The 56220-nt window shown below is 70.5% G+C and carries 54 protein-coding genes and 5 pseudogenes (1 of these 59 only partly in view); 27 read left to right on the top strand and 32 right to left on the bottom strand.

Annotated elements, in window-relative coordinates:
• From BT364_RS42020 to BT364_RS44440, 6 genes and pseudogenes are all read left to right on the top strand, one after another.
• A partial coding sequence (locus BT364_RS42020) for a transposase (RefSeq protein ID WP_218172475.1) occupies positions 1–258 on the top strand: 258 nt, incomplete at its 5' end.
• Positions 255–1151 (top strand): IS3 family transposase, encoded by an 897-nt coding sequence (locus BT364_RS33835; protein WP_072489032.1) that lies wholly within the window; start codon positions 255–257, stop codon positions 1149–1151. The genes BT364_RS42020 and BT364_RS33835, both read left to right, overlap by 4 nt.
• A 32-nt stretch (positions 1152–1183) precedes the next feature.
• Positions 1184–1351, top strand: a pseudogene (locus BT364_RS44010) (NF041680 family putative transposase); the annotation flags it as partial.
• An 87-nt stretch (positions 1352–1438) separates the two neighbouring features.
• Positions 1439–2608: an IS4 family transposase gene (locus BT364_RS33840; RefSeq protein WP_177328349.1), complete on the top strand. Its 1170-nt coding sequence runs from the start codon at positions 1439–1441 to the stop codon at positions 2606–2608.
• A 191-nt stretch (positions 2609–2799) separates the two neighbouring features.
• Positions 2800–3186: pseudogene (locus BT364_RS33845) on the top strand (NF041680 family putative transposase); the annotation flags it as partial.
• Between the two features lie 281 nt (positions 3187–3467).
• A pseudogene (locus BT364_RS44440) lies at positions 3468–3590 on the top strand (transposase); the annotation flags it as partial.
• Positions 3591–3701: 111 nt separating this feature from the next.
• On the opposite strand, the gene BT364_RS42025 reads toward BT364_RS44440, so the two are convergent.
• Entirely contained in the window at positions 3702–4502 is an 801-nt protein-coding gene (locus BT364_RS42025; RefSeq protein WP_177328350.1) for a DUF6585 family protein, read from the bottom strand.
• A 279-nt stretch (positions 4503–4781) separates the two neighbouring features.
• Positions 4782–5420, bottom strand: coding sequence for a transposase domain-containing protein (locus BT364_RS33855; RefSeq protein ID WP_072489034.1), 639 nt, complete (start codon positions 5418–5420; stop codon positions 4782–4784).
• Positions 5421–5674: 254 nt separating this feature from the next.
• Between BT364_RS33855 and BT364_RS43580 the strand changes: the two genes are divergently transcribed.
• Positions 5675–5887, top strand: a complete 213-nt coding sequence (locus BT364_RS43580; protein ID WP_256260342.1) for a transposase — start codon at positions 5675–5677, stop codon at positions 5885–5887.
• A gap of 338 nt (positions 5888–6225) precedes the next feature.
• Positions 6226–6543, top strand: coding sequence for a hypothetical protein (locus BT364_RS33870; protein WP_072489035.1), 318 nt, complete (start codon positions 6226–6228; stop codon positions 6541–6543).
• Positions 6544–6815: 272 nt separating this feature from the next.
• Here BT364_RS33870 and BT364_RS33875 read toward each other — a convergent pair whose 3' ends face one another.
• From BT364_RS33875 to BT364_RS33895, 6 genes are all read right to left on the bottom strand, one after another.
• Complete coding sequence (locus BT364_RS33875) at positions 6816–7001, bottom strand: hypothetical protein (protein ID WP_256260343.1); 186 nt, start codon at positions 6999–7001, stop codon at positions 6816–6818.
• Between the two features lie 95 nt (positions 7002–7096).
• Complete coding sequence (locus BT364_RS42030) at positions 7097–7270, bottom strand: hypothetical protein (RefSeq protein WP_177328351.1); 174 nt, start codon at positions 7268–7270, stop codon at positions 7097–7099.
• A 9-nt stretch (positions 7271–7279) separates the two neighbouring features.
• A complete protein-coding gene (locus tag BT364_RS33880; RefSeq protein WP_072489036.1) occupies positions 7280–7828 on the bottom strand; it encodes a flavoprotein in 549 nt (182 codons plus the stop codon).
• The gene (locus tag BT364_RS33885) at positions 7825–8805 is read right to left on the bottom strand and encodes a DNA-binding protein (RefSeq protein WP_177328352.1); all 981 of its coding nucleotides are present in this window, start codon (positions 8803–8805) and stop codon (positions 7825–7827) included. The genes BT364_RS33880 and BT364_RS33885 overlap by 4 nt, the downstream gene beginning before the upstream one ends.
• Before the next feature lie 215 nt (positions 8806–9020).
• Positions 9021–9893, bottom strand: coding sequence for an undecaprenyl-diphosphate phosphatase (locus tag BT364_RS33890; protein WP_072489037.1), 873 nt, complete (start codon positions 9891–9893; stop codon positions 9021–9023).
• A 212-nt stretch (positions 9894–10105) separates the two neighbouring features.
• The gene (locus BT364_RS33895) at positions 10106–10819 is read right to left on the bottom strand and encodes a TVP38/TMEM64 family protein (RefSeq protein WP_072489038.1); all 714 of its coding nucleotides are present in this window, start codon (positions 10817–10819) and stop codon (positions 10106–10108) included.
• Positions 10820–10999: 180 nt separating this feature from the next.
• On the opposite strand from BT364_RS33895, the gene BT364_RS42035 reads away from it, so the two are divergent.
• The 4 genes from BT364_RS42035 to BT364_RS33910 all read left to right on the top strand — a co-directional run bounded on the left by BT364_RS42035 (position 11000) and on the right by BT364_RS33910 (position 14192).
• Positions 11000–11137 (top strand): hypothetical protein, encoded by a 138-nt coding sequence (locus BT364_RS42035; RefSeq protein WP_177328347.1) that lies wholly within the window; start codon positions 11000–11002, stop codon positions 11135–11137.
• Between the two features lie 92 nt (positions 11138–11229).
• On the top strand, positions 11230–12405 hold the full coding sequence (gene tuf, locus BT364_RS33900) for an elongation factor Tu (RefSeq protein ID WP_072489039.1): 1176 nt from the start codon (positions 11230–11232) through the stop codon (positions 12403–12405).
• A gap of 73 nt (positions 12406–12478) precedes the next feature.
• Entirely contained in the window at positions 12479–13324 is an 846-nt protein-coding gene (locus tag BT364_RS33905; protein WP_072489040.1) for a patatin-like phospholipase family protein, read from the top strand.
• Positions 13325–13346: 22 nt separating this feature from the next.
• Positions 13347–14192: a spermidine synthase gene (locus BT364_RS33910; RefSeq protein ID WP_072489041.1), complete on the top strand. Its 846-nt coding sequence runs from the start codon at positions 13347–13349 to the stop codon at positions 14190–14192.
• On the opposite strand, the gene BT364_RS33915 is transcribed toward BT364_RS33910, so the two are convergent.
• Complete coding sequence (locus tag BT364_RS33915; RefSeq protein WP_072489042.1) at positions 14154–15449, bottom strand: MFS transporter; 1296 nt, start codon at positions 15447–15449, stop codon at positions 14154–14156. The two genes, BT364_RS33910 and BT364_RS33915, sit on opposite strands and share 39 nt — an antisense overlap.
• Before the next feature lie 62 nt (positions 15450–15511).
• Positions 15512–16561 (bottom strand): DUF8017 domain-containing protein, encoded by a 1050-nt coding sequence (locus BT364_RS33920; RefSeq protein WP_072489043.1) that lies wholly within the window; start codon positions 16559–16561, stop codon positions 15512–15514.
• 153 nt (positions 16562–16714) lie between these two features.
• On the opposite strand from BT364_RS33920, the gene BT364_RS33925 reads away from it, so the two are divergent.
• Positions 16715–17152 carry a DUF4442 domain-containing protein gene (locus BT364_RS33925; RefSeq protein ID WP_072489044.1) on the top strand — a complete coding sequence of 146 codons (438 nt, stop codon included), beginning with the start codon at positions 16715–16717 and terminating at the stop codon, positions 17150–17152.
• A gap of 159 nt (positions 17153–17311) precedes the next feature.
• A complete protein-coding gene (locus tag BT364_RS33930; RefSeq protein ID WP_072489045.1) occupies positions 17312–17959 on the top strand; it encodes a DedA family protein in 648 nt (215 codons plus the stop codon).
• A 74-nt stretch (positions 17960–18033) separates the two neighbouring features.
• Here the strand turns inward: BT364_RS33930 and BT364_RS33935 are convergent, their stop codons facing one another.
• Positions 18034–18564 (bottom strand): gamma carbonic anhydrase family protein, encoded by a 531-nt coding sequence (locus BT364_RS33935; protein WP_072489046.1) that lies wholly within the window; start codon positions 18562–18564, stop codon positions 18034–18036.
• Between the two features lie 208 nt (positions 18565–18772).
• Here BT364_RS33935 and BT364_RS33940 point away from each other — a divergent pair, with 208 nt between their 5' ends.
• Positions 18773–19528 (top strand): acyltransferase, encoded by a 756-nt coding sequence (locus tag BT364_RS33940; protein ID WP_072489082.1) that lies wholly within the window; start codon positions 18773–18775, stop codon positions 19526–19528.
• Positions 19529–19535: 7 nt separating this feature from the next.
• Here the strand turns inward: BT364_RS33940 and BT364_RS33945 are convergent.
• Positions 19536–19978, bottom strand: a pseudogene (locus tag BT364_RS33945) (EamA family transporter); the annotation flags it as partial.
• Between the two features lie 178 nt (positions 19979–20156).
• On the opposite strand from BT364_RS33945, the gene BT364_RS33950 reads away from it, so the two are divergent.
• Together BT364_RS33950 and BT364_RS33955 are read left to right on the top strand one after the other, a co-directional pair.
• On the top strand, positions 20157–20729 hold the full coding sequence (locus BT364_RS33950; RefSeq protein WP_072489047.1) for a helix-turn-helix domain-containing protein: 573 nt from the start codon (positions 20157–20159) through the stop codon (positions 20727–20729).
• Positions 20730–20772: 43 nt separating this feature from the next.
• Positions 20773–21333: a YbaK/EbsC family protein gene (locus BT364_RS33955; RefSeq protein WP_072489048.1), complete on the top strand. Its 561-nt coding sequence runs from the start codon at positions 20773–20775 to the stop codon at positions 21331–21333.
• A gap of 27 nt (positions 21334–21360) precedes the next feature.
• On the opposite strand, the gene BT364_RS33960 is transcribed toward BT364_RS33955, so the two are convergent.
• Both BT364_RS33960 and BT364_RS33965 read right to left on the bottom strand, forming a co-directional pair.
• Complete coding sequence (locus tag BT364_RS33960; protein ID WP_371268678.1) at positions 21361–22212, bottom strand: AAC(3) family N-acetyltransferase; 852 nt, start codon at positions 22210–22212, stop codon at positions 21361–21363.
• Positions 22213–22457: 245 nt separating this feature from the next.
• Complete coding sequence (locus BT364_RS33965) at positions 22458–22868, bottom strand: CoA-binding protein (protein ID WP_072489049.1); 411 nt, start codon at positions 22866–22868, stop codon at positions 22458–22460.
• Positions 22869–22926: 58 nt separating this feature from the next.
• Between BT364_RS33965 and BT364_RS33970 the strand changes: the two genes are divergently transcribed.
• The 3 genes from BT364_RS33970 (at position 22927) to BT364_RS33980 (ending at position 27966) form a co-directional block, all read left to right on the top strand.
• Positions 22927–23553, top strand: a complete 627-nt coding sequence (locus BT364_RS33970) for a YigZ family protein (protein WP_072489050.1) — start codon at positions 22927–22929, stop codon at positions 23551–23553.
• Between the two features lie 184 nt (positions 23554–23737).
• Positions 23738–24904, top strand: coding sequence for an exonuclease SbcCD subunit D (locus BT364_RS33975; protein WP_072489051.1), 1167 nt, complete (start codon positions 23738–23740; stop codon positions 24902–24904).
• On the top strand, positions 24901–27966 hold the full coding sequence (locus tag BT364_RS33980; RefSeq protein WP_072489052.1) for an AAA family ATPase: 3066 nt from the start codon (positions 24901–24903) through the stop codon (positions 27964–27966). Before BT364_RS33975 ends, BT364_RS33980 begins: the two co-directional genes overlap by 4 nt.
• Here BT364_RS33980 and BT364_RS33985 read toward each other — a convergent pair.
• On the bottom strand, positions 27956–28402 hold the full coding sequence (locus BT364_RS33985; protein ID WP_072489053.1) for an Lrp/AsnC family transcriptional regulator: 447 nt from the start codon (positions 28400–28402) through the stop codon (positions 27956–27958). The two genes, BT364_RS33980 and BT364_RS33985, sit on opposite strands and share 11 nt — an antisense overlap.
• 94 nt (positions 28403–28496) lie before the next feature.
• On the opposite strand from BT364_RS33985, the gene BT364_RS33990 reads away from it, so the two are divergent.
• Positions 28497–28985, top strand: a complete 489-nt coding sequence (locus tag BT364_RS33990; RefSeq protein WP_072489054.1) for a rhodanese-like domain-containing protein — start codon at positions 28497–28499, stop codon at positions 28983–28985.
• An 83-nt stretch (positions 28986–29068) separates the two neighbouring features.
• On the opposite strand, the gene BT364_RS33995 is transcribed toward BT364_RS33990, so the two are convergent.
• Together BT364_RS33995 and BT364_RS34000 are read right to left on the bottom strand one after the other, a co-directional pair.
• Positions 29069–30754 carry a DUF885 domain-containing protein gene (locus BT364_RS33995; protein WP_072489055.1) on the bottom strand — a complete coding sequence of 562 codons (1686 nt, stop codon included), beginning with the start codon at positions 30752–30754 and terminating at the stop codon, positions 29069–29071.
• Positions 30755–30802: 48 nt separating this feature from the next.
• Positions 30803–31300, bottom strand: a complete 498-nt coding sequence (locus tag BT364_RS34000) for an Lrp/AsnC family transcriptional regulator (protein WP_072489056.1) — start codon at positions 31298–31300, stop codon at positions 30803–30805.
• 59 nt (positions 31301–31359) lie between these two features.
• Between BT364_RS34000 and BT364_RS34005 the strand changes: the two genes are divergently transcribed.
• On the top strand, positions 31360–32583 hold the full coding sequence (locus BT364_RS34005) for a trans-sulfuration enzyme family protein (RefSeq protein ID WP_107408379.1): 1224 nt from the start codon (positions 31360–31362) through the stop codon (positions 32581–32583).
• Here BT364_RS34005 and BT364_RS34010 read toward each other — a convergent pair.
• The 6 genes and pseudogenes from BT364_RS34010 to BT364_RS34035 form a co-directional block, all read right to left on the bottom strand.
• A complete protein-coding gene (locus BT364_RS34010; RefSeq protein WP_256260344.1) occupies positions 32551–33960 on the bottom strand; it encodes a GNAT family N-acetyltransferase in 1410 nt (469 codons plus the stop codon). The genes BT364_RS34005 and BT364_RS34010 overlap by 33 nt on opposite strands.
• Positions 33961–34084: 124 nt before the next feature.
• Positions 34085–36766: a DUF7824 domain-containing protein gene (locus BT364_RS34015; RefSeq protein WP_072489058.1), complete on the bottom strand. Its 2682-nt coding sequence runs from the start codon at positions 36764–36766 to the stop codon at positions 34085–34087.
• Positions 36763–38136, bottom strand: coding sequence for an SWIM zinc finger family protein (locus BT364_RS34020; RefSeq protein ID WP_072489059.1), 1374 nt, complete (start codon positions 38134–38136; stop codon positions 36763–36765). Before BT364_RS34020 ends, BT364_RS34015 begins: the two co-directional genes overlap by 4 nt.
• Positions 38137–38208: 72 nt before the next feature.
• Positions 38209–39789 (bottom strand): alkaline phosphatase D family protein, encoded by a 1581-nt coding sequence (locus BT364_RS34025; RefSeq protein WP_072489060.1) that lies wholly within the window; start codon positions 39787–39789, stop codon positions 38209–38211.
• 92 nt (positions 39790–39881) lie between these two features.
• Positions 39882–40448, bottom strand: a pseudogene (locus BT364_RS34030) (aminotransferase class I/II-fold pyridoxal phosphate-dependent enzyme); the annotation flags it as partial.
• A gap of 96 nt (positions 40449–40544) precedes the next feature.
• A complete protein-coding gene (locus BT364_RS34035) occupies positions 40545–41375 on the bottom strand; it encodes an alpha/beta fold hydrolase (protein ID WP_072489061.1) in 831 nt (276 codons plus the stop codon).
• 154 nt (positions 41376–41529) lie between these two features.
• On the opposite strand from BT364_RS34035, the gene sigJ reads away from it, so the two are divergent.
• Both sigJ and BT364_RS34045 read left to right on the top strand, forming a co-directional pair.
• Complete coding sequence (gene sigJ, locus BT364_RS34040) at positions 41530–42423, top strand: RNA polymerase sigma factor SigJ (protein WP_072489062.1); 894 nt, start codon at positions 41530–41532, stop codon at positions 42421–42423.
• Between the two features lie 324 nt (positions 42424–42747).
• Positions 42748–43515 (top strand): GntR family transcriptional regulator, encoded by a 768-nt coding sequence (locus BT364_RS34045; protein WP_072489063.1) that lies wholly within the window; start codon positions 42748–42750, stop codon positions 43513–43515.
• 49 nt (positions 43516–43564) lie between these two features.
• Here the strand turns inward: BT364_RS34045 and BT364_RS34050 are convergent, their stop codons facing one another.
• The 3 genes from BT364_RS34050 to BT364_RS34060 form a co-directional block, all read right to left on the bottom strand.
• Positions 43565–44722 carry an ROK family transcriptional regulator gene (locus tag BT364_RS34050; RefSeq protein WP_072489064.1) on the bottom strand — a complete coding sequence of 386 codons (1158 nt, stop codon included), beginning with the start codon at positions 44720–44722 and terminating at the stop codon, positions 43565–43567.
• Between the two features lie 100 nt (positions 44723–44822).
• Entirely contained in the window at positions 44823–45473 is a 651-nt protein-coding gene (locus BT364_RS34055) for a response regulator (protein WP_072489065.1), read from the bottom strand.
• A gap of 173 nt (positions 45474–45646) precedes the next feature.
• The gene (locus tag BT364_RS34060) at positions 45647–46840 is read right to left on the bottom strand and encodes a sensor histidine kinase (protein WP_072489066.1); all 1194 of its coding nucleotides are present in this window, start codon (positions 46838–46840) and stop codon (positions 45647–45649) included.
• A gap of 107 nt (positions 46841–46947) precedes the next feature.
• On the opposite strand from BT364_RS34060, the gene BT364_RS34065 reads away from it, so the two are divergent.
• From BT364_RS34065 to BT364_RS34075, 3 genes are all read left to right on the top strand, one after another.
• Positions 46948–47886, top strand: coding sequence for an ATP-binding cassette domain-containing protein (locus BT364_RS34065; protein WP_072489067.1), 939 nt, complete (start codon positions 46948–46950; stop codon positions 47884–47886).
• Positions 47883–48626, top strand: a complete 744-nt coding sequence (locus tag BT364_RS34070; RefSeq protein ID WP_072489084.1) for an ABC transporter permease — start codon at positions 47883–47885, stop codon at positions 48624–48626. The genes BT364_RS34065 and BT364_RS34070 overlap by 4 nt, the downstream gene beginning before the upstream one ends.
• A 97-nt stretch (positions 48627–48723) precedes the next feature.
• Positions 48724–49161, top strand: a complete 438-nt coding sequence (locus BT364_RS34075; RefSeq protein ID WP_072489068.1) for a hypothetical protein — start codon at positions 48724–48726, stop codon at positions 49159–49161.
• A 46-nt stretch (positions 49162–49207) separates the two neighbouring features.
• On the opposite strand, the gene mug is transcribed toward BT364_RS34075, so the two are convergent.
• The 6 genes from mug to BT364_RS34105 form a co-directional block, all read right to left on the bottom strand.
• Entirely contained in the window at positions 49208–49771 is a 564-nt protein-coding gene (mug, locus tag BT364_RS34080) for a G/U mismatch-specific DNA glycosylase (protein ID WP_072489069.1), read from the bottom strand.
• A gap of 19 nt (positions 49772–49790) precedes the next feature.
• On the bottom strand, positions 49791–51233 hold the full coding sequence (gene purB / locus BT364_RS34085; RefSeq protein WP_072489070.1) for an adenylosuccinate lyase: 1443 nt from the start codon (positions 51231–51233) through the stop codon (positions 49791–49793).
• Between the two features lie 341 nt (positions 51234–51574).
• Positions 51575–52879 (bottom strand): BNR-4 repeat-containing protein, encoded by a 1305-nt coding sequence (locus tag BT364_RS34090; RefSeq protein WP_072489071.1) that lies wholly within the window; start codon positions 52877–52879, stop codon positions 51575–51577.
• A gap of 223 nt (positions 52880–53102) precedes the next feature.
• Positions 53103–54404, bottom strand: coding sequence for an extracellular solute-binding protein (locus BT364_RS34095; protein ID WP_072489072.1), 1302 nt, complete (start codon positions 54402–54404; stop codon positions 53103–53105).
• Between the two features lie 66 nt (positions 54405–54470).
• Positions 54471–55391 (bottom strand): carbohydrate ABC transporter permease, encoded by a 921-nt coding sequence (locus tag BT364_RS34100; protein WP_079179779.1) that lies wholly within the window; start codon positions 55389–55391, stop codon positions 54471–54473.
• Positions 55388–56220 carry the 3' portion of a carbohydrate ABC transporter permease gene (locus BT364_RS34105; protein WP_072489073.1) on the bottom strand. 97 nt of this gene lie beyond the right edge of the window, so only the last 833 of its 930 coding nucleotides appear in the window; the start codon falls outside the window, past its right edge; its stop codon occupies positions 55388–55390. Before BT364_RS34105 ends, BT364_RS34100 begins: the two co-directional genes overlap by 4 nt.

Below are 56220 nucleotides of genomic sequence, written 5' to 3' on the forward strand. Positions count from 1 at the left end.
GTGCGGTCGTCGGGACGGACGGTGACCGAGGTTGCCCGGGAGCTCGGCGTCAGTTCGGAGTCACTGCGGGGCTGGGTGAAGAAGGCCCGCGCTGCCCAGGACACCGGATCGGGACCTGGTTCCGTGCGAGCGGGGCGGGCCGCCGACGATCGGGACGAGGAGCTGAAGCGGCTGCGGAAGCTGACCGCCGAGCAGGCGAAGACGATCGAGATCCTGAAGAAAGCGACTGCCTTCTTCGTGAAGGAGAGCGACCGGTGAGCAAGATATGCCGGTTCATCCACGCGGAGAAGGCGAACTATGCGGTCACGCCGCTGTGCAAGGTGATGAGGACCGCCCGCTCCACGTACTGCGCGTGGGTGGCCGGGCGGCAGGCCCGCGCAGCGCGGCGGCGGGCGGATGAGGCCCTGGCGCACGAGATCACGGTGATCCACCTGGCTTCCCGGCGGAACTACGGCGTCCCGCGCGTCACCGCCGAACTGCGCCGGCAGGGCCGACTGGTCAACCGCAAGCGGGTGGAGCGGGTCATGCGGGAGCACGGCATCGCCGGGCACAGCCGGCGCACCGGACGCCGCGGCCTGACCAAGGCCGACACCAGGGCCGCCCCGTCGCCGGATCTGATCGGCCGGGACTTCACCGCGACCCGCCCCGGTACGAAGATCGTCGGGGACATCACCTACATCCCCACCGCCGAGGGCTGGCTCTGCCTCGCCGCGTGGCTGGACCTGGCGACCCGGGAGGTGATCGGCTACTCGATGGCCGACCACCATCGTGCCGAACTCGTTGTCGATGCCCTGGACATGGCTGCCGCGCTGGGCCGCCTGGAGCCCGGCTGCGTGATCCACAGCGACCGCGGATCGGAATACGCCTCCGGCCAACTCCGCATGAAAATCGGCGAGTTGGAGTGTCGGCAAAGCATGGGGCGGACCGGCAACTGCTTCGACAACGCCGCCGCGGAGAGTTTCTGGGCCGTGCTCAAAGAGGAGATCGGCACCCGCTTCTGGCCCGACCGGGCCACCGCCCGCACCGACATCTTCGACTTCGTCGAGACCTTCTGCAACAGACGCCGTCTGCGCAAGCACATCCACTGGGGCTACCTCACGCCCCACGAGACGCGCCTGCGCTACCAACAGGATCAGGCCCTCGCGGCGTAACGACGACGTGTCCAAGATCACGGGGAAACTTCAACGGTGAACTCCCCCTTGTTCACGGCACGTTGATCCGCCTGAAGGTCGAGTACCTGCCCGGCGACCGCGACCCCAGGCCCGTCTGGCTGTGGTCCTCGGCCCCCGGCGTCGACGGTGCCCACCTGGACCGGATCTGGCGGACCTTCCTCCGCAGATTCGATCTTGAACCAATACCGTTAGTTTAAGCGGCTGGTGGGCTCTATGTGACGGGTCGTCAAGCGGGGTGGTGCGGGGTGCAAGGGGCTCACGATGTGGTGAGTGTGGGACTGCTGGCCCGGGTGTATCCGGCGGGTGCAGTGGACCGGGCAGTCGAGGCGTGCGGCCGGCGCGAACGCCGGTCCAGGGTGCTGCCTGCCCGGCTGGTGCTGTACTTCGTGCTCGGGCTGGCGTTGTTCTCTCCGGACCCGTACCTGGAGGTCATGCGTAAGACGACGTTCGGGCTGCGGCAGGTCGGCCTGCTGGGCACCTGGCGGGAGCCGTCCAAGCCCTCGATCTCCCTGGCGCGTCGGCGGCTGGGATGGGAGCCCCTGCGTGAACTGTTCGCGCGGACTGTGGTGCCGCTGGCCGAGCCGTCGGATGCGTGGGCGTTCTGGCGCGGACTGCGTCTGATGGCAGTGGACGGCACCTGCGTGGACATCGCCGACACTCCGGCCAATGACGAGGTGTTCGGGCGGCATGGCGGCCGGCCCAAGCCGGGGGAACGGCCCTACAAGCGCGCCGCGTTCCCGCAGGCCCGGGTCGTGGGACTGGTGGAGTGCGGCACGCATGCCATCGTGGATGCGGAGGTCACCGACTACCACACGCACGAGACGACGGCTGGTAGGGAGTCGGCCCGGTCGATGCGGCCCGGGATGCTGGTGCTCGCCGACCGCGGCTACCCCGGTGTGGAGCTGTGGCGGGGCTGGGCGACCTCGGGTGCCGAGCTGCTGATGCGGCTGGCAGGCAGCCGCTACAGCCTCGTCCCTGACGAGGTTCTGGCGGACGGGTCCTGGCTCACCACCATCTACGGGCACACCGACCGGCGGCGGGAACACGGCATCCAGGTCCGCGCCGTGCGCTACCAACTCGAGGCGGCCGGTGAGGAGTACACGCTGCTGACCACGCTGACCGACCACGAGCAGTACCCGGGCAGCGAGCTCGCAGCCCTCTACACGGAACGCTGGGAGATCGAATCCACGTTCAAGGAGCTCAAGGCCCAGCAGATCGGCGCCGGACAAGTCCTGGCCAGCAAGACACCCGACGGAATCCTCCAGCAGATCTGGGGCCACCTGCTCGTCCACTACGCGCTACGCGTGCACATGCTCCAGGCCGCCCGCGCCAACACCGAGAACCTCGACCCGGACCGCCTCTCGTTCATGACCTGCCTGCGCGCCGCCCGCCGCATCACGATGATGCCGCCAGCGGACTTTTTCCCCTCAGCCTGACCGCGGCCTTGCCTTCGTTTTCGGCGAGCTCCTGGCCAACATCAACCCACCGAGACGACCGCGCTCCAACCCGAGAACCGTCAAGCGGATCATCTCCCGCTACGTCATCAAGAAGCCCGACCATCACGGAACGCCAGCCCCACCCCGCACCCCGACTCTCACCCCACCAGCCTCTTGAACTAACGGTATTGGATCTTGAACACACCTTCCGGCTCATGAAGCAAACGCTCGGCTGGACCATGCCGAAGGTCCGCAGCCCCGAGACCGCCGACCTGTGGACCTGGCTGATCACCGCCGCCTACACCCGGATCCACCTCGCCCGCGCACTCGCCGAGGACCTCCGAAGGCCCTGGGAGCGACCGGCCCCACCCCGCCGCCTCACTCCCGCCCGAGTCCGGCGAGGGTTCCGCAACATCCGCGCGACCACGACCCGCCCCGCCGGTGTTCCGCAACCCTCCCGACCCGGCCCCGGGCGTCCCTCCGGATCGAAGAACCGCAAGGTCGCACCCCATCACGACGTTGGCAAGACCGTGAAACGCGCCGAGAGCCTCACCGCACATCGAACTGCCGCAGGTTAAACGGAAAGCTGAGTAGCTGTTGTCGTACCGATCTTGGGATTTGTCGATCGAACGGGAGTCCCGATTGGGTGGTCGCGGGGTGCTCGGCGCATATGAGTAGGGCCTCCTGAACAGCTCGTTGGTGTCGAATCACCGAGCAACATCAGGAGGCCCTGGTGCCGCAGTGTTCCGTGTCGATGGCCGGGCAGTCCAGTTCAGTCACGCTGGAGTGTGACTGCCTGGCTCACCGGTTCGGAAACGCCGCCGACAACGGGTCCCGGCAGCCGCGATATCCGACGGACATGACGGACGCGGAGTGGGCGGCCATCCGGCCGCTGCTGCCGGTGCCGGGCTGGATGCGCGGCCGGGGAGGGCAGCCGGAGGCGTACTGTCACCGGGCGATACTCGATGCGGTCCGCTACCTGGTGGACAACGGCCAATGCCGTTGTTTGAGAGGTGCAAGTAGTTCCTCTCCCAAGCACGGTGACCGCCGGGGTGCTGGTTCGTTGATCCAGACCTGCTGCCGGAGCGCCGGATCAGGCCGGATCGTCTGGTCGCGGCCGCTTCCCGGCTGCTTCCTGGCGCATCCTTGCGGCGAGGGCCAGGAAGACCGACAGATTCTCGACCATCTCTACGGGGAGCCTGGCCCACGGCTTTCCGTCGCCGTGCCGATGGATCTCCAGCCAGCCGTGTTTCACCGTGACCCGGTTAACCTCGCGCCAGTCGAGCCGGTGGTCGAGGTACCCGACGCCGGCGGGATCGAGGTGGGCCCCGAAGAAGTCGACCCGTTCGCCCGCCTTCAGCCGGTCCCTGTCCTGCGGCAGCCGTACGCGCGTGAATGTCTTGTCCAGTTCGTCGATGAACCGTGCGACCCCCTTGTACACGTCGGTCACCGTGATCTCGGCGCCCTCACGAGGACGCACCCAGAGTTCGTGTGTGGTGACGCTGGTGATCCCGTTCGTCACTTTGGTGCTGCTCCGCCGAATGCCATCGATCTCGTCCCATGAGTACGCCTCCGGCCCGTGCCCGGCGACCTCCCGGACGATGCCGTGCTGGTAGTGACCTACCCAGACCTGCGCCTGCCGTCTCGTGAGCGCGAGGAAGAGGAAATACCCGGCTGCGGCGACTATGGCGGTCCCCAAGATGAGCAGCGGCAGCCCGTAGTACCAGGCGCCGTGGCTCCGCTGGCCCTCCACTGCGGCCGAAATCCCCAGCCAGAGCACCGGCAGTCCGACCAGTGCCGGCAGCAGCACCACGATCCACGGAAAGCGCTTGGGCTCGGTCCACACCAGCCCCTGGCGCGAACCGAGTTCGAACTCCCGCGCGACTCTGCGCATGGAGGGCGGAACAGGAGTGGAACCACGATCCGACACAAGCCCCCCAAGGCCAGACAGTTGAGGGCCATTATCGGGGAGAGGAGCCCGTACGGGAAGAGCGCCCCGGCCCCGCGCATCGGTTAAGCGGACGGTCCCGCGCCCTCGGGCCGGGACGGTCCCCCGCTCTCGTCGCCGCCCCCGGCCCTGCGACGTCCCGCTGCGCTCGCTCGGCAAAGCAGACGCCCGCGCCGGCCACCACGGTCTGGGCCTGACCCTGCACACGAGCTGGGGCACGCACTACTACGGCAACATCCCGGCTCTCATCCTCACCCCAGACTGGTCCAAGGTCAGATAGGTCCCGTCAGGCAAGACCTCCATGGGCTCCGCGGCGACGAAGGTGCGGGCTCTGATCAGCAAGTGTGCTCCGGCCTGCGTGTAGGCCTTCCACAGTGCGACACCGGGGAAGGCCCGGTCCATGATCACCAGCATGCCGGCGGCACTGCCGGCCATCTCTGTCGCCAGCGCGGGCTCGCCACCACCGCCCTTGAAGCTGCCTATCCGCGCGTCGATCGTCGCGTGCGTACTGGTCTCGGTCAGCGTCACCACCCTGGCCTGCGGGAACCCGACGGGCCGACCGGCGCTGTCCACCTGCCCACCAAAAGCTGCACGTGTCGTATCGTTCTCCGGCACGTCCAGCAAGAACCCGTCGACCGCGGCAACTCTCATCCCGCGCCAGAACGCCGCCTCGAGTGTGGGCGGAGCGATCGCCCCCGCCACACGGCGGAACACTCCTTCCAACGGTGCGGACCCAAGCTGCTGCCGGGCCCTGGCGAACGACGACTTGTTCGGGACCGACTGGTCCATCTCACCCAGGGCCCCGACCAGGTTCTCCGCGACATCGTCGTAGGAGTCCTGCTGGAACAGCGCCAGAGCAAGCACGAACTAGACCATGGACCGGCTCGACAGGGGACGGGGCTTGGCATCCCGCCGACCACACGCGGTCAGCACCTCGTCCACCAGCTCAGGAACGGTCCACTCGGTGAGCAACCCGAGCCGGACCTCATCGGATAACCCGATCCATGGATGCATGTCCGATCAACGAACCAGCACCCCGGCGGTCACCGTGCCTGGGAGAGGAACTACTTGCACCTCTCAAACAACGGCATCGGGACAACGGCATCAAATGGCGGGCGATGCCCGCCGACTTTCCGCCGTGGGACCGGGTATACGCGTTCTTCCGCCGCTGGCGCGACCACGGCATGGTCAAGGTCGGCGTGTACGCCAACGGCGACCGTGCGCGCGAGATGCAGGCGAGGGGCACCCTGCGCCGACTCCTTCGCAACGGGGTTCTTGTGAGGATCGAGAGCAAGGGCAACATTGCCGAATACCGTCTGGCCTCTGACTGAGCGCGATCCGCTGCCTAGCCTCTCCTCATGCCGCCTCGTACCGATGCGCCCGCCTGCCGCGCCATTCGATCCAGTGCGGGACCTCGGCCGCTGCCACCACCGGCGTCATGGCGGGCATCGACGCCTGACGATGCAGCACAGGCGCCCCGCCGCCCTCGCGGTGACGGAGCGTCGGCACGCTCACGTGGCGGGCAGACATGCGCCCGCCCGTTTGATGTCGGGGCCACCTTTCCGAGCACGGACCGAAGTGCCCCGGTGGCCCGGAGTGAGGTCGCGCCGATGCCATGTCCGTAGGAGCCTGAAAAGGCACGCCTGTACTCGCACCCAAGGAGAAATCCATGCGCACCAACAAGGCGTTCGCGGCTCTCAGCTCAGCTCTGGTCATCGGCAGCCTGGCATGCGCGCCAGCGCTCACCTCACAGGCGTCGGCCGCCCCCAAACCTGCGCAGGCAGTAGCCGCCCACGACTTTGTCACCGATTCTTTCCGGGACGGCTACCGGAGTGGCTTCCGGAACGGATATGCGGACGCGCGGGACGACTGCAACCGTTCCGGGTCCGTGTTCCAACAGGGCGTCCAGCAGGACAATCGTTGGGCACAGGGCTACGCCAGGGGCTACGACGACGGCTTCAGCCGGGCGACCGACCGGTTCTGTTAGCGGCCTATTCCCGCACTCTCTGGAGGAAGCGCAGCAGGACTAGACGCGACGGGTGATCGGGCATGCGTTCGATTCTAAGTCTCTCCTGGACCTCTGCGAACTTCGGCCCACGCTGGCCGTGGCCCGCCGTGACACCCCTGTCACGGCGGGCCACCCCGGGTTGTCATACCGGCCCAGTACCGTGGACCCATCACATTCGCGCCTATGGCTGGGCGCAGCTACGAGACCGCCCCTCACCCGGAACAGCGCCCGGAGGGAGGGGCGGACGTGCATCAGTCGCCCTCAGGCTCCGGATGTAGCACGGCCTTCTTCATGGCCGTCTCCAGCTCGTGCCGGGGCACCCCGGCCGCCTCGGCGTGCGCGGTCACGGCAGCTTGGAACGTTTCTGCTGCCTGCCGCCATGCGGCCGAACCTTCCTCGGTGTACGGCTCGGCGTGCGCCTTCTGCTGCTCGGCCACCGCCTTGCGCTCAAGCTCGACCAGATCCTCAGGATGTCGATTGCCACGGCCGGATCGTAAACGGCGCCACTGACAATCGAACGGAGCCGCGCAGGTCAGGCCGCTGCGACGACATCCGACCGGACCGCGGCCTCCCACTCCACCAGCAGCCGCTGATACTCCGCCTCACCCTCCAGCGACAGCGGGCCAGCCGCCCACAGCGCGCGGATGTCCGCGTTCACCGCGGCGGGGGAGCGCACAGGCGTGGCAGGCGAAGGGGTGATCGACATGGGAACAGGCTACGAGGCAAGACTGACAGTCGCGCCGACCGCGTCGAGGGCGAGATGCCATGGGTAGGCCTGCGGGTTGCCCTGTTTTGGAGGGTGCGACTCGTACCCGTCCTGCCCATCGAGGAAGACCACGCCCTGGCTGCGGAGGTCGGCGATGCTGCGGGCCACGGCCGGCTGAGCGGCCTGCGCCTGATTGAAGTAGGGCATGGCCAGTGCGGGCACGCCCATGTGTACGCCCTCGGAGATGAGCCCGAGCGCGAGCGTGTCCGAGATGCCGCCGCCCCACTTGTTCAGGCTGGTGCAGCTGAGCGGCGCGAACAGCATCGCGTCAGCGTTGGGCAGCGCGTCTTTCTCCCGGGGGAGCTTGTACCGAGACCGCACGGGGTGCCCGGTCAGCTTCTCCAGCTCGCCCATTCGCGGCTCCCACCAGGCCGCTGCCGACGGTGTCAGGATCAGGCAGGTGTCCCAGCCGCGGGCCTGGGCTTGGCGAACCCCCTCGTCGATGTACTGGGTCGGGCCGGCCGCGCAGGCGATGAGATAGAGAACTCGCTTCGTCATGCCGGGAGTCCACATCGCGCGGCCAGGCGACGCAAGTCCCCGCCGGGAACCGGGGTCGCCCCGACCACGTCGGCCACCAGGTCGACCGTGGACTGTCGGCCGATGACCTCTTCCGGGGTCAGCCGCGCCGCCTCGATCAGCGAGTCCGCCGCAGTCTCCTTGCGCCGTGTCAAGAGCTGAGCGCGTGCCATCGTGATGAGGTGCTGCGCCTGCCGCTCCTTCGACAGCCCATGCAGTGCTTCGCCCTCGAGCCCGTCCGCGGCCTCGATCGCTGACCACCCGTCCTCGAACCTGGTCAGCACATCCACCCGGTGCAGCCCGACGTTCGTCGGCCCGAACATCGTGTAATCCTCGTCGAGGTCGGCGCCCTGCTGGTCAGCCACCTCGGCAGCCTGGTCCACGTGCTCACTGGCTTGCCGAACCGCGGCCGTCGACCGGTCCAGGGATGCGGCTGCGACCGCCGCGGACAGGTACAGCATGCCGAGCGTCGACAGCCCCAGCGGTCCGCTTGCCTCCAGCTCTGTGGACAGGCGCCGCGCTGCCCCTATGGCGAAGTCCACGGCCGCGCGCGGCTGCTGCTGGTACGTGAGCGACTTCGCTACCCGTCTCGATGCCGAACCGATCGCCACTGCATCGCCGGAGCGCTCGGCCGCAGCCAGGGCTCGGTCGGCAACCACCGCAGCCTGCACGGCCGTTGCCGGGCCGTACTTGTGGAGGAATGAGGCCGTCAGCTGCAGAACGCGCGATAGCAGGGCGTGAGCCTCGCTGGCCTCAGCGCCGGCCCGCGCGGCGGACTGCCTGGACCTGACGATCAGCGCGGGCAGGTCTCGGCCGAGCGCCCCGTAATGACAGGCCTGGAACGCCTCGCAGCAGTAAGTGAGCCGTCGCCGCAGCTCCGCGAGCGGCGGGGGATCCCCGTCCTCGTCGTCGTTGTGGTACAGGACATCGATGACAGCCAGCGCCTCGACAGGCGGCATGGTCGCCGAGGGCGGCTGAGGGGGCCTGACCAGGGTGAGGTCGCGGTCCGCCCCTCCAGGTGGCGGCCTCGCCCTGGTTCAGTTGCGTGGGAGATCGAATGGGAGACGAGTGAGGGATGATCATGTCGAGCGGGCTCGAATCGTCTCTAATTCTCTCTAATAATCTCCATCTGAAGTCGGGGGATTGGGTGCTGGGAAACGCCCCCATCGGACCCTCAGCCCGCCGACTCACCCGCGTGCGGGCTCAGCACACCGGCCGCCACCAGCGCGAACAGCAGCACGCCGAGCAGTACGCGGTAGATGACGAACGGCATGAAGCTCTTGGTCGTGATGAACTTCATGAACCAGGCGATGACCGCGTACCCCACACCGAACGCGATGACCGTCGCGAAGATCGTCGGCCCCCATGACACATGTCCCTCACCCGCGTCCTTCAGCTCGAAGACCCCCGAGGCGAGCACCGCCGGGATCGCGAGCAGGAAGGAGTACCGTGCCGCAGCCTCGCGGGTGTACCCCATCAGCAGACCGCCGCTGATGGTGGCTCCGGAGCGGGAGACACCCGGGATCAGGGCCATCGCCTGACAGAAACCGAAGATCAGGCCGTCCTTCACCCCGAGTTCCTTGAGCGTCTTGCGCTCCTTGGCGGCCCGGTGCTTCCCGCCCGCCTCGTCGCGGGCGGCGAGCCGGTCGGCGATTCCCAGGACGACACCCATCACGATCAGCGTGGTGGCGATCAGCCGCAGATCACGGAACGGGCCCTCGATCTGGTCCTTGAACGTCACACCGAGCACGCCGATGGGGATGGAGCCCACGATGACCAGCCAGCCCATCTGGGCGTCGTGGTCGCCGCGCATCGACCGGTCGGTCAGTGAACGGAACCAGGCCGAGACGATCCGGACGATGTCCTTGCGGAAGTAGATGAGGACTGCCGCCTCCGTGCCGATCTGGGTGATGGCGGTGAACGCCGCACCCGGGTCGTGCCAGCCGGCGAACGCAGCGGTGAGCCGCAGATGCGCGCTGGAGGAAATCGGCAGGAACTCGGTCAGTCCCTGAACGAGGCCCAGGACGAACGATTCGAACCAGCTCATGGGGCTTTGGCCATCCCGGGGGTGCTCGTGCATCGGCCGACGGCAGCGAGGGCCGTCGGCAGCGTGCGCATTGCGGTCGATTGAGGGCAGACCCGTCACGGGCCCGGATGTCTTCGGTCGGTCGCGGGCAGGGTACCGCCCTCAGATGAACAGCGTTACGCGTACCCCCGGGTCGCCCCACCGCCCCGGCGCAGGGCGCCGTGCGCACCGGCTCACCCCGCAGTCAGGCGGTGGCGCTTGCGCCAGGCGACGACGGCCGCGCCGAGCCCCGTCAGCACGATGAAGCCCATCGCGGCGAGGAACGCCGGAGACGTCGGTGACGAGGCCTCGCTGCCCGCGACGACATACGCCGCGGTGTTCGGGATCGAGCCGAGCCCGGTCGCCACCAGGAACGGCAGATACCCCATCCGCGACACCGCCGCGCAGTAGTTGGCCGCCGCGAACGGCACACCCGGGAACAGCCGCAGCGCCAGCATCGAACGGAACCCGTGCCTGCTCAACTGGCCGTCCGCGGCCTTCAGCCACCGCCCGCGCAGCAGCGTACGGAGCGCGTCCTGCCCCAGCACCCGGCCCAGCCCGAACGAGATGCCCGCACCGAGCACCGTCCCCGCCAGCGCGGCGGTCAGTCCCGCCTGCGTACCGAAGAGCGCACCGGCGGCGAGATTGAGCAGCGGCCGCGGAACGAAAGCCACGGTGCACACGCCGTACGCGACACCGAACAGGATCACCGCGACGGCGCCACCGCTGAGCCGGGCGGGCCAGCCGGTGGCGAGCAGCCGCTGGGGTTCGAGGAGGAGCATCGTCGCCGCGGCGCCCAGCAGCAGGGCCACGAGCAGCGAGAACCGGGACCAGGGCGAGAGCAGCGCCCTCGTACAGCGCACGGCGAGGCCGGTGGCGGGCCGGGCGGCGGGGACGGGGTCGAGCATGCGGGGAGAGTAACCGACGCCGGTGTCCGATCGCCGTGATGTGCGTGGCGGCAGCCGGGCGGCCGAGACCGCGCCCCGCGCCCGCTCCGGTGGCCGGCGCGGGCCGAACGCCTTTGCGGGACCGGGGTGCCGCCCGAAAACCATTCGACGCGGCCATGCCCGTCCGACATGATCGGACCCATGTTCCGGTACGCCTTCCTCGCAGCGCCGTCCGCAGTCGCGGACGCGCCGAAGGCTGCCGTGAGCCCCGTCACCGCAGCACTCTTCGCAGCAGCGTTCACCGCTGCCGCGGCGCCCATCGGCGGCGCCCGAAGCTGACCCTCCCCCGACAGTCCGGCGGACCCCGCAAGGGGAGGGTCGGCCGGGCCCTGGGGTCTTCTCTCTCAGCTTCGAACACCAAGGAATGAACCATGCCCAAGACGGCATACGTGCGGACCAAGCCGCACCTCAACATCGGAACCATGGGCCACGTCGACCACGGGAAGACCACCCTGACCGCCGCCATCACCAAGGTGCTCAGCGACCGCGGGACCGGCACGTTCGTCCCGTTCGACCGGATCGACCGGGCGCCGGAGGAGACACAGCGCGGCATCACCATCAACATCGCGCACGTCGAGTACGAGACCGACACCCGTCACTACGCGCATGTCGACATGCCGGGGCACGCCGACTACATCAAGAACATGGTCACCGGCGCCGCCCAGCTCGACGGGGCGATCCTGGTCGTCTCCGCGCTCGACGGGATCATGCCGCAGACCGCCGAGCACGTGCTGCTCGCCCGCCAGGTGGGTGTCGACCACATCGTCGTCGCTCTCAACAAGGCCGACGCGGGCGACCCCGAGCTGACCGACCTGGTCGAGCTGGAGGTCCGCGAGCTGCTGTCCGCGCACGGCTACGGCGGTGACTCGGTGCCCGTCGTACGGGTCTCGGGCCTGAAGGCGCTGGAGGGCGACCCGCGCTGGACCGCGGCCGTCGAGGCGCTGCTGGACGCCGTCGACACGTACGTACCGATGCCGGTCCGCTACACCGACGCGCCGTTCCTGCTGTCGGTGGAGAACGTCCTGACCATCACCGGCCGGGGCACCGTCGTCACCGGAGCCGTCGAGCGCGGCACCGTCCGTACCGGCGACCGGGTGTCGGTGCTCGGACCGGACCCGGACATCGAGACCGTCGTCACCGGGCTGGAGACCTTCGGGAAGCCGATGGAGTCCGCGGAGGCCGGTGACAACGTGGCCCTGCTGCTGCGAGGGGTGGAGCGCGACCGGGTCCGCCGCGGCCATGTGGTCGCGGCGCCGGGCAGTGTGACGCCGAGCCGGCGCTTCACCGCGCAGGTGTACATCCTGTCGGCGCGGGAAGGCGGCCGGACCACCCCGGTCACCACCGGGTACCGGCCGCAGTTCTACATCCGCACCGCGGACGTCGTCGGCGACGTCGACCTCGGTGCGGTGGCGGTGGCGCGTCCGGGCGACACGGTCGACCTGACCGTCGAGCTGGGACGTGACGTCCCGCTGGAGACCGGACTCGGTTTCGCGATCCGCGAGGGCGGCCGCACGGTCGGCGCCGGCACGGTCACCGGCGTCCTCTGAACGGCGACGCACCAAGGGCCCGCCTCCCGTACCCCACGGGGGCGGGCCCGGTGTCGTGCGCAAGACTGACGGCATGACAGACACAGCACTGGTACTGGGTTCCGGCGGTGTCACCGGCGGCGCCTGGGAGACCGGAATCCTGCACGGGCTCGCGAAGTCGGGCGTGGACCTCTCCGCAGCGGATCTGATCATCGGCAGCTCCGCGGGAGCCATGGTCGGCGCACAGCTGGCCTCCGGACTGCTCGGCCTTCCCGAACTCTACGAACTCCAGCTCGCCGATCCGCAGGACATCACGGGCGGCAAGCTCGGCATGCTCACCCTGCTGCGCTACGCGGGGGCCGTACTGTCCGCCCGCACCCCCGAGGCGTACGGCCGGAAGCTCGGCAGGATCGCGCAGGACGCCCGGCTCGGCGTCACCGCGGAGCAACGGCGCGCGGCGATCGAGGGCCGTCTGCTGTCGCCCGAGTGGCCGGGGCGCCCCCTGATCGTCACCGCCGTCGACGCCACGACCGGCGAACTCCACACCTTCGACAAGGACAGCGGGGTGTCCCTCGCCGACGCCGTCACCGCGAGCTCCGCGGTCCCCGCCGTATGGCCCGTCGCCCGCATCGACGGGCGGTCCTGGATCGACGGCGGGGTGCACTCCACGGCCAACGCCCAGCTCGCCGCCGGGTACGGACGCGTCGTCGTCATCGCGCCGTCGGCCAGCGGCAACAAGGCCATCGCCTCGCCGGGTTCGCAGGCGGCCGCGCTCGCCGCGAACGGGGCCCGGGTCGAGGTCATCACCCCGGACGCGGCGGCGAAGAAGGCCTTCGGCCGCAACCCCCTCGACCCGAGCTGCCGTGCCGCAGCCGCGCGCGCCGGGCTCGCCCAGTCGGCGGCACACACCGAAGCCGTGGCCGCGGTCCTGAGCAGCTGATCCGGCACCCCACAATGGGGGAGTGAACGACTCGATACCGGTCATCCGGGACGTGGACCAGGGCACCGCCAGGCTTCTCCCCGACGTGGACCGGGACAGGGCCTGGCTGCTCACCGTCGACGGCGCGCCCCAGTCCTACGTAGACCTCGACGCGCCGGACCATCTCGAATTCGAGTACGCGCGACGGCTCGCCCATGTCATCGACTGCGCGGCGGCACCGGGCGCACCGCTGGACGTGCTCCACCTCGGCGGCGGTGCGCTCACCCTGCCCCGCTATGTCGCCGCGGCCAGGCCCGGCTCCCGCCAGGACGTCGCCGAGGCCGACCTCGGGCTCCTCGAACTGGTCGCCGAGCAGCTGCCGGTCCCCGACGGCAGCGGGATCACCGTGCACGGCGCGGACGCCCGCAGCCGACTGGAACAGACCGCGCCCGGCTCCCTCGACGTCCTGATCGCGGATGTCTTCGGCGGCTCGCGGGTCCCCGCCCACCTCACCACCGTCGAGTACGCACAGGCTGCCCGCCGGTCGCTGCGGGACGGCGGAATCTACGCCGCCAACCTCGCGGACGGTGCGCCCTTCGACTTCCTCCGCTCCCAACTGGCCACCTTCGCGGCCGTCTTCGAGGAACTCGCACTGATCGCCGAACCCGCGGTGCTGCGCGGCCGGCGCTTCGGCAACCTCGTCCTCGTCGCTTCCCCGAGCCCCATCGACACCGCGACGCTGACCCGCCGCTGCGCCGCCGACGCCTTCCCCGCCAGGGTCGAGCACGGCGCCGCGCTGGACCGGCTCACCGGTGCCGCCGAGCCGGTCAGGGACGGGATGGCGGTCGCCTCACCCGAGCCGCCCGACGGAGCCTTCAGCATCGGCTGAGGCCGGCCCCCGGTCCTTCGCCACCTCGGTGGCGGGGGCCCGGGTCAGACCGCGCACCTCCGGCACGAACAGCACGGCCCCGGTGACCAGCACGATCAGCGCCGCACAGCCCCACAGGGCCTCGCTCCGCCCGACCAGCGATTCCACCGGACCGGCGAGCGCGGTGGCCACCGGCATCATCGCCACCGAGCCGAACCAGTCGTACGCCGAGACCCGGGAGAGCTTCTCCTCCGGGATCTCCTGATGCATGGCCGTCATCCACGAGACCCCGAACACCTCGATGGCCGCCCCGCTGACGAACATCACCACGCAGAGCGCGCCCACCGGCAGCGGCACCGCGAGGCCCGCCGCCGGCAGCGCCAGCGGGAAGACGCAGAGCGTTCCGGCGAGCAACAGCCGTTGGGGCTTCCAGCGCAGCATCAGCAGCGCCCCGCCCAAGGTGCCGGCCCCGAACGCGGCGAGCGCGAATCCCCAGGGGCGGGCGCCACCGAGCTCGTCCCTGGCGACCAGCGGACCGTACACCGACTCCGCCGCACCCACCGCGGCGACCACCACCGAGAACTGCGCGACGATGCTCCACAGCCAGGGGCGGCCGACGAACTCCTGCCAGCCGTCCCGCATATCGGCGAGCAGACCGCCGCCCGGCGCGCGCGGGGGGATGTGGCTGACGTCCAGGAACGCGCGCAGCGCACCCGCCACCGCGAAGGCGGCGGCATCGACGGCCAGCACCCAGCCCGGATCCATTGCCGCGATCATGGCGCCGCCGAGTGCCGCACCGCCGATCGTCGCGCCCTGCATGGCCATCCGGAACAGCGCGAAGGCGCGACTCGCCTGCTCACGGCTGACGCTGGACATCAGCATGCCCTCGGCCGCCGGGTTGAAGAACGCCTGCCCGGTGCCGCACAACGCGGTGAGCAGCATCATCTGCCACAGCTTCGGATCGCCGGCCAGGACCAGCCAGGCGAACGCGGCCTGCGAGAGGCAGTTGAGGGTGTTCGCCGCGACCATCACCCGGTGGCGCGGCAGCCGGTCCGCGATCGCGCCCCCGACCAGCAGGAAGAGCACCAGGGGCGCGGTCCTGGCGGCGGCCACCAGACCGACGTCGCCGCCGTCACCGCCCGCCTCCAGCACGGCGAACGCCGCCGCGATCAGCGCGCCATGGGTACCCAGGCCCGTGATGATCGCGGCGGCGGTGAGCAGACGGTAGTTGCGGCCGGGACGCAGCGGACGGTACTCGGGGGCGGAGGCGACAGTCACCAAGGGACTATCGCCGCCGCACCCCTCGCCGTGCCAACTGTTTTCCGGGGGAGGGAAACGGGTCAGTCGGTCTTGACGACGTCCACCAGCCGCACGGTGCTGAGGATCTTCTGGATCGTCGTGTCCGGGAGTTCGTCCTTGACGGAGTCGGCTCCGTACAGGACCCAGGACGCGAACTCACCCTTCTTGTTCTTGAAGGTGAAGGCGATCGTCTTGCCGTCGCTGTCGCACTTCTTCTTCTTCGTGACGTTCGGGGCGGTGGCGGTGACGACCTGGCCGGTGAGGCCCGACTTGGTGGTGTACTGCTTGGCCTCGGTGAACTTGATGGTGCTCTCCGGCATGTGCTGCGCGTAGGCGGCCCACGCCCAGGTGCCGGCCTCGCTGTGGGCGTTCTTGGCGGCGTCGGTGGCGCCCTGGGCGCCCCTGGTGCCGGCGCTCGCGAGGCTCATGTCCTCCTTGACGCCGTCCTTGTCGGAGTCGTCCACGCACCACTTCTTCTGGTAGTACGACGGCGCGGAGAAGCCGATGAGGGGCGATTTGTCGCCCTTCTTGTCGTCCTCGAAGTACGAGAACGTGCCGGGCGTTCCGACCTCCCAGTCGCCGGGCACGTCGAACTGGGTGCCCCACTTGGGGTTGGTGACGACCTTCCAGCCGGGGATGAGGGGCTTGGGGTCCCCGTCGTCGCCGCGCGGGTTCGCCCCGTCGGAGGCCGACTCGGACGGCTTGGCGGGCGCCGAGGACTGCTTGTCGTCGGCGACATCCTTGCCCTTGTCGTCCTTGTTCATCACGACGACACCGGTCACCACGGCGGCCACGACGACAGCGGTGGCCGCGACGATCGCGACGGCGGTGGTCTTCTTCTTGTTGTCGCCGGGCTGCGGCGGACCGGGCGGGCCGGGCACCGCGTACTGCGGCACGGTCGGCTGCTGGTGCGGGTTCGGCTGCGCATAGCCGGACTGCTGTCCCTGCTGCGGATGCCCCGGTTGTCCCTGCTGCTGATATCCCGGCTGCTGATAGGGATTCGGCTGCTGGTACCCCGGCTGCTGGTACGGGTTCTGATTCTGGTCCTGCGGGTTTTGCTCGCCCCCGGGCGGCTGCTGTCCTGGCCACATGGCGAGTAACGATAGAGGGGTGGTGGCCGGTCTGCTACGCCCGCCCCCGTGTGCGGACGGTGAAGGATGTGATCTAGGCGGGTGCCGGGGGGTTTCCGGGGATGGTCAAAGAGTTCTACTCATAAGTAACATCTGGTCATGAGCGCTGAACAGATGACCGTCGGCGAGATGCTCGTCGCGACGGTCCCGATGGCCCGGACCCTCAATCTCGAATTCCTGGAGACGACCGCCGAGCGCGCGGTGGTCCGCCTGCCGGACCAGGCCGAGTACCACAACCACATCGGCGGACCGCACGCCGGAGCGATGTTCACGCTGGCGGAGTCGGCGAGCGGGGCGATCGTCATCGCCGCCTTCGGCGACCAGATGTCGCGCGCCGTGCCGCTGGCGGTGAAGGCGGAGATCGGCTACAAGAAGCTGGCCAAGGGCGTCGTCACCGCGACGGCGACCCTCGGTCGCCCGGTGGCCGAGGTCATCGCCGAACTGGACGCGGGCCGGCGGCCGGAGTTCCCCGTGGCCGTCGAGATCCAGCGCGCCGACGGCGCGGTGACCGGTGAGATGACGGTCGTCTGGACGCTGCGTCCCAACGCCTGATCCCGGCCGGTTCCACGAAGAGCCGTCACGCACCCCAACGACAGGGCGTGTGACGGCTCTTCGACCTGTCCGGGCGGCCGACGGGACAGGTAGGCTTCCCGCCGTGCGCCGAGGAGTTGCCCGGCGGGCAACGGACATTCGGTCACGGGAGGATCGGCGTTGCACATCCAGGAATGGCTGGAGACCATCCCCGCGGTCAGCGTCTACGCCCTGGTGGGCGTGGTCATCGGACTGGAGAGCCTCGGCATTCCGCTGCCGGGCGAGATCGTCCTGGTCAGCGCGGCACTCCTGGCCGCCGGGCACGACGGCATCAACCCGTGGATCCTCGGCGCCTGCGCCTCGGCCGGCGCGATCCTCGGCGACTCGATCGGATACGCCATCGGCCGCAAGGGCGGACGGCCGCTGCTGGCCCGGATGGGCGGGAAGTTCCCCAAGCACTTCGGCAAGGTCCAGATCGCGATGGCGGAGCGCTCGTTCCAGAAGTGGGGCATGTGGGCGGTGTTCTTCGGCCGCTTCGTGGCGCTGCTGAGGATCTTCGCCGGTCCGCTGGCGGGCGTACTGCACATGCCGTACTGGAAGTTCCTGATCGCCAATGTGCTCGGCGGCATCGTCTGGGCGGGCGGCACCACGGCCGTCATCTACTCGGTGGGAGTCGTCGCCGAGGCCTGGCTCAAGCGGTTCTCCTATCTCGGCCTCGTGGCGGCGGTGCTGATCGGCATCACCTCGATGCTGATCGTGAAGAACCGGGCCAAGAAGGCGGCGGAGCGGATGTCGGCCACCTCGGCGACGGTACCGGCCGCGGACTGACCGGAGGCGACCCGTACGGTGCGGGCGCAGCGGACCCGGCAGGCCGCCGGGCGCCCGCTCCCGGCCCTCTTCGCTCAGCCCTCGTGGGCCTGACGGTGTGCCTTGGCCAGCTCCATGTAGCCCACCGCGTTGAACTTGATGCCTTCGAGCTCCTCCTCGGTCAGCTGCCGCTTGACCTTGGCGGGGACACCGGCGACCAGTGAACCCGGGGGCACCTGCATTCCCTGCGGGACCAGTGCCTGCGCCGCGATCAGTGAACCGGCGCCGATGCGGGCACCGTTGAGGACGGTGGACCCCATGCCGACGAGGACATCGTCCTCGATGGTGCAGCCGTGGAGCACGGCGTTGTGCCCGACCGAGACGCGCTCGCCGACCGTGACGGGGAAGCCGGGGTCGACATGGACGCTGCAGTTGTCCTGGATGTTGCTGTCGGCCCCGATGACGATCGGGCCGCAGTCGGCGCGCAGCACGGCGTGGTACCAGACGCTGGAGCCCGCGGCCATCGTGATCTCACCGATGACGACGGAGGTCGGTGCTGTGAAGGCCTCCGCGTCGATGTCCGGCTCCTTGCCGCCCATTGCCGTGATCAACGCCTGCTCTGCCATCGCCCGTTCCTCCGTGCTCAGGTGTCCTGCGGCCGGGGTTGTCCGGTCCCGGCAGCCGACCGCGGCTGATCGATCGCGTCGATCGCGTAGGAGAAGCCGATCGCGCAGGAGAGACCGTATGCGACGGCCGGTGGGCCGCGGCCGAGTGGGGTGAACATCACAGGTCGCCGCGGTGATCGGTCCGAGCGCCGCCGACTACCGTGAGCGAGTGCCGACGAACAGGAACGCGTTCTCTTCCCTTGCCGCCTGGCGGCGGCGCGCCCTGTCCCGGGCCGTCCACCGCGGCTGGCGCTGGGTGCAGGAGACGGGCGCGGTCACCGCGGACCGCCCGGGCGCGCTGCGCTTCCGCCGGATCGGCGCGGGCACCCGGCTGGCCTTCCCGCAGGGCACGGTCTTCGGGGAGCCGTGGATCGAGCTCGGCTCGCACTGTGTGATCGGTGAGCAGGTCACGCTGACGGCCGGACTCATGCCCGACCTGGACCTCGGTCCCGATCCGATCCTGACCCTGGGGGACGGGGTGGTGCTCGGCCGCGGCAGCCATGTGGTCGCCGACACCACGGTGACCATCGGCTCCGACACCTACTGCGGGCCGTACGTCTACATCACGTCGACGAACCACAGTTACGACGATCCGCACGAGCCGGTCGGTCGGCAGTGGCCCCGCATGGAGCCGGTCGCCATCGGGCCGGGCTGCTGGATCGGCACCGGGGCGGTGATCCTCCCGGGGGCCACACTCGGCCGCAACGTGGTGGTCGCCGCGGGGGCGGTGGTACGGGGCGAGGTGCCCGACCACGCGGTGGTGGCCGGTGCCCCCGCCCGCGTCGTACGCAGCTGGGACGCCGAGAAGGGCTGGCAGCCGCCGCTGCGCACCCCCGCGCCGGTGCCGATTCCTGCGGGCGTCACCCCCGAGCAGCTGCTGGCCCTGGCGGAGCCGGACGAGCCGGCGGGCCCGTCCGCCGGCTGACCCGGCCTCATCCGGTCGCGAGCAGCACCGTGCCCACCAGGGCGAGACCGGCCCCGGCGGCCTGCACCCCGCGCAGCCGTTCCTTCAGTACGTCGCGTGCGGCCAGTGCCGTGACCACCGGGTAGCGCGAGGCGAGTACGGCGGCCACCGTGACCGGCCCGTGCTGTGCGGCGACCGAGTAGGTGCCGTTGGCCGCGACATCCGCGAGCCCGATGAGCGCCAGGGCGGGCAGCGCGGCCGGCACTGCGCCGGATCCGCCTTCTCCGGGCAGTGCCCGGGCCCCACGCCGCACCGACGCGTACAGGGCCGCACCGCCACCACGAAATTGGTGAGGCGCTGGACGAAGAGCGCCAGGAACAGCCCGGTCACTGTCGTGGACGCCTCCGCCATCAGGGACATCACCGAACCGAAGCCGAACGCGGCCACCAGGGTCAGCAGCACCGCCCGGCGCCCCGCGCAGCTGCGGGAGCAGTCCACCGCCGAAGTCGGCCAGTCCCCAGAGCAGACTGGTGGCCAGTGCGAACAGTGCTGTCGTCGCATGCCTCGCAGTACAGTGCGGTGAACGGTGGGGTGCACCACACCGTAGTGCAGTATTTTCGACCCTGTCATCCAGAATATTGGACGGAATGTGTCTGACCTCGATCAGCTCACTCAGTCGCTGGCACGCAATCTCAAGCGTTGGCGAGGGGAACGCGGCTTCACCCTGGATGTGCTCGCCGCCCGTGCCGGGGTCAGCCGCGGCATGATCATCCAGATCGAACAGGCCCGCACCAACCCGAGCGTCGGCACCACGGTCAAGCTCGCCGACGCGCTGGGTGTCAGCATCACCACGCTGCTCGACTACGAGCAGGGCTCACCGGTCCGACTGGTGCCCGAGAGCCAGGCGGTGCGCATGTGGTCCACCGAAGCGGGCAGCTCCACAACCCTGCACGTCGGTACGGAGGCGAGGGGGCCGCTCGAACTCTGGACCTGGCGCCTGATGCCCGGCGACAGCAGCACCTCCGATCCGCACCCCGAGGGCACCGTCGAACTGCTCCATGTCACCGCGGGCGAGCTCACCCTGGTCGTCGACAACACCTCGTACGCCGTACCGGCCGGTGGCTCCGCCTCGTTCGAGGCGCATCACCCGCACGCCTACCGCAACGACGGCTCCGAGCCGGCCGAAGTCACCATGGCCGTCTCCATCCCGCCCGTACGGTGAGACGGCCGGCCGAGGGGCCCGGGGCGCTGTTAGCGTGGTGCGCATGCGCGCTCCCATCGGCTCCTTCGACGACGCCGGTCCCGCGGCCGACCGCCTCGACCTGCTCACCGCGCCCGTCGCAGCGGCCGTGTCCGCGGGCTGGGGCGGCTTCCCCGCCGAGCAGATCATTCACGTCGACACGGACCCGGCCATCGCCGACACCGCGGTCTTCGTCGAGCACCACGGCGCGGAGCTGCTCGACCGGTCGGCCAACTGCGTCGTGGTGGCGGGCAAGCGCGGCGGCGAGGTGACGCTGGCGGCCTGCCTCGTCCTGTCCCACTCCCGCGTCGACGTGAACGGTGCGGTCCGCAAGCAACTGGGCGCCCGCAAGGCTTCCTTCGCCCCGATGGAAACGGCGGTCGGCGAGACCGGCATGGAGTACGGCGGCATCACCCCCATCGGCCTGCCCTCCGCATGGCCTCTGCTGATCGATCCCGCGGTCGTCGACGAGGACTGGGTCCTGATCGGCAGCGGCAGCCGCCGGGGCAAGCTGATCGTCCCGGGCAAGGCGCTGGCGGCGCTGCCGGGCGCGGTGATCGTCGAGGGGCTCGGCGCCAGGAGCTGAGACGGCGACCGCCGATTGCCGGCGCTCTCAGCCCGGCGAGTGGCAGAGGGCCCGCGCCGGCGGCACGGCCCGGTGGGAGGTCAGCCAGCGCGTGGCGTGGTCGACGGCGTCGGTGATGCGGAAGAGGCGGCTCGTCGACGAGCCGACCGGGCCGGTGCGCACGGCCGCGGCGTCGTGCGCACCGGCGAAGTCCGCGCCCAGGGCCGCGAAGTCGCTGTCGTCCAGGGCGACGTCCTCGTACTCCCACCACTGGCGGCGGCTCCCGGCCGTCACCACGCAGCGGTAGCTCCGGCGGGGCGGGGCGGGTACCCGGTACTCGCCGAGGTGGAACGCGGAGCAGGTGTCGAATCCGGTGCCCAGCAGGAGAACCTGGGCGCGCAGGTCGTAGAGGCGGGCCAAGGGCGAGTCCTCGCCGAGGTGACAGTCGGGGCGGTGGCCCGACAGCAGGTTCCGGGCCAGCGGGCCGAGCGCGGCGAAGGACGTCTGCGGATGGTCGCTGCGCGCCGCCCCGTCACCGAGCCGCACCGCCTCCGCGAGGCTGCCCATCGACGGTGCGGCCGAGGTCGCCGGGTCGAAGGGCGGCATGCTCGCCCGCACCGCCTCCCGGGCCCGGTCGTCGAGGCCACGCACCCGGTCGAGGTAGTGCGGAGAGGTATCGGAGTTCTCCGGGGTGAACGCAGGCACGACGAGCGTGCCCTGTGCCCCGAGGGCGTCCCGCAACGCACCGGCCATGGCGAGGACCCCGCCGCTCACCGGGCCCACCGCGCGCATCGAGGCATGCACCAGGAGGACACCGCCGGCCTCCACGCCGAGCTCGGCCAGCTGCCCGGCCAGCCCGCTCCGGCTGTGGGTGACGGACGGCGCAGTCGTAGTGGTCACAGCCCGCCATTCTCCCAGCCGGACGCCGGGCGCGACACCACGCACATTCGGACGAGGGACGCGGGTGCGCCCGGTGAGTTCCTAAAGGCTGTCCCGTAATCCCTGGCGGGCGCGCGACGACAGCCGCGGCACCTCGCCGCGTTGTCGGAACGCCCGAATACATCCAGTATTCGGGCGTCCCTCCGCCTTGCGATGCGCCGCGTCTGACGCCGCACGCTGATCCACCAGGGATTACGGGACAGCCCTCAGCGCTTCAGTGCCGGGATCTCGATGGCGGGGCACCGGTCCATGACCATGTCCAGCCCCGCCGCACGCGTGCGGCCGTAGGCCTCCGTGTCGACCACTCCGAGCTGGAACCAGACGGCCCTGGCCCCCGCCGCGACCGCCTCGTCGGCCACCGCGCCCGCCAGCTCACTTTTGACGAAGACGTCCACGACATCGACCGGGAACGGTACGTCGGCCAGCGAGGCGTAGCCGTCCTCGCCGTGCACCCGCTCCGCCTTCGGATGCACCGGGACCACCCGCTTGCCGAAGCGCTGAAGCACCTCGGCGACGCCGTAGGCCGCGCGCGACCGGTTGTCGGACAGGCCCACCACGGCCCAGGTGTCGCCGCTGTCCCGGAGAATCCGGTGGATCGTCTCTTCGTCTGCGTACATGATCCGGTCAACGGACGGCGGCCCCGGACCATTCCCGTACGGGGCATAGGCTGTCCGGATGCAGGAGCAGTACCGGACAGTCGCCCGAGCGGGCGTGCACGAGACCGAGATCAACCGGTCGCGCTTCATCTGCGCGCTCGCCCCCGCCGTCACCGAGGAGGAGGCGCAGGACTTCGTCGCACGCGTCCGCAGGGAACACCCGACCGCCACCCACAACTGCTTCGCCTACGTGATCGGCGCCGACGCCTCCGTACAGAAGGCGAGCGACGACGGGGAACCCGGCGGCACCGCGGGCGTACCCATGCTGCAGATGCTGACGCGACGTGAGATGCGCTACGTCGTCGCCGTCGTCACCCGCTACTACGGCGGCGTCAAGCTCGGCGCCGGCGGACTGATCAGGGCCTACGGGGGAGTGGTCGGCGAGGCCCTCGACGAACTCGGCACCGTCACCCGCCGGCGCTTCCGCCTCGCCACGATCACCGTCGGCCACCAGCGTGCCGGCAAGCTGGAGAACGACCTCAGGGCCACCGGCCGCACCGTCCGCGAGGTCCGCTACGCGGAGGCCGTCGTCATCGAGATCGGACTGCCGGACGCCGACGTCGAGTCCTTCCGCGGCTGGCTGGCCGACGCGACGGCCGGCGAGGCCGAGCTGGAGCTGGGCGGCGAGGCGTACGGGGACGCCTGACCGGATCTCCGTGCCACCACGTGGTCTCCAGGGGCGCGCCGCCACCGATCGGCCGCACCGGACAACGGTCGCGACGGCGAAGGCCCGGACGTGGCCGACGGTGATGCGAGACTGTGAAGGGTGAGAAAAGTGGGGCTCACCACTCGGGGCGGAGGAAGAGAACGATGCGGGGCGGAGCCGGGTCTTGAGAATTCTGCACACATCGGACTGGCACCTGGGGCGCTCGTTCCACCGGGTCCCCCTGCTCGAAGCCCAGGCCGCCTACCTGGACCACCTGGTGGCCACAGTGCGCGAGCACGAGGTGGACGCGGTCCTCGTCGCGGGTGATGTGTACGACCGGGCCGTTCCGCCACTGTCCGCCGTCGAGCTCTTCGACGACGCACTGCACCGGCTCGCCGCCGTCGGCGTGCCCACCGTGATGATCTCCGGGAACCACGACTCGGCACGCAGACTGGGCGTCGGCGCGGGACTGATCGGGCGGGCCGGAATCCATCTGCGCACCGACCCCGCTGGCTGCGCCACCCCCGTCGTCCTGCGGGACGCACACGGCGACGTGGCCTTCTACGGGCTGCCCTACCTGGAACCGGCCCTGGTGAAGGACGTCTTCAAGGCGGAGCGTGCCGGGCACGAAGCGGTGCTGACGGCGGCCATGGAACGGGTACGCGCGGACCTGGCGGGCCGCCCGGACAGCACCCGGTCCGTGGTGCTCGCCCACGCCTTCGTCGCGGGCGGCGAGCCCAGCGACAGCGAGCGCGACATCACCGTCGGCGGGGTGGCCGCCGTGCCCGCCGGAGTCTTCGACGGCGTCGACTACGTGGCGCTCGGCCATCTGCACGGCTGCCAGAGCGTCACCGACCGCGTCCGCTACTCCGGCTCGCCGCTCGCGTACTCCTTCTCCGAGGCCAGCCACCGCAAGACGATGTGGCTGATCGACCTCGACGCCTCGGGCACGGTCACCGCCGAACGCCTCGACTGCCCGGTGCCCCGCCCCCTCGCCAGGCTCCGCGGCCGCCTCGACGAGCTCGTCGAGGACCCCGCACTGGAGCGGCACCAGGAGTCCTGGATCGAGGCCACCCTCACCGACCCGGTGCGCCCGGCCGAGCCGATGGCCCGGCTCCTGGAGCGCTTCCCGCACGCACTCAGTCTCGTATTCGAACCCGACCGGGCCCCCGACGACCCGCTCGCCTCCTACGCACAGCGCCTCAAGGGGCGCGACGACCAGCAGATCGCCGAGGACTTCGTGGCACATGTGCGTGGCGGCTCCGCAGCCGACGAACAGGAGCGAACGGTGCTGCGCGGCGCCTTCGAGCACGTCCGGGTGGACGACGGCGTTCGCGAGGTGAACCGTTGAGACTCCACCGCCTCACCGTCACCGCCTTCGGGCCGTTCGGCACCACCCAGGAGATCGACTTCGACGCCCTCTCCTCGGCCGGGCTCTTCCTGCTGCACGGGCCCACCGGCGCCGGGAAGACCTCGGTCCTCGACGCGGTCTGCTACGGCCTCTACGGCGCGGTGCCCGGCGCCCGCCAGAGCCCCGGCACCTCCCTGCGCAGCGACCACGCCCCGGCGGACCTCGCCACCGAGGTCGCACTGGAACTGACCGTCGGCGGCCGGCGCCTCGAAATCACCCGGAGCCCCGCCCAGCCCCGCCCCAAGAAGAAGGGCACCGGCTTCACGACGGAGAAGGCCCAGAGCCGGCTGCGCGAGTACGACCCCGAGGACGGCTGGCGGGCGCTCAGCCGCTCGCACCAGGAGATCGGCGAGGAGATCACCCAGCTCATCGGGATGAGCCGGGAACAGTTCTGCCAGGTGGTGCTCCTGCCGCAGGGCGACTTCGCACGCTTCCTGCGCGCCGACGCCGAGGCCCGCGGCAGACTCCTCGGCAGGCTCTTCGACACCCACCGCTTCGCCGCCGTCGAGGAGCGCCTGGCCGAGCTGCGCCGTACCGCCGAAACCAGGGTCAGGGCCGGGGACGAACGCGTCCTCGCGGCAGCCCAGCGGATCGCCCAGGCCGCCGGACCCGCCGCACGCGAATCGCCGCTCCCCGACCTCCAGCCCGGCGATCCGGGGCTCGCCGAGAGCGTGCTGGAGTGGGCCGCGACGGCCCGCAGCGGCGCCCGCGAACGGCTCGACATCGCCGCCTGTGTCCTCGCCATGTCCGAAGCCCGGCAGTCTGCCGCCCGTCTGGCCCTCGACAGCGAACGCGAACTCGCCGCACTCCAGCAGCGCTACGAGGAGACGCGGCGCCGCGCCGCCGCACTCGAAGCCCGCCGCCCCGACCGCGACCGGCACCACGAACGCCTCGCACGGGCCCGCAAGGCGGACCTCGTCGCGCCCGCGCTGGACCTGCGCGAGGCGGTCGAACGCGCGTACCGCACAGCCTGCCAGACCCGTGACCGCGCCCGCGCCGTGCTGCCCGGCACCCTCGCCGACGCCGGTGCCGAACAGCTCGCGGAGCTGGAGCGGCGCCTCCGCCAGGAGCTCGGCGGGCTCGACGCCGCGAAGCGTGCCGAGCAGCGCAGCGCCCGGATCGGCACCGAGCGGGCCGGGCTGGAGCGCCAGGCCAGGGCCGACGACGAGCTGATCCGCGAAGCGGAAGCCTGGCTGGCCGGCTGGGACTCCATCCGCGACGGCCTGCGGGCACGCATCGAGGCGGCCCAGGAGGCCGCCACCCGCGCCGAGCAGCTCGCCGGCCGGCTGGAGCCCGCCCGCGCGCGGCTGGACGCGGCCCGCCGCCGCGACGCGCTCGCCGCCCAGGTGTCGGCCGCCACGGAGCGGCTGGCCACGGCCCGGGAACACGCCGCCACGGCCCATGAGTCGTGGCTGGAGCTCCGCGAACGACGGCTGCGTGACATCGCGGCGGAACTGGCGGCGGAGCTGGTGGACGGCGAGGACTGCAAGGTCTGCGGCTCGCCCGACCACCCCAAGCCGGCCCGTGCGGCCGACGGACATGTCGACAAGGCCGCCGAGGACCGGGCCCTCGACGCCCACCGCCGCGCCGAGGAGGCGCGTACCCGGGCGGACCGGGAGCTCGGAGTCGTACACGAGCAGCACGCGGCGGCCCGAGCCGCCGCGCAGTCGGCGGTGCCGCAGCCGAGGGACGGGGAAGGGGCCGTCGGCACCGGGCCCGACGCAGACCCCACCGTCGCCGAACTCGGCGCGCTCGTCGACCGGTTGACGGGAATGCACGCCGAGGCCCATCGCAGCGCGGCGGGCATGCACGCCGCGCGCGAGGCCCTCGCAGCCGCCGAGCGGGAACAGGCCGAACGCCTCGACGGCCGGCAGCTCGCCGAACGCCGGGCCGCCGCTCGCACCTCCCTGCGTGAGGGCCTGGACCGTGAACAGGCGGCGCTGGAAGCCGAGCTGGCGACCGCGCGCGGCGACTTCGACAGCGTGGCCGAACATGCGGCGCTGCTGGAACGCCGGGTCGCCCTGCTCGCCGAGGCCGCCGAGGCGGTACGGGCCGAGGAGACGGCCGGGCAGCGCCGCAAGGAGGCCGACGACCGGCTCGCGGACGCCGCGTTCCGGGCCGGGTTCGACACCCCGCAGGCCGCCGCCGAGACCCTCCTCGACGACGCCGCGCAGCGCGAACTCCAGCGGCTCGTCGACGCCTGGCAGTCCGAGGCGGCGGCGGTGGCCGATCGCCTGGCGGAGACGGGGACCCGGGCTGCCGCCGACCGCCCGCAGGCCGCGGTGGGGGCCGCGCAGGCCGCGTACGACACGGCCGAGCGCCTGCTGCGGGACGCCTCCGCAGCGCACTCCGCCGCGCGTGGACGCTGTGCCGAACTCGGCCGGCTCTCGCGCGGCGCAGCGGACGAGGTACGCCGACTCGGCCCGCTGCGCGAGGAGTACGACCGGGTCGCGCGGCTGGCCGGACTGACCGCGGGCACCTCCGCGGACAACGAACGCAAGATGCGGCTGGAGTCGTACGTGCTCGCCGCCCGGCTCGAACAGGTCGCCGCCGCGGCCACAGCCCGGCTCCAGCGCATGTCGTCCGGCCGCTACACACTGGTCCACTCCGACGCTCGCACCGGAGGCCGCAGATCGGGCCTCGGGCTGCATGTCGTCGACGCCTGGACCGGCCGCGAGCGCGACACGGCGACGCTCTCGGGCGGCGAGACGTTCTTCGCCTCGCTCGCCCTCGCACTCGGCCTCGCCGATGTCGTCACCGACGAAGCGGGCGGTGTCCGGCTGGACACCCTCTTCATCGACGAGGGCTTCGGCAGTCTGGACGACCAGACCCTCGACGAGGTGCTCGACGTACTGGACTCGTTGCGCGAGCGGGACCGCAGCGTCGGTATCGTCAGCCACGTCGGCGACCTGCGCCGCCGCATCCCCGCACAGCTCGAAGTGGTGAAGGAGCGGCAGGGTTCGGCGGTACGGCACCGCGCCGCCCGCGAGGTCAGCGGCTGATGGCGCGGCGGGGGAGCGGCGAGGAGCAGACGACGCTCGTGGTCACCGAACCGAGGGCGCCGATCCTGCCCGAGACCTCCTCCAGGTGCCTCATCGAGCGGGCGGTGACCTTCAGCACGAAGCAGTCGTCACCGGTGACATGGTGGGCCTCCACGATCTCCGGAGTCGTGTCGAGCAGATCGTGGAACGGCTTGTAATGGCCGTTCGGGTAACGCAGCCGTACGAGGGCGAGGATCGGCAGCCCGAGTCGTTCCGGGTCGATCACGGCGGCGTAACCGCTGATCACCCCGGCCTCCTCCAGCCTGCGCACCCGCTCGGTCACGGCGCTCGGGGACATCGCCACCGCACGCGCCAGCTCGGCGAACGACGCACGCCCCTCGCGTTGCAGGACATCGAGAATGCGCCAGTCGGTGGCGTCCGGGGAATAGTCGGTCATACCTGGAGACAACAGGGAAATCGATGGCGGATCAAGCGCTGTGCCGGGGATCTCATCTTCCGGGCGACGGATCACCGGCCGTAGATTTCCGGACATGACATCGCAGCACACCGCCACCGCTGGCCACCCCGTCCTCCGCGTCCCGCCGGCCTCCCCGGAAGCGGCCGCCGCCTACTTCGGAGCCTCGCTCGCCTTCCACGCGGACGTCTCCGATGTCGCCGCCGCGTTCGCGGCCGAGGGCGATCCGGGCTTCGTGCTGCTGGACTCGCGCTCCACCCAGTCCTGGAACCAGGGACACATCCCCGGCGCGGTCCACCTGCCGACCGCGCTCATCGCCGGGCAGGCCCGGAACCTTCTGGACCCGGCGGTTCCGGTGGTCACTTACTGCTGGGGCCCCGGCTGCAACGGTGCCACCCGTGCCGCTCTCGCCCTCGCCCGACTCGGCTACCAGGTCAAGGAGATGCTCGGCGGCTTCGAGTACTGGGTGCGCGAGGGCTTCGAGTACGAGACCGGGGAAGGGCACGAGCGGCGCGACGCCGACCCGCTCACCGCGCCGGTCGACGCCGAGGACTGCGGCTGCTGACCGCCCCGACGCCGTCCGGGCCGCAGCGGCGATCGGCGGCCGGGCTCATGGTGTGGACCGAGCCCGGCCGCCGAGGGAATGCGTCAGAGCTTGGACAGCTCGTCGACGAGATCGTCGAGTCCGAGCGGACCCTGCGACAGCGCGGCCATGTGCCAGGCCTTGGCGTCGAACGCGTCACCGTGCGCCTTGCGGGCGTTCTCCCGGCCCAGCAGCCAGGCCCGCTCGCCCAGCTTGTAGCCGATGGCCTGTCCCGGCATCGAGAGGTAGCGGGTCAGTTCGCTCTCCACGAAGTCGGCGGGACGGCCGCTGTGGTTGCCGAAGAACTCCTGGGCCAGCGCGGGCGTCCACCGCTCGCCGGGGTGGAACGGGGAGTCCGCCGGGATCTCCATCTCCGCGTGCATGCCGATGTCCACGATCACCCGGCAGGCCCGCATCATCTGCGCGTCCAGATAGCCGAGGCGGCGCTCCGCGTCCGGCAGGAAGCCCAGCTCGTCCATGAGCCGCTCCGCGTACAGCGCCCAGCCCTCGGCATTGGCGCTGACACCGCCGATCGACGCCTGGTAGCGGGACAGGCTGTCGGCGACATGCGTCCACTGGGCGATCTGGAGGTGGTGGCCCGGCACGCCCTCGTGGTACCAGGTGGACACCAGGTCGTACACCGGGAAGCGGGTCTCGCCCATCGTGGGCAGCCAGGTCCGGCCGGGGCGCGAGAAGTCCTCGGAGGGGCCCGTGTAGTACGGGGCCGCGGCGCCGCCGGGCGGGGCGATGCGGGACTCCACCTTACGTACGCGCTCGGCGAGTTCGAAGTGCGTGCCGTCGAGCGCCTCGATCGCCTCGTCCATCAGGTTCTGCAGCCAGGCCTGGACCTCGTCGACCCCCTCGATGTGCTTGCCGTGCACATCGAGGTGGGCCAGCGCCTCCCAGGGGCCGGCGCCGGGCAGCACCTTCTCGGCCTCGGTCTTCATCTCGGCGAGCAGCCGGTGGTACTCGGACCAGCCGTACGCGTACGCCTCGTCGAGGTCCAGGTCGGTGCCGTTGAAGTAGCGCGACCAGCGGGCGTACCGCTCGCGGCCCACCGTGTCCGGGGCGCCCTCGATCGCGGGGGTGTACACCTCGCGCATCCAGTCCCGGAGCGACACGACCGCCTCCGTGGCCAGCCGGGCGCCCTCGTCCAGATCGGCACGCAGCCCCGCGGGTCCGGCGGCGACGAACTCCTGGAAGAAGCCCGGACCGCTGTCGCCCGCCCACTCGTCGAGCTGGCCGACGAAGGTGGTGGTGGCGCGCGGACCGCCGTACAGCTTGCGCTCCAGACCGAGTGCGAGGGACTCGCGGTAGCCCTCCAGCGAGGCGGGAACCGCGCGAAGCCGGTCCACGATCGCCGCCCAGTCCTCGTCGGTCTCGGTCGGTGTCACCGTGAACACCTCGCGGACGCTGTGCGCCGGGGAGAACAGATTGGAGACCTTGCGCAGTCCCTCGTCGGCCTCGTGAACGGCGAGTTCGGCCATGAGGCGCTCGCGCAGAAGCCGGCCGCAGCGGCGCTCGGCATCGCTGTCCGCGCCGGGCAGTTGTTCGGCGGCATCGAGCTTCGCCAGGGTGGTGCGGGCCAGCTCGGCAAGAGCTTCCTGGCCGGCGGGGGAGAAGTCGGGAAGGCGGCGCGAGCTCTCCGCGACACCGAGATAGGTGCCGGCGATCGGGTCGAGTTCGATGAATGCGTCGACGTAGGCGTCGGCGACCCGGCGGGGCAGCGCGCTGCTGGAAGTGTGTGACATGCGGACATCCTTGTACGGCGGAGGCCTCCGCGTCATCATCATTCGGCCTCAGTGGCCTGACTCCGCCGATTCTGCGGGCGGCGGCAGCAGCGGACCGCACTCCCACTGCTGGAATATCAGCCTGGTCTCGACCCGGGCCACTTCGCGGCGCGAGGTGAATTCGTCCAGTACCAGGCGTTGCAGATCGGCCGTGCCCGTGACCGCGACATGCACCAGATAGTCGTCCGGGCCGGTCAGATGGAACAGCGCGCGGGACTCCGGCAGCGTCCTGATGCGTTCGACGAACGGTCCGATGAGCTCTCTGCGGTGCGGCCGGACCTGGACGGAGAGCAGCGCCTCCAGGCCCCGGCCGAGCCGGGCCGGGTCCAGCCGCAGCTGGTGGCCGAGAATGACGCCTGACCGGCGCAGCCTGGTGACCCGGTCCAGACAGGTGGACGGTGCGACGCCGACTTCGGCGGCCAGCTCGCGGTAGGTGGTCCGGGCATCGTTCTGCAACAGCCGCAGAATGTGCAGATCCACCGGATCAAGAGCGACAGATTCGGCCATCTGTCGAACGTAGCACGGGAGATGGCCCCATGGATCCGATGCTTGTTCAGAGTGATGACATGGACACCGAATCCTCGATGACGCCCTCGACGACAACCCGGTCCAGGGCGCTGGCCACCGAAGCCGTGCACGCGGGCCGCGACGACCTCGCGGCCCTCGGACTGCACGCCCCGCCGATCGATCTGTCCACCACCTACCCCTCGTACGACTCCAGGGGTGAGGCGGAGCGGATCGACACCTTCGCCGCCACAGGCGCCAGGCTCGAAGGGCCGCCGGTCTACTCGCGGCTGGACAACCCGACGACGGCCCGGTTCGAGACCGCCCTCGCCCGGCTCGAAGGGACCGAGAGTGCCGTGTCGTTCGCCAGCGGAATGGCGGCGCTCACCGCCGTGCTGCTGGTCCGCGCGAGCATGGGACTGCGCCATGTGGTTGCCGTCCGGCCGCTCTACGGCTGCAGCGACCATCTGCTCGGCGCCGGGCTGCTGGGCACGGAGGTGACCTGGACCGATCCGGCGGGCATCGCGGAAGCGATCCGTCCGGACACCGGTCTGGTGATGGTGGAGACGCCCGCCAACCCGACACTCGCCGAGGTCGACATCCGTGCCGTCGCGCACGCCTGCGGCTCCGTGCCGCTGCTCGTCGACAACACCTTCGCCACCCCGGTGCTCCAGCGGCCCGTCGAACACGGTGCCCGGATCGTGCTGCACAGTGCCACCAAGTACCTCGGCGGGCACGGCGACGTGATGGGCGGGGTCGTCGCCTGCGACGAGGAGTTCGCGGCCCGCCTGCGGCAGGTACGTTTCGCCACCGGCGGGGTGCTGCACCCGATGGCCGGATATCTGCTGCTGCGCGGCCTGGCCACGCTTCCGGTACGGGTGCGGGCGGCGTCCGCGAGCGCCGTCGAACTGTCCCGCAGACTGACCGCCGATCCGCGCATCGCCAGGGTCCACTACCCGAAGGTGGGCGGAGCGATGGTGTCCTTCGAGGTGTACGGGGATCCGCACCGGCTGATCTCGTCCGTGCGGCTCATCACGCCCGCGGTGAGCCTCGGCAGCGTGGACACCCTGATCCAGCATCCGGCCTCCATCAGCCACCGCATCGTGGACGAGGGAGACCGGCGGTCCTCCGGCGTCGGGGACCGGCTGCTGCGCATGTCGGTCGGCCTGGAGGACGTCGAGGACCTGTGGGCCGATCTGTGCCAGGCGCTGAGCTCGCAGGAGGCCGGACGGGAATCCTCCGCCTCCGGGGAGTCAGCGGCCGGCCTGCTCGTACGGGGGCAGTGAGCGGACCGGCGTCGCGTCCAGCCGGGCGGTGATGACCAGGGTGCCCTCCTCGATCTGGTAGTCCAGCGGCAGGGACAGCGCACGCATGGCCGCGACCATGCCGGTGTTGGACGACTGGGTGACGGCGTAGACGTTCTCGCAGCCCGCCTCGATGGCGAGTGCCACCAGGCGGCCGAGGAGCTCCGAGCCGATGCCGCGACGCTGCCAGTCGTCCTCGACGAGGAGGGCGACCTCGGTCTCGTCGCCGTCCCAGAGGAGGTGGCCGAGTGCGACCAGTCCGCCCGAGGCCGTCTGCACGGCGAGTGTGCGGCCGAAACGGGGACTCAGCAGGTGGTCCAGGTAGCGGTCGGCGTCGTGGACCGGCCCGTGGTACCGCAGCCGCAGCGTCTGCTCGGAGCAGCGGTCGTGCATCGCACGCGCTGCGCGGAGGTCGCCCTGGTCCGCGCGGCGTACCGTGATCTCGTTGCCCTCGGGCAGCGTGAGCACGTGCTCGCTGCGCGGGACGCGGGGGCCGAGCCGGGCGTCGAGCTCGACCAGGGCACGGGCCCGGGCGAACTCGGTCGGTGTGAACGGAAGATAGGGCCGTTCGATCGTGATGGCGCCCCCGGACGGGTCGCGCAGCCGCATCGCCGTCTCTTCCAGCACTCCTTCGACGGGGGCGGTCTCACCGGTCTCGCGGCCGGTGACCGAGACGGCGGGCAGTGAGTGGATGGTGCAACGGCCGAGCAGCTGGCGCAGGGCGAGGGGGAGTTCGGCCGCGTCGAGGGCGGTGCGGGTGGCGAGGCCGAGGACGCGCGTCGGGGCGTCGACCAGATCGTGCGTGTCGGCCCGCTCGATCCAGGTCGAACCGCCCCCGGCGGCCGAGATCGCCCGGCTCAGCTGCTGGGCCGGGAGCGAGGCGGGTGCGCGCAGCAGGAACTCGTCGACCGTGCCTTGCGCCAGCGGGTGCGTCTGCAGGGTGAGGATGTCGACCCGGAGCCGGGCGAGGGCGCCGCACAGCACCGCCAGGCTGCCGGGGGCGTCCCGCACCGTGGTCCGCATCCGCCACAGCACCGTGTCCTCGGCGGCCGGGGCCTGCACCTGGGACGGGGCCGAGTCTGCGTGGTCGCTGTCGCCGTCGCCCTCGGTGAGCGGGCCGGTGCGGGTCGGCGGCGGGGCGTGGCTGTGCCGCCGTGCCCACCAGGTGTGGAACCCGGCCGTCACCGCCAGAGCGACGGCCGAGGCGATCAGCAGGTACGGCCCGTCCGGCTGGTGCCCGATCAGGTTCGCGATGGCATCGGCCACAGCGACCGCGGTGAACAGCGCGGCCAGCTCCGTCACGTCCCGCCGCCAGTGGTGGGAGCGGCGGGCAGTCTTCGCGGATGTCACATCAGTCATGGATTCACTCTGACCGAGCGTTGTTGCCTGGTCACGAACGCTCTGTGACTGATGGGTTAAGTATGGATCTAGTCCCTTATCTCTCGCTTTCGGTCAATTTGGTATGCCTGGCCGAGGTAGGTCGTCACGCCCGTCCCGAGCCCTGCTCCCAGGCGGCTTTCAAGCGTGCGGCCTGACGTACCAGCTGCGACGATCCGCCGCGCGCGGCGGCTTCGGCGAGCCCGGGTATCGGCTCGGCACCACCCACCGCACCGCAGTGCTCCGCGCACTCGGCGGCGACGGAGAGCAGGTCGCTCAGCCCCCGCGCCGTCGCCTTCTTGTCGGCCAGGAGCCCCGGCAGAACGGGGGTCAGCACGGCAAGCACCGTCCGGTACGCGCCCGTGGCGGCCGCGGTACGGGCGGAGTCCGCGAGGCGGTTGAGCTTCACCAGCCTGTGACCGAGGAGGATCGCCAGCTGCTCGCCGAGCAGTGTCGCGTCCAGCCGCTGCTGGGCCGCGAGCGTCAGCAGGGCGTCCACCCCCGACAGCCGGTCCTCCGGATACCGGGCACCCAGTGCGTACCCCACGGCCAGATGGATGGCCTCGGCGGCCGGACCGTCCAGTTCGACAAGGCCGAGAAGCGGCTGCGCCACATCCTTCATCTCATCGGTGACACACGTCGCGATGGCCGGCAGCAGCCATGCGGCCAGGGTCTCGCCGTCCTCGGGCAGCGTGGCGATCCAGGAGTCGGAGTGGTCGTTCCAGTGGTCGCAGGTGCGATGACGCGGGGTGTGCGCGCTGCCCAGCCAGTGGAAGGAGCGCGGGAACTCCTGCTGGATGAGCGGGTTCTCCTCGCTCGCCATCAGGGCGCGCCGGGTCCAGCCGGCCGGCTGCCGCTCCACCCAGCCACGGGCGGTGGACTCCTGTCTGTCCAGGTCGAACCGGTGGACGGTCGCGAGTGGCCGGTCGATCCGCAGCCAGGCGGCCAGCCGGTCGCCCTCCGGGGTGCCGAGCCCGGCGGCTGCCCCGGCCGCCGCTGCGGCCTCCTGACCGCCCCGCCGCGCACGCAGCAGGGCCTGCGCGAAGTCGGCCTCCCCGGGCCGGACTCCGAGCTGCTGATACGTGCGCAGCCGCTCGACCAGGACGGCAGGGTCGATCGAGCCGGTCTGCCAGGTCGGCAGCGCCAGCAGGAATGGTGCGCTGCCGGTCAGGACGGCGTCGGCGGCTTCCCACAGCCGGGCCTTCATCACTCCCTTGAGCGCCGCATGGACACAGACACTGCTGCCGGCCCAGGCCGCACGCCCCTCCTGTACCGCCTGCATCGGCACCCGGCCGAGCAGCACCGCCAGGACCAGGGTGATTCCCGCCTCCGAGCGGAGCCGCTGCTCGACCCTCGACTGCGATTCGTCGACGAGCCACCAACTGCCGGCCAGGGCGTCCTGCAACGCCTCGGTCAACGCGGGCCGGTCGGTGCGGGCATGGCGGACCAGCCCGTCCAGCGCCCGCTCGAAAGCGGTGGCATCCCGTGACGCCGTTCTCGCCAGGACCACCAGCTCCTCGACGAGCTCGGGCAGCGTCGCAGGCGCCGGTTCGACACGTCGCGGGACGGGGGCGCAGGGCAGGAGTTCCATGTACGGCTCAACCGCCGACGGGCCGTCCATCAAGTCACCGAACACCTCGGCCGCCGCGGTACGGAGCGCCGGACCCAACAGCGACGTGGACAGGGCGGTTTCCTCCCGCACCGCCGCGTCGACCGTGGGCAGGTGGCGTGCGACGAGCTTGAGGGCCCGCTCCTGGATGTCGATGTCGGCGTGTCCGAAGGTCTCGGCGACGACGGGCAGGAGTTCCCCGGCCGCCGATGGATCGCGGCGCAGTTTCTTGCCGATCAGCACCAGTTGGGCACGGACGAGCTTCTTCTCCGGGCGGAACAGCAGAGAACCCGAGACATCCACCAGGGACCGCACGGAGAGTTCGCCGTGCTCGTCCAGCCGGGCGAGCACTTCCTGGGCGTGACCGGCCACGGTGGAGATCCCGTCCGCCGCCATGGCGGTCCAGTCCGCCACCCGCTCCGCCTCCTCCTCGCGGGTGAGCACGAGCTGACGCAACAGGGCGAGGAAGAACCGCAGCTCGCCGGGCTTTCCGCCACGGATCAGCCGGGCCGCGCAGGCGTCGACGAGCGAAGCCCGCTCCAGCAGACCCTCGTCCGCGAGCAGGGCGAGCGCCACATGCCATCGGCTCGGGTCGTCCGGTTCGTCGAACCAGAGCGTCGACGAGGGCAGTTCCGCGACCTCGAAGAGCCGCGGCACGAGAACGGTGAGATACGGGTCCGTCCGGAGGGCGTCGGCCAGCGGTCGTCTGTTCTGCTGCCACTGAGAGGCCGAGAGCGTGTCGGCCCAGCCCCGTACGAAGCCGTCCGTGGTGGGCACGGCGCACTGCGAGGCCTTCACCAGCCTGGTGATCAGCTCATAGAGGGTCTCCGCCGTCGCGGGACGGTCCGCCAGCCGGTGCGCGACGTCACCGAGCCACTCGCGGTCACGGTTCGAGAGGACATCGAGAAGCATCGAGTAGGGAGGCCGTGACCAGACCTGCAGATCCCGGCCGCCGATCCAGGCGGCGCAGCCCGCGGCTCCCGTGTGACAGCCGGCGCCCGCAACCAGCAGGGCCTTGCGGAGCCTGTCCTGCTTCTCCCAGGGCCAGCTCCGCGCCTCCTTGCGCAGCGCCTTCAGCTCCGCCAGCGCCGACCTGCGTTCCGTCCGGTCCAGCTCGGACAGCAGGGCGGGGACGTCCCTGGTGCGCGCCTCCCGGACGGCGGTGATCAGCTCCTTCATGCCGCACCCCCGGCAACCGGAGCACCGCGACGGACCATGCGGACGGCAAGGGCGTGCTTGCACGGACCCCGCCTCCCGCGGTAGTCCGCCCACCACTGACAGGTACAGCTGAGCATTCCGTCCCCCTCCCTCACTTGATAGCGGCGTTCTCCCGAGGCCACGGCAGCCGTGTCTCCGTCGAGCACGACCGCACCCGAAGCGGCCAGCTGCCGGGCCGCCACCAGACGCGGATTGTGCCGCTCGGCCCGGTCGGCGTCGTACGGCAGCTCGCGGTGGAAGTACGAGGCGTCGGCGAGGTCGTAACCGACCCGGCCCGCCGTCCCCAGCCGGGTGAGCGCCGCCCGTACCCGCTCCACCGTGAGACCCGACTGCTCCGCCAGATCGGCGAGGTCGATCCGGGGCTCCCAGGCCAGCAGCACGGACACCAGCTCGGCGTCGGCCGCGGCATCGTCGGTGGCCAGCGCGTCGAGCACACCACCCTCGCCGGAGAAGCCGCGCGAGGCCTCGGGCGAGAGCGTCAGGGTGAGGCGCATCCCCGGCAGTACCACCTCCCATGCGCTGGCACTCGCCGCCCCGTCGGCCACCGGCCCGTACACCCGCAGCGAGGTGGCATGGCGCAGCACCCGCTGCAGCGCCACCAGCCGCTCGGGACCCGGCAGACACACCGCACCCGCCACCGGACGCGTCGTCGGACGGAGAGTCTTCCCCGCCGGGATCACCCACTGGGCGCCCCGTGAGGCATTCCCGGACGAACGCGGCAGCGAACGCAGGAACCGGACGGCCTCGGCCGTCGACAGCTCGGCCCGCAGATCGAAACCCGCGGACACCACCTGCGCCTCGGCGAAGCCACGCAGCCAACGGTCGGGCAGGGGCACCTTCTTCTCCACGACCGGACCGTCCAGCGTGGTGACCGCCAGCTCGTCCGGGCCGACCCGCAGGTGCAGCGGATCGTCGCCCGCCATCCGCGAGAGCGCCTCCCGCAGCGGATTGTTGACATCCACATTCGTGGTGCCGTGGTCCGTACGCGCACCGTCCAGACCCTCCTGGAGCACATCGAGGCGTGCGTACACCCCGCAGCAGCCGGAGAACGACTCGAAGCGCAACCGGTCGCCATTGCCCGTCACCACCGGGTCGAGGGACGAAGGCGGAGCCGTACGGTAGTAACGCGCGGACGCCACGTCCGCCACGGCCAGCAGACCTCGGGCGGCGATCCTCGGCGAGGTGAGAAGGCCGGAGAAGAACCGGGGATGCGACTCAATACCCCGCGGTGTGAGACCGCCGGAGGTCTCCAGGCCGAGGAGCTGCCCCCTCTGCGAGGAATCCAGGGCGGACGGGCGTGAGTAGGCCAATGCCTGAACGGATCGGGTCATGGAAAAAACCGTAGATCCCACCACTGACAATCGGCCCCCGGTCACCGCCCGGGGGCCGATCGCCGGGCGTTCTCACTGCCCGACGCGCCCCGGCTGCAGCACCTTGCTGAACAGTACGGACCCGCCCTGCGCCCGCAGCCGCACGGTCAACTCACCGCTGTCGCCGTCGATGTCGACCTCCCCGAAGTACTGCGGCGACTCCATCGGCGACACGTTCGCCCGGTCGGGCGCCCGCACGAAGACCCGGTCGGGACCGAACGTCGCGTCCAGCTCGTTCGCCTGGAACTGACCCGCGGCCAGCGGCCCCGACACGAACTCCCAGAACGGCGCGAAGTCCTTGAACACCGCACGCCCGGGCTCGTAGTGCTGCGCCGATGTGTAGTGCACGTCCGCCGTCAGCCAGACCGTGCCGGTGATCCGGCGGTGCTTGATGAACCGCAGCAGTTCGGCGATCTGCAGCTCACGGCCGAGCGGGGCCCCGGGATCGCCCTGTGCGACCGCCTCGAAGTCCGTCGCACCGTCGGTCACCACCAGTCCCAACGGCATGTCCGCGGCGATCACCTTCCACACCGCGCGGGACCGGGACAGCTCGTGCTTGAGCCACCTGAGCTGTTCCGCGCCGAGGATGCCCGTCGTGTCGTCGGGCTGCCTGCCGGGGGAGTTGGCGTTGCGGAAGGACCGCATGTCGAGGACGAACACATCGAGCAGCGGACCGTGTCGCACCACCCGGTGCATCCGGCCCTCCCCGGACCGGCCATGCAGCGTGGACACCGGGAAGTACTCGCAAAACGCCCGCATCGAACGGGCCGCGAGCACATCCACGTTCTTCTCGGTGTACCGGGCGTCGTCGAGGATCTGTCCGGGATACCAGTTGTTGCGCACTTCGTGGTCGTCCCACTGAACGATCGAAGGCACCTGGGCGTTGAACTCACGGAGGTTGTGGTCGAGCAGGTTGTAGCGGAAGTTCCCGCGGTACTCGGCGAGGGTCTCGGCGACCTTCGACTTCTCCTCGGTGGTGACGTTGCGCCAGATCCGGCCGTCGGGCAGGGTCACGCTCGGCTCGATCACCCCGTCCGCGTAGATGTTGTCGCCGCTGCACAGGAAGAAGTCCGGATCGAGGCGGCGCATCTCGTCGTACACCACATAGCCGCCGATGTCCGGGTTGATGCCCCAGCCCTGCCCCGCGATGTCGCCGGACCACAGGAAGCGCACCCCGTCCCGGCGCCGGGCGGGTGCCGTCCGGAACGTCCCGTACACCGGCTCCCCGGTGCGGCGGGGGTCCTGCGGATCGGCGAGTGTCACCCGGTAGTGCACCTGCTCGCCCGGCGGCAGCCCGTACAGCGGCGTCGTCCCCGTGAAGTCGGTGCCGGAACCGACGAGCGGACCGTGCCAGGTGCGGGCCCGCCGGAAGGACTCCGTCGCCGATGTCTCCACGATCATCCGGGCCGGCCGGTCCGACCGTACCCAGACCAGTGCGGAGGACGAGGTGACATCGCCCACCTGCACGCCCCATGCCGCGCGCGGCCGGCCGGACAGCGCGAAGGCCGGGGCCGCGGCGCCCACCGCCGGGAGCGTGAGCGCGGCCGACACGGCGAGCGAACCGCGCAGTACGCTGCGGCGGTCGGGGGACGGAATTCGCGGACGGTTCGACATCGAGGCGCCTCCGGGGCAGGGGTCAGCGGGATGAACGGGTGGCTGGTCGACCGACCCCACCCTTGTTCCCGTCGGCGGCGCGCACACCAACCTCAGATGAACACCCGGCTCCGGCCCCCGCCGGCACCCGGGCCGTCCGTGTCCCGTTGAGCCGCCGCCAGCAGCCGTACGCCCTGTTCGATGTCGGGCGATGTCAGATGCGCGTGGCCGAGGACCAGGCGCACCGCCCGGTCCTCGCTCGGCACGCTGCCGCAGGCACCGAGCGGCCGCAGGGCGACTCCGGCCCCGGCCGCGCGTGCCATGAACACCGGCTCCGGACCGTACCGTTCGGGCAGCGCGGCGATGATGTGGAGACCTGCGGCGATTCCGCTCACCTCAGTTCCGGGAAAGTGCTCAGCCAGTATCGATGCGAGCGTGTCGCGGCGCTCGCGATAGGCGCGCTGACAGCGGCGCAGCTGCCGGTCGTAACCGCCCCCGGTGATGAAGTCGGCGAGGACCGCCTGGTCGACGGCCGGATTGCCCAGATCCATCGTGCGCTTGCGGGCGACGATCTCGTCGGTCATGGCCGCTGGTACGAGGAACCAGCCCAGCCGGAGCCCGGGTGCCGGCGATTTGCTCACCGAACCGGTGTACGCGACGTGCTCCGGATCGAGGCCTTGCCTGGACAACAGGGCCGCCAGGGCGTCGCACTCGGGTCGGGCGTCCTGTCCCGGAACGAAGCGGCCCGGGGCGAGGATTCGGTGACCGGCGCGGGGTCAGCGGCTGGTGTCGAGAATGACGCGCGCCACGAGCGCCGGATCGTCGTTCATCGGCACATGCCCGCACCCCGGCAGCCGGACCAGCCGGGCGTCGGGGATGGTGTGCTTGGCCCTGATGCCCTGCCGGCGCAGCAGGATCCGGTCCCGGCTGCCCCAGGCGACGGTCACGGGCAGCCCCGGCACATCGTCGGTGAACGCGGTGCTCCGCCCGCCGGCGAGCGTCTGACGGAAACCGGCCGCCTCGCGCAGGGCGATGGTCTCCGCGACGACGGCATCGGCTGGACGCCGGCCGGGCCTGGCGTAGATGGTGCTGGTCAGCGCCGTGCGCCCGGCCGCGCTGTGCGAGAGCCGCTCGATCAGCGGGACGGGCATCGCCAACGCGGCCTGCCGCATCGCGCGCAGCGTCCCGAACGCGTAGCGCCGCTCGCTCTCGGTCCAGAACCCGGCGGGCGAGAGCGCCGTCACCGACCGCACGAGCTTCTCCCGGCCGAGCGCCAGCGCCAGCAGACCGCCGAGCGAATTGCCCGCCACATGCGGCCGGTCCAGACCGATCGCCTCGCAGAACGCGCCGAGCACCGTGACCACCGTCGGCAGGTCGTACGACAGTCCGTCGGGCAGTTCCGGCGAGACGCCGAAGCCGGGGAGATCGACGGCTATCACATCCCGCTCCACGGCGAGCACGGACAACACCGGTTCCCAGGCCTGACGGTGGTGGCCGATGCCGTGGAGCAGGAGCAGAGGCTCGCCGGCGCCCGTCCGTTCGTACGCCACGGACGCGGTCCGGGGCCCTTGAGGTGAGTCGACGCTGAACGAGACTGTGGTGGCCATGCTGGTGCTCCCGGGGTGATCGGGCATGAAGGGGCCATGCCTGAAGGCGACTTAGACGTCTCGTCAATAACAATTACCGCTCAGTAGGCCGCAGTTCAAGGGGGGCAGGCGATTCGCGCTGGACAGGGTGTGACGGGTCGGCTGGGATGGAGGGGTGACAGCCGACACCGCGACCGATGTCTTCGAGAGCCACCGCCCCGTGCTCACCGGCGTCGCCTACCGCATGCTGGGCCGGATCGCCGATGCCGAGGACGTGGTGCAGGAAGCCTGGCTCCGCTGGTCCTCCGCTCCCCGTGAGGACGTACGGGAGCCGCGCGCCTTTCTCGTGCGGATCATCACCCGCCTCGCCATCGACCGGCTGCGGCAGGTGCAGTCGCGGCGTGAGGCGTACGTCGGGCCGTGGCTGCCGGAGCCGGTGGTCACCGATTTCGGGCCTGCTGTGCCCGACACCGCGGAACGGGCCGTCCTGGCCGACTCCGTCTCGGTCGCCGTGCTCGTCGTCCTGGAGTCCCTGTCGCCGCTGGAACGAGCCGTCTTCGTGCTGCGCGAGGCGTTCGGCTTTCCGTATGCGGAGATCGCCGCCGCCCTCGACCGGACCGAGGCCGCGGTCCGCCAGCTGGCGGGACGTGCGCGGCGCCATGTGGAGGAGCGCAAACCGCGCTACGACGTCGACCCGGCACACCGCCGTGATCTCACCGAGCGGTTCCTCGCGGCGGCGGCGGGTGGCGACATCGAGGAGCTGCTGGCCCTGCTCGCGCCCGACGTGCGGCTCGTCGGGGACAGCGGGGGAAAGTCCAGGGCGCCGCTGCGGGTCATCGAGAGCGCCGACAAGGTCGGCCGCTTCCTCTTCGCGGTCGCCCACGACCATGCCCGGGAGCTCGACTTCCGGCTCCTGGAGCTCAACGGCGGACCGGGTCTGCTGTTGTTCCTGAGCGGAAAGGTCGACGCGGTCGTTCAGCTGGACATCGAGGACGGGCTCATCCAGTGCGTCTATATCGTGCGGAACCCTGACAAGCTCGCTCGTCTCACCGACCTTTCAGAGGCGTAGCGGGCCTCTGGTCGCCGACCGCGCTCTCGACCGGCGTCGGCGACTCCGGTAGTCCTGGAGTCGGCCGCCTCCGCCGCTGCCCGCTGCTCGAAGCCCCGCGCCCTGCCCTTCCGTTCCAGTGGTCGTGGGGCTTTGTGCTGCGCTCGCCTCACGGCATCACGAACGTCCTGTGAACGCTCTGCGGCAGATGCCCGTTTCGCTGCGTGACCGAATGAGGATTGGTCTTGACCAAGGGTGTGTGCCGACCTATGGTCTCAACGTTAAGACAGGAACCTTTAATAAATAACGTCGCGGAATAGCCGCTGGGTGATTGCGGAGGACAGGGTGGGGACCACACAGCTGGAATCGGTGCAGGAGCCGAAGTACTGGCACCTCAAGACCGTGCTCAGTGAGGCACTCGACTCGGACTTTGCGGTGGGGGAGATCCTGCCCAACGAGCGCGAGCTCGCCGCCCGCTTCGGAGTCGCCCGGGCCACGCTCCGGCAGGCGCTGGAGCAGCTCGAACTGGAAGGAAGGCTGCAGCGCCGCCGCGGCGTCGGAACCACTGTCGCCCCGCCGCGCGTCGGCGTCGCCGTCTCCACAGCACAGCGGGAATGGTCCGGCGGCGGTGCGGTGGAGGCATGGCAGCCGGTGGACTGCACGACGGCGGTCGCGCCCTCGTCGGTGGTGGCCGTGCTCGACGTGGAAGCCGACGAGCCGGTGCACATCGTGCGCCGGATCCGGGTGGCCCATGGACAGACGGTCGCGGCGGAACTCCTGTACGTCCCGTCGTCGTCCGTGCCCGAACTCTCCGCGATCGACGCCCCGTCCGGGCCCGCCCGGGCCCGTGCGGTCCTGCGCGAACTGCACCGCCTGGGCCTCGACGGTCAGGACCGGTCGGTGGAGCTCGGTTCGGCGCGGGTGGACGACGCCAAGGAGCTCGACAGGCTGCCCGGCGCCCCCGTGCTCGTCGTCACCACTCGCTACCTCGTGGAGGGCGGAACCGCCGCGCTCTCCGTCGCGACGTACCGGGCCGACACCTGCCGGCTGACCTTCGGCGACTCGGGTGACCTGGAGATCAGCCACCACGAGCAGGAGCGCCGGGCCTCCTGAGTGCGGCCGGCTCTACCGGTACCTCGCCTGTACGTACGGCCCGTCGCACTCAGCGGCGGGCCGTCACCGTTCCCTCCACCGCGAAGAGCTGCTCCTCCACGTGGTCGAGAGCCAGCCGCAGGGCACCGGTGGCCACCGCCGCCTCGCCGAGCAGGGACAGCGTGACCCGTGGCGGCCGAAGGCAGTAGCGGGCCAGCTCGCTGCGGAGTGGATCCAGCACATCGTCCAGCTCGGTGGCCCAGCCACCCACCACCACGAGTTCCGGGTCCAGTGCCAGCACCAGCGCCGCGACATCGTGCACCAGGCGCTGAACGAACCGTTCGACCGCCGCCTGCGCCCGGACATCGCCCTGCCGGGCCTTTGTGAACACATCGGCGACCGCGGGCTCGTCCAACGGATCCAGCGGAGTTCCCGTCGTGGACAGAAGCCGCTCCGGAGTCGCTTCGCGGCCGAGCAGATGCAGTGCGCCGATCTCGCCCGCAGCACCGCCGAAGCCCCGGTGCAGCCGCCCGCCGATCAGTGAACCGGCGCCCGGACTCAGCCCTGCCAGGACGAACACGATGTCGTCGGACTCGGTGGCCGCCCCCTTCCAGTGCTCCGCGACCGCCGCGGCATTGGCGTCGTTCTCCACCAGGACGGGGCAGCGGAAGGAGCGCCGCAGCCGCTCACCCAGCGCGAGACCCGTCCAGCCCGGCAGGGCGGTTCCCAGCCGTACCGTCCCGTCTGCTTCCACGATCCCGGGACTGCCGACCCCCACCGCACGCAGACTGCTCCTGGCCACACCCGTCCGCCGCAGGAGGTCTGCCACCACGGCCCTGACCTTGTCGAGCCGGTCGTCGGCGCCGGCGGTCTCCGACACCTCGCGGGCGCCCGCGCCGATGATCCGGCCGTCCAGCCCGGACAGCAGTGCGGAGACACGGTGCGGGCCGATCTCGATGCCGAGCAGATGCCCGGCCTCGGCACGGAACCGGAACCGGCGGGCCGGCCGCCCCTGGCGCCGGGCCTGACCTCCGTCGGGTACCGACTCGACGACCAGTCCGGCTTCGAAGAGCCCCTCCATGACACCCTCGACCGTCGGACGGGACAGCCCGGTGATCCGGGTCAGGTCCGTCAGGGTAGGGGCGTCGGCGCCGCGCAGAGCGTGCAGCACCACCGCGGAATTGATGCGTCGCAACAGCGACGGATCCCCACCGGTCAGCCGGCCCACGGTGTGTCCTCCCAGCTCTAGCGCATGTCAGGCGGATGGTACTCGCTGCCCAGGTGCGGGGCGAGCGTGGGCCGCGGAGGGGTTCCTCCGGGCAGGACATTCAGCCCGGAGCGACGAACCCGGACTCATATGCCGCGATCACCGCCTGGGTACGGTCCCTCGCGCCCAGCTTGGCGAGTACGGCACTGACATGGGTCTTCACCGTCTCGACGCCGACCACGAGCTTGGCAGCGATCTCCGCGTTCGACAGGCCACGGGCCATCAGCCGCAGGACCGCGGACTCCCGCTCGGTCAGCGCTGCCCGGTCCATGACCGCGCGCGCCTTGCTCGTCCCGTACTCGGCGGCGAGCTGCCGGACCGCCGCAGGGAAGAGCAGCGACTCGCCCTCGGCGACCAGACGCACCGCATGCACGATCTCGGCGGGCCGGGCACGTTTGAGAAGAAAGCCGTCCGCACCGGCGCGCAGCGCCTCATAGACGTACTCGTCGTTCTCGAAGGTGGTCACCACCAGGATCTTCGGCGGATCGGGCACCGTGCGCAGCACCACCCGCGTGGCCTCGATGCCGTCCATCAACGGCATCCTGACATCCATGGCCACCACATCGGGGCGCAGCTGATGCAGCAGCGGGATCACAGCGGCGCCGTCGCCCGCCTCGCCCACCACCTCGATATCGGGCTGAGCCTCAAGGACCGCACGCAACCCCGCGCGGACGAGGGGTTCGTCGTCGACCAGAAGTACGCTAACCGGCATTGGGCCACCCTAAGGGCTGCCCTGCAACCCTTGGCGGGCGTACGACTGGTGGGCGTACGACGACAGCTGCGGCAGCTCGCCGCCTTGCTGGAACACCCGCCTGCATCCGGTACGCCGATGTCCTCGGCCTTGCGGCGTGCCGCTCCTGACACCGTGCACCGATTCGCCAGGGACTACGGGGCAATCCTCAAGCCGTCCAACGGAAGCCTCGCGCGAACGCGCCATTCTCCCTTGTGCGGCCCCGTCTCGGCCTTTCCGCCCAGCAGCGCTGCCCGCTCCCGGATGCCCCGCAGCCCGCTCCCGCCGCCCGGCACAGCAGCCGAACCAGCTGTCGAGTCACTGAGCGGATTGGTCACCTCCAACTCCAGCCGGCCGTCGGTGACGGTGATCCGTACACGGACGGGGACCGTACCCGAATGACGCAGCACATTGGTGAGGGACTCCTGAAGGATGCGATACCCCTCGCGGGAGACCGCGCCCGGAACCCGCTCCAGCGGACCTGACACATCAGCGTCGATCTTCGCGCCCGAACCGCGCGCGGAGTCCAGCAGCCGGTCCGCTTCGACGAGCGTCGGCCGCTGTCCCACCGGCGTCCCCGATTCGCGCAGCACCCGCAGAACCCGCTCCAGATCGTCGAGCGCGTCCCGGCCCGTCTCCTCGATCGCGGCCAGGGCCCGTTCGGTGAACTCCGGGTCGCGTGCCGCCCGGGCCGCACCGGCCTGTACGACCGCGACCGTCAACGCGTGCCCGATCGAGTCATGCAGCTCACGTGCGATGCGGTTGCGCTCCAGCAACTGCTCGGTGCGCTCCTCCAGAGCGGTCAGCCGCTGCACCGGCGAGGGGCCGAGAAGCCGCTCGGCGGCCTCGGTGATGAGCCAGCCGCTCAAGATGACGACGGCGAGCAGTGCCAGGAGCGGCAAGGGGGCGAACAGGGCATACCACCAGTGCGGATCCACCCCGCGGACAAGCCATTGGTCGCTCGGGCCGTTGCCGGAGGCAGTGAGAACGAGGTCCACCGCGGTTGCCGACAGCCACACCGTCGCGTACCCCACGGGAACGGCGAGCAGCATTCGTGTCTCCAGCCACAGCACGGTCCTCCAGCGATCGGCCCAAGTGGCCGCCGTGGCCGCGGAGATAGTGGCATCAGCTCTGCCTCGCTGTTCCGGTACCAGCAGAAGTTGTGCCTGCACCCCCTCGGCCAGCCGCATACCGGGCAACAGGCCGACCGGTACGGCGAAGACCATGGGCGCCCATGGGGAATCAGGCGCGATGAATATCCACACGCTGTAGCCCGCACCCGGGACGAGGAGATGCAGCCACCGGGTGTAGGTGACAGACGCGGCGAGCGGACGCAGGAGGCGGAGCATGCAGCCATCGTGTCAGCCGCGTGGGTGCGGCGGCTCCCCCGAGAGAGGGAGACGATCCCCGCCCCCGGGGGAGGCGAGAAGCTGGGCGTGGCCGCGAGGCTTGGGACATGACCAGCATCGACGTCCATGAACTCACCAAGGAATTCGGCACGACCCGTGCAGTGGACAACCTCACGTTCAGTGTGCGACCCGGGCGCGTCACCGGATTTCTCGGCCCCAACGGCGCAGGCAAGTCCACCACCATGCGACTCGTTCTCGGCCTCGACCGGCCCACCGGCGGGACGGCCACGATCGGCGGGCAGCTCTATGCCACACTCGGTGATCCGCTGCGCCGGGTCGGCGCCTTGCTGGACGCCCAGGCCGCCCATGGCGCGCGTACCGCGCGGAACCACCTGCTGGCTCTGGCGGTCAGCAACGGACTCGGTGCGCGCAGAGTCGAGGAGGTCCTGGAGGAGGCAGGCCTCGGCGCGGTCGGCGGAGCCCGGATCAAGACCTTCTCACTGGGCATGCGACAGAGACTGGGCATAGCGGCCGCGCTGCTGGGCGACCCGGAGGTCGTGATGCTGGACGAGCCGTCGAACGGCCTCGATCCGGAAGGCATCATCTGGATCCGGGAGCTGATGAAGCGGCTCGCCCGCGAGGGCCGCACGGTCCTGGTCTCCAGCCATCTGATGAACGAGACCTCGTCGTTCGCCGACCACCTCGTGATTCTCGGCCGGGGCCGGCTCCTCGCCGACCTGCCGATGCAGGAATTCCTGGATTCCCGCAGCAGGCCCCGCGCACGGGTCCGCACGGCCGAGTCCACGCGGCTGCGCGACGTCCTGATCCGCAAGGGATACGAGCCCGCGCAGGGTGACGACGGCTGTTGGACCATCGAGGGCGCGAAGGCCGGGGAGATCGGTGCGATAGCCGCCACCGAAGGCATTCCCGTCCTCGAACTCACCGACGAGCAGGTCACGTTGGAACAGGCCTACCTCGAACTCACCGCCGACTCCGCAGAATTCGCATCGGTGTCGGCCCCATCCGCCAACCGTCAGGAGGCCTGACCGTGTCGACCACCGCAGTGCTGCGTTCCGAGTGGATCAAGATGAGATCGGTCCGGTCCGTCGCGGGATCCCTGACAGCGGTCCTCGTCGTGACCCTTGCCATCACCTTGCTCGCCTTTTCCACCGTCGGCCAGTCCGAGGCGGACAACGTCGATGCCGAGCCGGTCTTCGACGCCTTCTACGCACTGAACTTCGGCCAGATCGCTGCCATCAGCTTCGGGGCGACCGCGCTGTCCTCCGAGTTCCTCAACGGGGCTCTGCGGATATCGCTTGCCGCTGTTCCGCGCCGCAACCTCTTCTACGCTGCCAAAATCGCCCTGGTCGGGGCTCCGGCACTCGTCGTCGGCCTCGTCACCAGCTTCAGCGCCTTCCTCGTGGGACAACTGTTCATGGGAAAGTACGCGATCGGCCTGGGGGAACCGGGCGCTCTGCGGGCAGCTTTCGGGGGCGGGATCTATCTGGCGCTGATGGCCCTGTTCGCGGCCGGACTGACAGTGCTGCTGCGCAGCGCCGTTGCCGTGCTCAGCCTGCTCATTCCGTTCGTGCTCATAGTCTCCTTCGTGGTCGGTGACGTCGCGGGTGGGGCCGCGCAGTATCTGCCGGACAGGGCGGGGCAGTTGGTGCTCCACCAGAACCCCGGAGGAAGCCTCGGGCCGTGGGGCGGACTCGCGGTGACAGCGGCTTGGGCCGCGGCCGCGCTGCTGGCAGGCTGGTGGGCGATCCGGCGAAGGGACGCGTAGCCCGCTGCCCCGATCCGAATACGGAGCAGGATGGCTCAAAGCGCCTCAAAGCGCATGGCAAGGGGTGGTTGTCAGTGCCGGGCGGTTTACTGGCGGCATGACCACCGCACATCACCTCCGCCTCATCGAAGCGATGCGCACCTTGGGCTTTCCCACGGAACGCATCCGGTCGGGTTCGGGAGTCAGTGGACCCGGGTATCACACGGTGTCCCTGCACGCGGACGTCGATCACTGGGACGACGACGAGGTGCGGCGACTGGTGCACCGGGCCCAGTGCCTCGCGGAGCATGACGCATTGCTGACGCTGCTCGCCGGTCGCTGGGGGGATCCGCAGACGATCAGCCTGTGGAGCGCACAGGAGCGGATGATCGCCGGCGAGGAGATACCGGAGGCATGGGGCGAGACGGTTGCGGGCTGCGAGTATCTCCAGCTCTGGAAGATCGAGGACCGGTGGATCGCCATCGGGCTCTACCTGGAGGAAGAAGGACCGGGGTGCGAGCTGAACGTGGTGGTGACGGAGACCGATCCGCCGTGAGATGAGCGGGCCGTGCAGGTGTGGACGGCGGGGGGTGGAGTGCGCGTCAGGGTTCGTCGGTGGGGACGGCGGTGTGGTGGTCGACGCAGGCGAGGAGACGTCCGTACTCCTCCGCCATCGTCTGAGCGGTCCAGTGGGCGTTCAGGCCGCTGGGGTTGGGCAGCGCCCAGACGCGGGTGCCGCCGATCGTGTGGTCCTGCGGACCGATGCGGGCGGTTCGCCTGCCGAAGGCCGTGCGGTACGCCGTGACCCCTACGACCGCCAGCCACTGCGGCCGCAGGTCCTCGACCTTGGCTGCCAGGATCTGTCCGCCCTCGCGGAACTCCTCGGCGGACAGTTCGTCCGCCCGGGCGGTGGCACGGGCGACCACGTTGGTGATGCCGAGGCCGTACCGCAGTAGTTCGGTCTGTTCGGCCGGCCTCAACTGTCGAGGGGTGAAGCCGGACCGGTGGAGCACCGGCCAGAACCGGTTGCCGGGGTGGGCGAAGTGGTGGCCCGTCGCCCCCGTCGTCAGGCTCGGGTTGATCCCGCAGAAGAGCACATGCAGGCCGCCCGCGACCACATCGGGAACGGTGCGGTCGCGGGCGGCCTGGAGCTCTTCGGGCGTCATACGGCTGCGGTCGAGGCCGTCAGAGGATGGAGCCCGGCGTGTATGCGGCGGCCTCGGGGTGCTGCTTGGCGATCTCCTCGATGCGGGAGATCAGCGCGGTGACCTGGTCGCCCGCCGCCCCGGTGAAGGAGAGCTTGTCGGCCATGAGCGCGTCGAGCTGCGCGCGGTCCAGCGGGATGCGGTCGTCGGCGGCCAGCTTGTCGAGCAACTCGTTGCGCTCGGCGCCCTGCTCGCGCATGGCCAGGGCCGAGGCGACCGCGTTCTCCTTGATCGCCTCGTGGGCGACCTCACGGCCGACGCCGGCGCGCACCGCGCCCATCAGCACCTTGGTCGTGGCGAGGAACGGGAGGTAGCGGTCCAGCTCACGGGCGACGACGGCCGGGAACGCGCCGAACTCGTCGAGTACCGTCAGGAAGGTCTCCAGCAGTCCGTCGAACGCGAAGAAGGCGTCCGGGAGCGCGACCCGGCGGACCACGGAGCAGGACACATCGCCCTCGTTCCACTGGTCGCCCGCCAGCTCGCCGGTCATCGACGCGTAGCCGCGCAGGATCACCATCAGGCCGTTGACGCGCTCGCAGGACCGGGTGTTCATCTTGTGCGGCATCGCGGACGAGCCGACCTGACCCGGCTTGAAACCCTCGGTCACCAGCTCGTGCCCGGCCATCAGACGGATCGTCTTGGCCACCGACGAAGGAGCCGCGGCCAGCTGGACCAGCGCGGTCACCACGTCGTAGTCGAGCGAGCGCGGGTAGACCTGGCCGACCGATGTGAAGGCCTGGGAGAACCCGAGGTGCGCGGCGATGCGCTGTTCGAGGTCGGCGAGCTTCCCGGCGTCGCCGCCCAGCAGGTCGAGCATGTCCTGCGCGGTGCCCACGGGACCCTTGATGCCACGCAGCGGATAGCGGTCCAGCAGGTCCTCGAGCCGCCCGTACGCCACCAGGAGCTCGTCGGCGGCGGTCGCGAAGCGCTTGCCGAGCGTGGTTGCCTGCGCGGCGACGTTGTGGGAGCGACCGGCCATCACCAGCTCGCGGTACTCGCCCGCCAGCTTGCCGAGCCGGGCCAGGACCGCGACCGTGCGGTCGCGCATCAGCTCCAGGGAGAGCCGGATCTGAAGCTGCTCCACGTTCTCCGTGAGGTCCCGGGAGGTCATGCCCTTGTGGACCTGCTCGTGGCCGGCGAGGGCGTTGAACTCCTCGATCCGGGCCTTGACGTCATGCCGGGTGACCTTCTCGCGCTCGGCGATAGAGGCCAGGTCCACCTGGTCGATGACACGTTCGTAGTCGGCGAGCGCGGCGTCCGGCACCTCGATCCCGAGGTCCTTCTGAGCGCGCAGCACCGCCAGCCACAGCTGGCGTTCCAGCTTCACCTTCTGCTCGGGGGACCAGAGGACGGCCAGCTCCGTGGAGGCGTAGCGGCCGGCCAGGACATTGGGGATGCGAGGCTTCGCAGACACAGCAGTCACGTGTCCAGAGCTTACCTGCCGTCCTGAGCTGTTCGTGAGCGTCCACCACGTCCATAAGGTCCAGGTCAGAGGCTCCTGGACCACCGCCGTCCCACGCGCGGCGTGTGAGGCGCGCGTGGGACGAGACGGCCTCGGGCCGGTGATTCCCGCACCGCCGGGGCCTTGAGGCGAAGCCCTTCCGGGTCCGGCGCGGGCACCGTTGCACTCCGGCAGCCCCCTGCCGTCGAGTACGAAGAGTGATTAAATGGTGACGATACGTGTGGTGCGTCCGATGTGCAGCACGCGGCACGGGAACTCGCGGCACGGGGGCACGCTGCCAGGAGCACCGACGGCGCAGGGCCTCAGCGAATCCCGTAGTAGAGGGAGTTGTGTGCGGTGTCCGGCAGGTACAGCACATCGTTTCCGTCCGAGTCCCGGCGTACCGCGAGCCGGTCCGCGCTCACGCCCGGCGCGGCGGACTGCGCGGTCCAGGTCCCGTCCGCCGACTGCGTCGCGGCGAAGACGCGGTCGGTGCCGGAGCCGGTGACATAGTAGATCCGCTTGGTGTCCGTCTCGTCCCAGGTGATACCGAGTGCCGCGGCGGTCTGGCCACCGGCGTACACGGTCTTGCTGACCCAGTCGCTGCCGCTCGGGTACGCGTAGTACACGCGGAAGTCTCCGCCGCTGTCGGCCGAGCGGTAGCGGTAGGCGACCTTCGGGGTGGAGCCGTCGAGGGTGAGCTTGGCGCTCTGCACCGCCGGACCCGTGTATGCGTTGTCGATGCTCCACTCCTCGCCCGCGGTGAGCTCCTGGATCACGTCGGAGGTGTCGGGCGTCACCGGGACGGTGAGCGCAGCGCCCGCGCTGTCCGCGAAGGCGCCGGTGGACGGGTCGTAGCGCAGATAGGAGAGCTGGTGCCGGAACCCGGTCGCCGGGGCCTTGGCCCACTCGTACAGGAGGTGCACCCGCCCGGCGGCGTCCACCGTCAGGTCGTCGGGGTACACGGAGCGGTTCAGTGCGCCGGCGAAGGTGGCGACCACGCTCCAGTGTGAGGCGGCGTTGTCCCAGCGGTACAGCTTGCCGGGACGCTGGTCGGCGCCGGAGCCGACACGGGCGGCCAGGTAAAGGTCACCGTTGGGCGCGGTGGTCACGACCGGGTAGGTGATGCCCACGCCCTGGTCGGGCAGCTCGGCCGCGTGGTCCGTGACGTCCCCGCCGGGGGCTTCGGTGCGGAAGTAGCGCCAGGCGTTGGCATGCATGGAGGCGAACACGTGCAGGCGGCCGCTGCCGTCACGCGCGAGGGACGGCTGGTTGTGACCGTTGTCGTCGGCGAACTCGGCCTGTTGTCCGCTCTTGTCGAGCAGCGGCAGGCGGCTCCAGGCCCCGTCCGGGTCGCGCCGCGCGATGGCCGGGCGGTGCGTGGCGGCCGTCGAGCCGGGCTCGTTGAAGGAGAAGTACGTGTACTGACCGCGGCCCTTGTACGTCGCGACCGGCGTCCACCAGGCGGCCTGGTTCGACGAGTCCATCGCGTACGGAACCTTCTCGATCACCGTTGCCGCGGCTGCCGTGGGGTCCGTGCTGTCGGCCTGGGCGGCCGGGACGAGCGTGAGCAGGGCGGCCAGGGCCGCGGCCGAGGCGGCGTACGCGCGTGCCGTGGGACGTCGCAAGGTGAACTCCTTCGCGGGCGTGATGGTGAGGCGGACGGGAGCGGTCCCGCAGGTCGGTCCACCCCCTCCGCTGCGCCGGAAACTTACAGCAGATCCCAGATGGTGAATAGAAATTGTGCAATGCGGATCTGAGATACGCCTTCGGGATGGCGTGTGCGGCATGGCGAGGGGCCCGGTGAAGGCCGTTCTGCCTTCACCGGGCCCCGGACCGCCGCGCGCCGGCTCAGCGCCTGATGAGGTCGGTGACCTCCTCGGCGGCCTTCTTCATCGCGTCCTTCGGCTTCGACTTGCCGACCAGGACGGCCTGGACCTGCTTGGCCACGGCTTCCTCGATCTGGGCGTTCTGCGCGAACTGCCAGAACGGGCTGCCGGTCGCCGTGTCGGTGATCTTCTCGGTCCACTCGGTGGTGAAGGTGTCCTGCGCGACCTTCGGGTCGGCCAGGCCCGCCGTGGTGGACGGCGGCAGCGCGCGGGAGGCGAAGTACTCGGTGGTGGTGGCGCGGTCGGAGGTGGTGTGCAGCGCGAACTCCGTCGCCGCGTCCTGCCCCTTGCCCTTGACGATCGCGATCACACCGCCCCACAGCAGCGCCTGCGGCGTGTCACCGGAGCGCAGCACCGGCCGCTTCATCGGCTGCATCGCGTCGGCCAGGGTCTTGTCCTTGGACTGGGCCGCGGTCACGCCCTTGCCGATGATGGCGTCGTCGTAGAAGGCGGCCTTGCCCTGCCCGAACAGGGCGCGCGCGTCGAAGCGGTCCACGTCCGCGGCGATCAGCTTCTCGTCGTGCAGCTTCTTGTACCAGGTGACCGCGTCGATGGAGGCGTCGTCCCCGATGGTCACCTTGCTGTCTTCCAGAAGCGTGCAGCCGAAGGTCTGCATCCACGGGAAGATGTCCTTGAGCTGCGCGACCTTGGTGGCCGCGGCGTAGGGCACGACACCGCCGCCGAGCCCCTTCAGCTCCCGCAGCGAGTCCTCGAACTCCTCGATGGTGGTGGGGTGCTTCTTGATGCCGGCCTTCTCCAGGAGCTTGGAGTTGGCGATCACACCGATCGAGCCGGTGTTCCACGGCAGGCCGTACTGCTTGCCGTCGTACATGCCGCTGTCCAGCGCCACGTTCGTGTAGCCGCCCTTCAGGGCCACGGAACTGAGGTCCGCGAGCTTGCCCATCTGCGCCACCGCGGCGAGCCAGGCGATGTCGAGGTGCACCGCGCCGGTCGTCCCCCCGCCGCCGAGCTTGAGGGTGAGCTGGCTCAGGTACTCGTTGTACGGGTACGAGACCGCGCGGACCTTGGAGCCCTTGTCCTTCTCCCACGCCGCGATGATCTTCTCGATCGAGGGCTTGGCGGCCTCCTCGTTGAGCGACCAGGAGGTGAAGTCGAAGTTCTTGGACTTCGTGTCGCCGCCGTTGGAGGAGGTGCCGGCGCCGGACGGTGCGCAGGCGCCGAGCGCGCCGGCGCCGGCCACACCGAGCGCGCCGATGCCGAACATGCGCAGCGCGCCGCGCCGGCTGATGCCAGAGGTGGTCATGGTGTCTCCATGGGGAGTGGGTGGAAGGGGAAGTGCGTAGGCAGGGGGCGGGCGGATCCCGTGGGCTCAGCTCTTGACCGAGCCGGCGGTCATGCCGCCGACGAGATAGCGCTGCAGGAACATGAAGGCGACGACCACCGGCGCGGACACCACCAGCGAGGCGGCCATCAGCTCGGGCCAGGCGGTCTGGAACTCACCGATGTAGGTGGAGACCAGGCCGGGCGGCAGGGTCTGCTTCTCCTTGTCGGCCAGCGTCACGGCGAAGATGAAGTCGTTCCAGCCGCGGACGAAGGCGAACAGGCCGGCTGCGATCATTCCGGGCGCGGCCAGCGGCGCCACGATCGAGTGCAGCGTCCGCCACCGGGACGCGCCGTCGATGGACGCGGCTTCCAGCAGGGCGTCCGGGATGGTGTCGAAGATGCCCTTCAGCATCCAGACGCACAGCGGCATCGTGAACGTGGTGAAGGACAGCACCAGGGCGGTGTACGTGTTCAGCAGGCCGAAGCTGGAGAACACGGCGTACAGCGTCACCAGCAGGAGCGCCTGGGGGAACATCTGGGAGGCCAGCACCAGGTGCATCAGCGAGCGTCGTCCGCGGTAGCGGAACTTGGAGAACGAGTAGCCCATGTACGTGGCGACGACCACGCTCAGTACGGCGGTGATCGAGGCCACGATGAGGGAGTTGACCAGGTACTTGATCAGCTGGTCGTTCTCGGCGAGGGCCGTGAAGTTGCTGAAGGTGATGTCGGTGGGTACGAGCTTCGGCGGGAACTGGAAGGTCTGCTCCGGGCCGCTCAGGGCGGTGGCCAGCAGCCAGTAGACCGGCAGCATGCCGAAGGCGCCGATCACCAGGATCGCGGTCCAGGCGGCGATCCGCGAGCGCAGCAGGTCCTTGCGTATCCGGCGCCGCTTGGTGCGCCTCGCGGATGTGGCGGACGTCCTCAGCCGGTCGGTGCCGGACAGCGGGGTGGTGGTCGTGGTGGTCATCGGGCGTCGCCCTTCCGCTCGGTGATCCTGAGATAGACGGCGACGAGAATGAGCAGGAGCAGCATCCACAGGCCGCCCAGCGCGGTCGCCCGGCCGATGTCGAAGCCCTTGAAGGCGGTCTGGTACACGGCGGTCGCGAAGGTCTCGGTGGCGCCGGCCGGGCCGCCGCCGGTGAGCACGTAGATGGTGTCGAAGTGCTGGAAGTTCCAGATGAACTCCAGCAGCAGCACGATGGAGGCGACACCGCGGACCTGCGGCCAGGTCACGGCGAAGAAGCGCCGGATCGAGCCCGCCCCGTCCATCGAGGCCGCCTCGTGCAGCTCCTTGGGCACGGTCTGCAGACCTGCCAGGAGCATCACCATCATCCAGGGGAAGCTCGCCCAGGTCTTGGTGACGATGACGGCGAGCATGGCGGTGCCGGGCTGGCCGAGCCAGGAAACGGACTCCTCGATGATCCCGGCCTTCATGAGGATGCCGTTCAGCACGCCGTAGTTCGCGTTGAAGATCCACATCCACAGGAAGGAGACCACCACGCCCGGGATCACCCACGGGAACAGGAACAGTCCGCGCAGGAAGCCGCTGCCCTTCAGGCCCGAGTTCAGTGCGAGCGCGAGCGCGAAGCCGACCACGAAGGGGACGAGCGTCGCACCGACGGTGAAGACCAGCGTCTGCTTGAGGATCGTGAGGAAGTCGCCGTCCAGCCAGTGGGTGAAATTCTCCAGGCCGACGAACTCACGGCCCGGCAGCCGCAGGTCCTGCTTGAAGAAGCCGGTGAACAGCGCGGACAGCAGCGGATAGATGATGATCGTCGCGAACAGGGCGAGCCCCG

Origin of the sequence: Streptomyces atratus, from assembly GCF_900119365.1 — a bacterium.
Taxonomy (GTDB): Bacteria; Actinomycetota; Actinomycetes; order Streptomycetales; family Streptomycetaceae; genus Streptomyces; species Streptomyces atratus_B.

What these genes read in the sequence shown, in the direction of transcription:
- BT364_RS42025 (WP_177328350.1), bottom strand. Translation starts at nt 4,502, where the DNA reads ATGCGCAGAGTCGCGCGGGAGTTCGAACTCGGTTCGCGCCAGGGGCTG.
- BT364_RS43580 (WP_256260342.1), top strand. Translation starts at nt 5,675, where the DNA reads ATGCCCGCCGACTTTCCGCCGTGGGACCGGGTATACGCGTTCTTCCGC.
- BT364_RS33870 (WP_072489035.1), top strand. Translation starts at nt 6,226, where the DNA reads ATGCGCACCAACAAGGCGTTCGCGGCTCTCAGCTCAGCTCTGGTCATC.
- BT364_RS42030 (WP_177328351.1), bottom strand. Translation starts at nt 7,270, where the DNA reads ATGTCGATCACCCCTTCGCCTGCCACGCCTGTGCGCTCCCCCGCCGCG.
- BT364_RS33880 (WP_072489036.1), bottom strand. Translation starts at nt 7,828, where the DNA reads ATGACGAAGCGAGTTCTCTATCTCATCGCCTGCGCGGCCGGCCCGACC.
- BT364_RS33885 (WP_177328352.1), bottom strand. Translation starts at nt 8,805, where the DNA reads ATGCCGCCTGTCGAGGCGCTGGCTGTCATCGATGTCCTGTACCACAAC.
- BT364_RS33890 (WP_072489037.1), bottom strand. Translation starts at nt 9,893, where the DNA reads ATGAGCTGGTTCGAATCGTTCGTCCTGGGCCTCGTTCAGGGACTGACC.
- BT364_RS33895 (WP_072489038.1), bottom strand. Translation starts at nt 10,819, where the DNA reads ATGCTCGACCCCGTCCCCGCCGCCCGGCCCGCCACCGGCCTCGCCGTG.
- BT364_RS42035 (WP_177328347.1), top strand. Translation starts at nt 11,000, where the DNA reads ATGTTCCGGTACGCCTTCCTCGCAGCGCCGTCCGCAGTCGCGGACGCG.
- tuf (WP_072489039.1), top strand. Translation starts at nt 11,230, where the DNA reads ATGCCCAAGACGGCATACGTGCGGACCAAGCCGCACCTCAACATCGGA.
- BT364_RS33905 (WP_072489040.1), top strand. Translation starts at nt 12,479, where the DNA reads ATGACAGACACAGCACTGGTACTGGGTTCCGGCGGTGTCACCGGCGGC.
- BT364_RS33920 (WP_072489043.1), bottom strand. Translation starts at nt 16,561, where the DNA reads ATGTGGCCAGGACAGCAGCCGCCCGGGGGCGAGCAAAACCCGCAGGAC.
- BT364_RS33925 (WP_072489044.1), top strand. Translation starts at nt 16,715, where the DNA reads ATGACCGTCGGCGAGATGCTCGTCGCGACGGTCCCGATGGCCCGGACC.
- BT364_RS33935 (WP_072489046.1), bottom strand. Translation starts at nt 18,564, where the DNA reads ATGGCAGAGCAGGCGTTGATCACGGCAATGGGCGGCAAGGAGCCGGAC.
- BT364_RS33955 (WP_072489048.1), top strand. Translation starts at nt 20,773, where the DNA reads ATGCGCGCTCCCATCGGCTCCTTCGACGACGCCGGTCCCGCGGCCGAC.
- BT364_RS33965 (WP_072489049.1), bottom strand. Translation starts at nt 22,868, where the DNA reads ATGTACGCAGACGAAGAGACGATCCACCGGATTCTCCGGGACAGCGGC.
- BT364_RS33970 (WP_072489050.1), top strand. Translation starts at nt 22,927, where the DNA reads ATGCAGGAGCAGTACCGGACAGTCGCCCGAGCGGGCGTGCACGAGACC.
- BT364_RS33985 (WP_072489053.1), bottom strand. Translation starts at nt 28,402, where the DNA reads ATGACCGACTATTCCCCGGACGCCACCGACTGGCGCATTCTCGATGTC.
- BT364_RS33990 (WP_072489054.1), top strand. Translation starts at nt 28,497, where the DNA reads ATGACATCGCAGCACACCGCCACCGCTGGCCACCCCGTCCTCCGCGTC.
- BT364_RS33995 (WP_072489055.1), bottom strand. Translation starts at nt 30,754, where the DNA reads ATGTCACACACTTCCAGCAGCGCGCTGCCCCGCCGGGTCGCCGACGCC.
- BT364_RS34000 (WP_072489056.1), bottom strand. Translation starts at nt 31,300, where the DNA reads ATGGCCGAATCTGTCGCTCTTGATCCGGTGGATCTGCACATTCTGCGG.
- BT364_RS34005 (WP_107408379.1), top strand. Translation starts at nt 31,360, where the DNA reads ATGGACACCGAATCCTCGATGACGCCCTCGACGACAACCCGGTCCAGG.
- BT364_RS34010 (WP_256260344.1), bottom strand. Translation starts at nt 33,960, where the DNA reads ATGACTGATGTGACATCCGCGAAGACTGCCCGCCGCTCCCACCACTGG.
- BT364_RS34015 (WP_072489058.1), bottom strand. Translation starts at nt 36,766, where the DNA reads ATGAAGGAGCTGATCACCGCCGTCCGGGAGGCGCGCACCAGGGACGTC.
- BT364_RS34020 (WP_072489059.1), bottom strand. Translation starts at nt 38,136, where the DNA reads ATGACCCGATCCGTTCAGGCATTGGCCTACTCACGCCCGTCCGCCCTG.
- BT364_RS34025 (WP_072489060.1), bottom strand. Translation starts at nt 39,789, where the DNA reads ATGTCGAACCGTCCGCGAATTCCGTCCCCCGACCGCCGCAGCGTACTG.
- BT364_RS34035 (WP_072489061.1), bottom strand. Translation starts at nt 41,375, where the DNA reads ATGGCCACCACAGTCTCGTTCAGCGTCGACTCACCTCAAGGGCCCCGG.
- BT364_RS34055 (WP_072489065.1), bottom strand. Translation starts at nt 45,473, where the DNA reads ATGCCGGTTAGCGTACTTCTGGTCGACGACGAACCCCTCGTCCGCGCG.
- BT364_RS34060 (WP_072489066.1), bottom strand. Translation starts at nt 46,840, where the DNA reads ATGCTCCGCCTCCTGCGTCCGCTCGCCGCGTCTGTCACCTACACCCGG.
- BT364_RS34065 (WP_072489067.1), top strand. Translation starts at nt 46,948, where the DNA reads ATGACCAGCATCGACGTCCATGAACTCACCAAGGAATTCGGCACGACC.
- BT364_RS34075 (WP_072489068.1), top strand. Translation starts at nt 48,724, where the DNA reads ATGACCACCGCACATCACCTCCGCCTCATCGAAGCGATGCGCACCTTG.
- mug (WP_072489069.1), bottom strand. Translation starts at nt 49,771, where the DNA reads ATGACGCCCGAAGAGCTCCAGGCCGCCCGCGACCGCACCGTTCCCGAT.
- BT364_RS34095 (WP_072489072.1), bottom strand. Translation starts at nt 54,404, where the DNA reads ATGACCACCTCTGGCATCAGCCGGCGCGGCGCGCTGCGCATGTTCGGC.
- BT364_RS34100 (WP_079179779.1), bottom strand. Translation starts at nt 55,391, where the DNA reads ATGACCACCACGACCACCACCCCGCTGTCCGGCACCGACCGGCTGAGG.